The sequence below is a fragment of the Pseudomonas sp. FG13 genome (genome assembly GCF_057809755.1).
In genome coordinates, this window is the sequence record NZ_JBMDKO010000045.1 from 1 (window position 1) to 43,781 (window position 43,781).

The following is a 43,781-nucleotide window of genomic DNA, read 5'->3' on the forward strand; positions in this document are numbered from 1 at the left end:
CATCGCGGGCAAGCCATGCTCCCACAGAGGCCCGCCCATATGGGTTCCTGGGTGTTTGATAAATGTGTTTGATCCGTGCGGTCGTTCTGGGGTTTGATTGAGCCTTTCCCATCGATAAAAAGGATCTTGTCATGAGCTACCGCACACTGGGTCACTCCGGGTTACACGTCTCGACATTGACCCTGGGCACCATGATGTTCGGCGAACAGACCAGCACCGAGGATTCGTTGCGGATCATCGACAAGGCCTGGGACCAGGGCATCAACTTCATCGACACGGCGGACGTCTACACCAACGGACGCTCCGAAGAAATCGTCGGCGAGGCGATTGCCAGTCGCCGCCAGGAATGGGTGCTCGCCACCAAGGTCGGCTTCGGCCCGGCGGACGGCGTGCCCAACCGCAGCGGCCTGAGCCGCAAGCACCTGTTCAATGGCATCGAGGCCAGCCTCACCCGCCTGGGCACCGATTACCTGGACATCTATTACCTGCACCGCGAAGACCACAACACACCGCTGCACGTCACCGTGTCGGCCATCGGCGACTTGATCCGCCAAGGCAAGATCCGCTATTGGGGCCTGTCGAACTACCGTGGCTGGCGCATCGCCGAAGTGATCCGCATCGCCGACAGCCTGGGCATCGACCGGCCGGTGATCAGCCAGCCGCTGTACAACATCGTCAACCGCCAGGCGGAAACCGAGCAAATCACCGCAGCCCAGAACTATGGCCTTGGCGTGGTGCCCTTCAGCCCCCTCGCTCGGGGCGTGCTCAGCGGCAAATATGCGCCGGACGTGGCGCCGGACGCCAACAGCCGCGCCGGCCGCCAGGACAAACGCATCCTCGAAACCGAATGGCGGGTCGAGTCCCTGCGCATTGCCCAGCAGATCCAGCAGTACACCCGGGAACGGGGCGTGGGTATCGTCGAGTTCGCCATCGCCTGGGTGCTGAACAACCGCGCCGTCACCTCGGCCATCGTCGGGCCGCGCACCGAGGAGCAGTGGGATGGCTACACCAAGGCGCAAGCCGTGACCATCACCGCCGAGGACGAAGCCTTCATCGATTCGCTGGTGACGCCGGGGCATGCGTCGACACCGGGGTTCAATGACGTGGGGCATTTCGTGCCGGGGCGTGTGCCGCGGACGTCATAAAACCACTGCGTACAGCGAACCTCATTGTGGTGTGCCGGGCAGTGGGAGCAAGGCTTGCCCGCGACGAAGGCGCCTCGATTCCCAGGTGAATCGCGTTGACTTCATCGCGGGCAAGCCTTGCTCCCACAGTGTTGCGCTCATTGTTCTGGTGCTGTCTCATTTTCCAGAGAGTTATCGTGTCCAAAGGCATCGCCCTATCGGTTTCGGCCTCCACGCTGTTCGCCGTCATGTATTACTACACCTCGCTGCTCTCTCCATTGAGCGGCCTGGAAATCTTTGGCTGGCGCATGTTGCTGACGATGCCCTGCATGACCGTGTTCATGCTGATGGCAAAGGAGTGGACGCGGGTCACTGAACTGGTCCGGCGCCTGATCGCCACGCCGCGCCTGTTGCTCGGGGCGATGGCTTCTTCGGCGTTGATGGGGTTGCAACTGTGGCTGTTCATGTGGGCGCCGCTCAACGGCTACAGCCTGGATGTGTCGCTGGGGTATTTCCTGTTGCCGCTGTCGATGGTCCTGACCGGGCGCATGTTCTTTGGCGAACGCTTGTCCTACTTTCAGAAAATCGCCGTCTTCCTCGCCTCCCTCGGCGTGCTCAACGAGCTGATCCAGGTCGGCGGCTTTTCCTGGGCGACCCTGTTGGTGGTAGTGGGTTATCCGATCTATTTTATCTTGCGCAAACGCCTTAGGACCGACCACCTGGGCGGCCTCTGGCTGGACATGGCCCTGATCGTGCCGGTCGCCCTCTGGTTCGTCCAAAGCGGTGAACAAGGTTTCGCCGTTTTCGATCAACACCCATGGTTATCGCTGCTGATCCCCGTGCTCGGCGTGATCAGCACCTCAGCGCTGGTGACCTACATCGTCGCCAGCCGGTTGTTGCCGTTCAGCCTGTTCGGGTTATTGAGCTACGTCGAACCGGTGTTGCTGCTGGGGGTTGCGCTGCTGTTGGGGGAAAGCATCAAGGCCGCCGAGTGGCTGACCTACATCCCCATCTGGCTGGCGGTGGCGGTGTTGGTGTTTGAAGGCTTCAAGCATCTGACGCGGCAGCGGCGCCGGACTTGACCCATGTGGGAGCGAGCCTGCTCGCGATGACGGCCTGTCAGTCAGTGCATCGGTGACTGACACACCGCCATCGCGAGCAGGCTCGCTCCCACAGGATTCGGGTATTACTCGGTCGTCAACACCCCACGCCGCACCTGGTCACGCTCGATGGACTCGAACAATGCCTTGAAGTTGCCTTCGCCAAACCCATCGTCGCCCTTGCGCTGGATGAATTCGAAGAACACCGGCCCCATCAGGGTTTCCGAGAAAATCTGCAGCAGGAGGCGCTTGTCGTCCGGGTTGGAAGAACCGTCCAGCAGGATGCCCCGCGATTGCAGTTCATCCACCGGCTCGCCATGGTTCGGCAAACGCCCTTCGAGCATCTCGTAGTAGGTGTCCGGCGGCGCGGTCATGAAGCGCATGCCGATCTTCTTCAGCGCATCCCAGGTCTTGACCAGGTCGTCGGTGAGGAACGCCACGTGCTGGATGCCCTCGCCGTTGAACTGCATCAGGAACTCTTCGATCTGCCCTGCGCCTTTGGACGATTCCTCGTTCAACGGAATACGGATCATGCCGTCCGGGGCGGTCATGGCCTTGGACGTCAGACCGGTGTACTCGCCCTTGATGTCGAAGTAACGGATCTCGCGGAAGTTGAACAGTTTCTCGTAGAAGCCCGCCCAGTAGGCCATGCGGCCGCGATACACGTTGTGGGTCAGGTGGTCGATGATCTTCAGGCCCGCGCCCACCGGATGACGGTCGACACCGTCGAGGAACACGAAGTCGATGTCATAGATCGAGCTACCTTCGCCAAAACGGTCGATCAGGTACAGCGGCGCACCACCGATGCCCTTGATCGCCGGCAGGTTCAGTTCCATCGGACCGGTTTCGATATGGATCGGCTGGGCGCCGAGTTCCAGGGCACGCCGGTAGGCCAGCTGTGAGTCCTTGACCCGGAACGCCATGCCGCAGACCGACGGACCATGCTCGGCCGCAAAGTACGACGCCACGCTGTGGGGTTCGTTGTTGAGGATCAGATTGATCGCGCCCTGGCGATACAGGTGCACGTCCTTGGAACGGTGCGTGGCGACTTTGGTGAAGCCCATGATCTCGAAGATCGGCTCCAGGGTATTGGGTGTAGGCGATGCGAATTCGATGAATTCAAAGCCCATCAGGCCCATCGGGTTTTCGTATAGATCTGCCATGTCGGCGCCTCATCATGCTTATCAATTAACGGAACGTTAGTTGCTGGCCATGCTGAGGGTGCAAGGTGGCGCGCAGGAGATACCGCGAACGCTGCGGGCGAGGAAATCGCCATAGATCAGTTGTAACCCAAGTATCTTCATTGTCGACCCAAGGCTTTTGCGGGCGAGGCTTCTGCTGCCAGAAGACGTTATTCTTATATGCGTAAATCGATTCTACACAGCGTAACCGGATTTGTCCGCCTCCTCTATCAAATCGTCTTTTTCGCCGACCGCGCAAGGGGTCTGTTACACAGGAAAATGCCTGTCAGGATCAGCCCGCCGCCCACGCTCATCAAGGCCGTGAGCCGTTCGTCCAATAGCACCGCCCCCAACAGCACCGCCGTCAGTGGGTTGAGGGCAATGAATACACCGGAACGGGTAGCGCCGATCCGGCGAATACCGTCGTACCAGGCGATGTAGGCCAGGGCGGAGCCCAACACCCCCAAGTAAAGCAAGCTCAACCATTGCCTGCCGTCCAACCCGCGCAGGGCTTCGAAGCGAACCTCACCGCCGACCGCACAGGCCAGCCACAGCATCAGCGTGCCCAGCAGAATCGACCAGGTGACGGTCTGCAACGGGCCGAGACTTTCATTCAGGCTGCGCGAAAACAACGAATAGACGCCCCATCCCAGCACGCAGCCGAAAATCAGCAGGTCGCCAATCCAGCCCTGCGCGGACGCCTGCAGCAAGGAAGGATCGCGACTGACAATGACCAGCCCCGCGCCGCCGATGCACAGCGCGATGCCACCGACCTTGGACCGACTCAACCGCTCCTTGAACAACCACCAGGACGCCAGGCCGATCACCGCCGGGTTCAAGGCCACGATCAGCGAGGCCCGCGACGCATTGATGTAGTGCAAGCCATAGAAGAAACACAGGTTGTAGAAAAGGATGCCGAAGAATCCCAGCACCGCCAATTGCAGACCCTGTTTCACCGTCGGCCTGGCCAGCGGGATCCTCGCCAGGCCGAGGAACAGCAGCAGTGCCACACTGGCCAGCAAAAAGCGCAGGCTGGCGGCCAACAGGGGCGCCAGGGCATCGGACAGAATCCTGCCAGCCACGAAGGTGCCGCCCCAGATCATGGTGACCATGGACAGCTTCAGGTAGACCGGCAGGTCCGAGGGGGTCGAAAAGGTGTGTTCGAGGGTTTTCATGTTCACCACAGACAAATAAAACGAGGTACACCACCTTGTGGCGAGGGGATTTATCCCCGCTGGAGCGCGCAGCGGTCCCTTTGAATGACGTGCTGTATTGCAAGAACATGGGGCCGCTACGCTGCCCAGCGGGGATAAATCCCCTCGCCACAAGGTGGTGTCTATCCAGTTCGAATCGGATGCCCCATTATCCAGCTCATATTAAGTCATCGTAAAATGAGCAATTCCTCATGACCCTCACCCAGCTCGAAATCTTCTCCCTGGTGGCCGAACTGCATGGTTTCACCGCTGCGGCGACGCGCTTGGGCATCAGCCAATCAGCGGTGTCCCATGCCATCAAATCGCTGGAACAGGAACTGGGGGTCGAACTGTTCAGGCGGCACCAGTCCTTGGTAGAGCTCAGCGACATCGGCCAGCAATTGCTCCTGCGCGCCCGCGCCATGCTTGGGCTGGCCAACACCCTGCGCCAGGAAGCCGCCGACGCCCGCGGCATGCGCCGTGGCACTTTGCGCATCGGCTCGTTCGGCCCGACCTCATCGATGAAGCTGTTGCCGGCCATCCTGCAGCGCTATCGTGCCTTGCATCCGGGGATAGAGGTGCACATCGACGAAGGGCCGGACCGGCAAGTCATCCAATGGCTGGATGAGCGACGGATCGATGTCGGCTTCGTGGTACTGCCTGAGGACCGTTTCGATACGTTTGCCCTGATGGAGGACCAGATGGTCGCCCTCCTTCCCACCGCCCACCCCCTCGCCGCCCGAACCAGCTTGAGTCTCAGCGATCTGTGCCACGACCCCTTCGTGCTCACCGAGGCCGGATCGGCGGAGCTGGTCACTCGCCTGTTCAGTGCCGCCCGGCTCACCCCGAATGTGCGCTATCGCTGTTCACAGCTGCTCAGCACCTTGAACACCGTCAGCCGGGGCGAGGCCGTGACCGTGATCTCCGAAGGCTCGCTGCCACAGGGGGACCAATCGCACTTCGTCGTACGGCCCTTGTCGCCCCCGGTACCGCGCCAGATCGGCCTGGCGGTGCTGGACAGTCGCCAGGTTTCGCCTGCCACTCGGGCATTTATCGAATTGGCTTTGGCTATTGAATGAAGAAAGCCTGGGTTGTACTGGGCGATATCGTAATGCCATCTATCGACAAGCGAAGCACAACTTCCAATCGGATTACCCATTTGAATCTATACTTTGTACACACACCGACCTGGCGCAGACTGCGATGCAACTTGAGGAAAACGTTTGCTCTTGTTACATGATGAAAAAGATACGATTTACACTGTCCGGTTTAACTACTACAATTTTTCTGCCTGTGCTGGATAGCAGGAGAGTCATTTATCACGAGGCGCTTCAAAGCGCTTGGCTTATAGCTTTGTCTGCGGTTGGTCTCAGCCAAATATTTGATTGGAGTAACGATAATTGTCCAGACTCGTTGAATTTCGTAAAGCCGAAAAGGCCCTTCAGGATCAGCTCAAACAGTTGGAATTGCTGAAGAATGATGCCGGGCTCAAGAAAGAAATCGAATTCGAAGAAAAGCTCCAGGCACTGATGAAGACCTACGACAAGGGTTTGCGCGACATCATCGCAATTCTTGACCCAAACCCGTCAAAAGCGGGGGCTTCATCGGCCAAGGCGCCTAAAACCCGCCGTGCCCGAGTGGTCAAGGTCTATCAGAACCCACACACCGGCGAACTGATCGAAACCAAGGGCGGTAATCACCGCGGCCTGAAAGCCTGGAAAGAACAATACGGCGCAAGCACCGTCGACTCCTGGGTACGTACCTGACATCCAGGATGAATAAAAAAGCCCTGAACATAGCAGGGCTTTTTCATGGACTCACACTTCTGGAGTAAGCCTGGTGCATTAGGTGGATAGCCTTATAGTTTCAGACTATTTCGTACCGCCTGTATTTCATCCTGGCTTTCAACAAACACCTGGGCCTGTCCCGCATAGGACAGTACATAAGCCCGACCTTCATTAAGTGCTGCGACCAGTGTCTGAGACAACACATGTCGGCCGTTCTGCGTGATCGTACAGGTAGTTTCCAGGGCGGTTACGCCGCCCAATAGGGATGCATGAATCTTATTGCATACACTTTGATAACCACCCTGAAAAAAATCCTTCTGGATCGACTTGCGCATTTCCAGAAGCACGCCTTGCAAGTTGACTTGATGACCGGGCTCGGTGGGCGTGGTGGTCAGTTCCATGACCATCACGGCATTGCCTGCCGGGTCATTCTTTGTCGCCCGTTGCCGAGAGGTTCCCGGTGCCACCGGCGCGACAGATGCATCGGCAGGCAGCGGCTCGATGAACCAGCCCTGGGGCCAGGTGACCTGCGGTTCGGCGGCCTGGACGGCGGTATTTGCAGCCATGGCAAAAAACAGGACGAACAACGAAAGGAACGGTCGAATCATTGCGCTGCACTCAAGGACGAATCGCGAAGTCTGAAGCTCACTGCAGCACCAGGCAATAGCCGCACACGGTTTGGCGATGCCGCGCACCCTGCGTATCATGTTTGACGCAAGCCACAGAACCGTCGCGCCAAGCCCTGCGACGTCGTTTGCCCCACTTATTTTCCGGAGGGCCCATGAGCCTGCACGAACTCGACACTTTCCCGGGCGTCACCGCCCAACCCGATGCCGCCACGGCCAACTTCGTCTTCAACCACACCATGCTGCGGGTCAAGGACATAACCAAGTCCCTGGATTTCTACACCCGCGTACTGGGTTTCTCGCTGGTGGAAAAGCGCGACTTCCCTGAAGCCGAGTTCAGCCTGTATTTCCTCGCCCTGGTGGACAAGCGCCAGATCCCGGCGGACGCTGCGGCGCGCACCGAGTGGATGAAATCGATTCCTGGCATCCTGGAACTGACCCACAACCATGGCACCGAAAGCGACCCGGCGTTCGCCTACCACAACGGCAACACCGACCCACGCGGGTTCGGTCACATCTGCATCTCGGTACCGGATGTGGTCGCAGCCTGCGAACGCTTCGAAGCGTTGGGCTGTGACTTCCAGAAGCGCCTGAGCGACGGCCGCATGAAAAGCCTGGCGTTCATCAAGGACCCGGATGGCTACTGGGTCGAGATTATCCAGCCTGCGCCGCTCTAAGACCCACCGAGAAACCTAGCTTTGCTCCCACAGGGCTCGGTGGTGGATATGAAAGCTCAATAAAAAACCCCATGGGCCAGGCCCATGGGGTTTTGTTTTTCCAGTGCCTGGCTGTTTATGCTGGCGCGGAAGTCCGGATCAGATGGTCGAAGGCGCTCAACGAAGCCTTGGCCCCCTCGCCTACGGCGATCACGATCTGCTTGTACGGCACGGTGGTCACATCGCCAGCGGCGAACACACCGGGGATGGAGGTTTCACCCCGGGCGTCGACGATGATCTCGCCACGCGGTGACAGCTCGACAGTACCTTTGAGCCAATCAGTGTTGGGCAACAGGCCGATCTGCACGAATATCCCTTCCAGCGCCACGTCACGCACTTCACCGCTTGGACGGTCCTTGTAGCGCAGGCCGTTGACCTTCTGACCATCGCCCGTCACTTCGGTGGTCTGGGCATTGGTCACCACCGTCACGTTCGGCAAACTGTGCAGTTTGCGCTGCAACACCGCGTCGGCGCGCAATTGCACATCGAACTCCAGCAAAGTCACATGGGCCACGATGCCGGCCAGATCGATGGCCGCTTCGACACCGGAGTTGCCCCCGCCGATCACCGCCACGCGCTTGCCCTTGAACAGCGGACCGTCACAGTGCGGGCAGTACGCCACGCCCTTGTTGCGGTATTGCTGCTCGCCCGGCACGTTCATTTCACGCCAGCGGGCGCCAGTTGCCAGGATCACGGTCTTGGCCTTGAGGCGCGCACCGCTGGCGAACCGGACTTCGTGCAGCGCGCCGTCCGTGCCTGGTATCAGCGCATCGGCACGTTGCAGGTTCATGATGTCCACGTCGTACTGCTTGACGTGCTCTTCCAGGGCGACGGCCAGTTTCGGCCCTTCGGTTTCCTGGACCGAGATGAAGTTCTCGATGGCCATGGTATCGAGCACCTGACCGCCGAAGCGTTCGGCCGCCACACCGGTGCGGATGCCTTTACGGGCCGCATAGATCGCCGCCGACGCACCGGCCGGGCCACCGCCGACCACCAACACATCGAAGGCGTCCTTGGCGCTGATTTTTTCGGCCTGGCGTTCGATGCCGCTGGTGTCGATCTTGGCGAGAATCTCTTCCAGGCCCATGCGGCCCTGACCGAAGTTCTCACCGTTCAGGTAGATGCTCGGCACGGCCATGATCTGACGTTCATCGACCTCGGCCTGGAACAGTGCACCGTCGATGGCGACGTGGCGGATGTTCGGGTTCAGCACCGCCATCAGGTTCAGCGCCTGGACCACGTCCGGGCAGTTCTGGCACGACAGCGAGAAATAGGTCTCGAAGTTGAACTCGCCTTCAAGGGCGCGGATCTGTTCGATGACTTCGACACTGGCCTTCGAAGGGTGGCCGCCGACTTGCAGCAAGGCCAACACCAGCGAAGTGAATTCGTGGCCCATGGGAATACCGGCGAAACGCAGGCTGATATCGGCTCCCGGGCGGTTCAACGAGAACGACGGCTTGCGCGCATCGGTGCCGTTGTCGAGCAAGATGATCTGGGTGGAGAGACTGGCAATGTCTTTGAGCAGCGCCAGCATTTCCTGGGATTTCGCACCGTCGTCGAGGGATGCAACGATCTCGATCGGTTGGGTGACCCGTTCCAGATATGACTTCAACTGAGCTTTAAGATTGGCGTCCAACATACGGGCGATTTCCATTTTTGAATTTCAGAAAAAACAACGCCCGAGCGAATCTCGCCCGGGCGTTTTTGGGGGCGAAGCGGCTTACTTGATCAAGAGCTGATCGCCCTCGGATGACCCATGGGCTTAGATCTTGCCAACCAGGTCCAGGGACGGAGCCAGGGTGGCCTCGCCTTCTTTCCACTTGGCTGGGCAGACTTCGCCAGGGTGAGCAGCGACGTACTGGGCGGCCTTGATCTTGCGCAGCAGCTCGGAAGCGTCACGGCCTACACCGCCGTCGTTGATTTCGACGATCTTGATCTGACCTTCAGGGTTGATCACGAAAGTACCGCGGTCAGCCAGGCCAGCTTCTTCGATCAGCACGTCGAAGTTGCGGGAGATGGTCAGGGTCGGGTCGCCGATCATGGTGTACTGGATCTTGCCGATGGCTGGCGAAGTGTTGTGCCAGGCAGCGTGGGCAAAGTGAGTGTCGGTGGACACGCTGTAGATCTCGACGCCCAGTTTCTGGAATTCGGCGTAGTTGTCGGCCAGGTCTTCCAGTTCGGTTGGGCAAACGAAGGTGAAGTCAGCCGGGTAGAAGAACACGACAGACCACTTGCCTTTCAGGTCGGCGTCCGACACTTCGACGAAAGCGCCGTTTTTGAATGCGGTAGCTTTGAACGGTTTAACTTGGCTGTTGATGATAGGCATCGGTGTTTCTCCATCAGGGTTGAAAAGTTGATGGAGAGAAGCTTACCCACTCATGCCCAACCTGGCTCATTGGCAAAGCTGATGCGAATAATTGGTTTTGGCTATCAGGGAACGGTATAGATAGAAAAAATCTGTAGAAGCTGCCGCAGCCCGGCAGCTTCTACTCCACAGCGTCAGGCCGCAGGGGTGCGCATGGTGACGAACTCTTCGGCGGCAGTCGGATGCACGCCAATGGTTTCGTCAAAATCGCGCTTGCTGGCGCCGGCCTTGAGGGCAATGGCCAGGCCCTGGACGATTTCCCCGGCGTCCGGGCCAACCATATGGCAACCCAGGACCTTGTCGGTCCGGGCATCCACCACCAGTTTCATCAGCGTACGTTCCTGACAGTCGGTCAGGCTCAGCTTCATCGGCCGGAAACGGCTTTCGAAAATCTGCACCTCATGCCCCTCTTCCCGGGCCTGCTCCTCGCTCAGGCCAACCGTACCGATGTTCGGCAGGCTGAATACCGCAGTGGGAATCATCCGGTAGTCCACCAGGCGGTACTGCTCGGGCTTGAACAGGCGCCGCGCCACCGCCATGCCTTCGGCCAGCGCGACGGGTGTCAGCTGTACGCGCCCGATCACGTCGCCAATGGCAAGGATCGACGGCTCGGAGGTCTCGTATTTTTCATTGACCTGGACAAAGCCCTTCTCATCCAGCGTGACAGCGGTGTTCTCCAGGCCGAGGTTATCGAGCATCGGCCGCCGGCCGGTGGCGTAGAACACGCAATCGGTCAACAGCGTGCGGCCGTCCTTGAGCGTCACCTCCAGGCTGCCATCGGCCAGCTTGTCGATGCGCTGGATATCGGCATTGAACTGCAGATCCAGGCCCCGGCGCGTCAGTTCCTCGGCCAGGTGCTTGCGTACCGCGCCGTCAAAGCCGCGCAAGAACAGCTCACCGCGATACAGCAAGGACGTCTGCGCCCCCATGCCGTGGAAAATCCCAGCGAACTCCACCGCAATGTAGCCCCCCCCCACTACCAGCACGCGCTTGGGCAATTCCTTGAGGAAAAAAGCCTCGTTGGAGCTGATGGCATGCTCACGCCCCGGAATCTGCGGGATGACCGGCCAACCGCCGGTGGCAACCAGGATGTGCTCGGCAGTATGGCGCTGGCCATTGATCTCGACCTCATGGGGACCGGTGATCTTCGCATGGCCCTCATGCAACGCCACGCCGCTGTTGACCAGCAGATTGCGATAGATGCCGTTGAGGCGGTTGATCTCCTGGTCCTTGTTGGCAATCAGCGTGGCCCAGTCGAAACTCGCCTCGCCCGCCGACCAGCCGTAGGCCGAAGCCTGCTCGAAATCTTCGGCATAATGCGCGCCGTAGACCAACAGCTTTTTCGGAACGCAACCAACGTTCACACAGGTACCGCCCAGGTAACGGCTTTCCGCCACGGCCACCCTGGCGCCAAAACCGGCGGCAAACCGCGCAGCCCGCACACCACCGGAACCGGCGCCAATCACATACAGGTCAAAATCGTAGGCCATTTACTGTCTCCTTAGGCAGGCCATCAGCATACCCGCTGTTTCCAGACGGGTCAGCGTTGCGTGGGTTATGGGGGCGGAAAATGAAAAAGCCAGGGCGAGCGTCATCAAGCCAAGCGCGGCTCCTGTGGCGAGGGGATTTAGCGAAACGTCGCACCGCCCCGCTGGGCTGTGAAGCGGCCCTAAAACCAGGCGACTTGGTGTGTCAGGCAGATTGAGTTGGTTGGTTTGGGGCTGCTATGCAGCCCAGCGGGGATAAATCCCCTCGCCACAGGGTTCTATGCCAGACACGGCAATACATTGCCCCAAAAAAAACGCCCCGAACCAGTCGGGGCGCTTTTCAGTCCGCGGCGTGGGCTATCAGTAAGCCTTGCCGGTCTTGTAGAAGTTCTCGAAGCAGAAGTTGGTCGCGTCGATGTAGCCTTCGGCACCACCGCAGTCGAAACGCTTGCCCTTGAACTTGTAGGCCATGACGCAGCCGTTCTGGGCTTGCTTCATCAGGGCGTCGGTGATCTGGATCTCACCGCCCTTGCCTGGTTCGGTCTGTTCGATCAGATCGAAAATGTCCGGCGTCAGGATGTAACGGCCGATGATCGCCAGGTTCGACGGAGCGTCTTCAGGCTTTGGCTTTTCAACCATGCTGTGCACACGATAGATGTCGTCGCGGATCATTTCGCCGGCGATCACGCCGTACTTGTTGGTTTCCTGCGGATCGACTTCCTGGATCGCCACGATGGAGCAGCGGAACTGCTTGTACAGCTTGACCATCTGGGTCAGCACGCCGTCGCCTTCCAGGTTGACGCACAGGTCGTCCGCCAGTACCACGGCGAAGGGTTCGTCGCCGATCAGCGGACGGCCGGTCAGGATCGCGTGGCCCAGGCCTTTCATTTCGGTCTGGCGGGTGTAGGAGAACGAACACTCATCCAGCAGCTTGCGGATACCGACCAGGTATTTTTCCTTGTCGGTGCCCTTGATCTGGTTTTCCAGCTCGTAGCTGATGTCGAAATGGTCTTCCAGCGCGCGCTTGCCACGGCCGGTCACGATGGAGATTTCCGTCAGGCCCGCATCAAGGGCTTCTTCGACACCGTACTGGATCAGTGGCTTGTTCACCACCGGCAGCATTTCTTTGGGCATGGCCTTAGTCGCTGGCAGGAAGCGAGTACCGTAACCGGCTGCTGGGAACAAGCATTTCTTGATCATATGAATCCTTTAAAAGGCGGTGTGTACGACGAGTTTCGGCGCAGTCTAATCAGGCCGCAGGCACCTTACAATGCCTGCACTGGCCAACCGATGCCATCATAGAGAAATAAACCGGCGGATAGTTCAATCGCCTTTCGTTTCGGGGGTTCAACGGTCTTGCTGCAAGCCCGCAGGCACCGTTTGCGTGCATTTGGCGTATCATGGCGCCCTTGATCCCGCCAATGAGGCAGCTAGATGTCGGCAACACGAAACGCAAACGGTTATTCGGTCAGTCAGGACAAGGACGGCCAGTGGTGGATTGTCAATTACCATGGCGAGCAGGTTGCCGGTCCCTTGCCCACCAAGACCATGGCGGTGGAAGTGGCCGCGGTGTTCCAGGATGAGCGCCCTGCGCCCGCCGCCAAGGAGCGCGAAAAAGCTCCGGCACGCACCGATCGCCGCAAGAAATAACCGGACGGGCCTGGGTCAATTGCCTTGTGGCGTTGGCGCAGGCCTGTTGTTTATCTGTACCGAAATGACCATTCGCTATAACCTCGCGCTTGTCCCTTCCCTTGCGATGACCACTCCATGAGAACTTTTCTGGCGCTGTTTACGGTCCTGGCCCTGGCGGGTTGTGCCTCGACTGAAAATACCTATCTGGCCAACGGCGAACAGGGCCTGACCATTGACTGTTCAGGCGAAGCCAATTCCTGGGCCGCCTGCTATGAAAAGGCAGATGCCTCCTGCGCCGGCACCGGCTACCGTATCGTCGGCACCGAAGGTACGCCCCAGGCCAATGAAAGCGACAAGACCCTGGGCGTGAATGTCGGCAACTTCACCAGCCGCAGTGTCGTGGTGGTATGCAAGTAAGCTCCAGCCGGAGCTGATACCTTTCTCAACCGGAAATGCAGGCGTTGGCCGCATCCTGCACATCACCCGGGCGCAGCGGTACATTGGACATGCTTTCATGCAGCTTGATGCTGCTGCCGCTGGAGCGTTCGTCAATATCGAACACGGCCGCCGGCAGGCTCGATAGTTTGCCGGGAACGATCAGCCGGACGCCGTTCTTATGGGGTTCCATCTGCAATGCGCCACGGCTGCCGGCCAGCTTGTCGGCGACGCATTTGGCATATTCGTGAGGTTTCTTACCGGAGATAACGCTCATGGTGGGCGGCGTCTGGTTGATGTCCGATACCGATGCACATCCACTTACGGCCACTGCCAACACCCACGCACTACGCTTCATATGATTCCTCCGACAAAGACCCTCCGACAGCGTAGAAGCTGTTTTTCTCCGGTGCCCTGCATTTTTTTATCCGCTACTGCTGCGCTAAATCAGCAAAGCCGGGTCGAGGGCTAATGCCAGTCAGTCAAGCCACAAACCTGTGGGAGCAAAGCTTGCTCGCGATTGCGGTAAGCCAGTCAGCAGCAATGTGGACTGCTCTGTCGCTATCGCGAGCAAGCTTTGCTCCCACAGGTTTTGCGCCGTATTAGGCTTTTCGTACAGAGCCTAGGTCGAGGGCGGCTATTTCACCCTCGGTGCTGATAAACTGCGTCCCATTATTGCAGCCCCCTACCGTGTCGAGCGTGTAGAAAAAGCCCTTCTGGAGGCGCCCATGAAATTCATCCACCAACGCGAGCACCTCAACGAAGACGATATTGTCGTCATCGAATGCTCCCAAACGTGCAACATCCGCTTGATGAACGACGCGAACTTCCGCAGTTTCAAGAATGGCGGACGGCATACTTACCATGGCGGCGCGTTCGATACGTTCCCGGCGCGGATCACCGCACCGAGCACCGGTTTCTGGAACATCACCATCGATACCGTCAGCCGTCGGGCCATCAGCGTCACGCGCAAGCCGACCCTGACCCACAAGATCAAAATCATCCGGCGCTCCAGCTCGAAACTGAGCTGAGCCCCCAGCTCACATAGGCAAAACCGTGGCCCAGACAACCAAATACGTCATCAAGTACAAACTCAACGACGAACGCCGCTTCGAGTTCGCGCAGCTGGAAACCGGCACCAAGGAAGAAGCCCGGGCGGCGCTGGAAGCGATGCATGGAAAGTCCGACGATGTGATCAGCGAGGTCAAGGTCAGCAAGGCGTTGTAAAGCTTTTTGTGGCGAGGGGATTTACCCCCTCGCCACAGGGTGATGCGGCGTGAGAGATGGCCCCCGGTCCAGAATGGAACATTGACCGCAAGCCCCGGAGTGTTGGCCAACAGGACATCCACCAAACTGACCAATCCTCTCCCCCAGGATTGTCACCATGTCTCCTCCGCCCCAGTTCATCAACGCAGTCGACCTTCCAGCCCTGGAACAGAGCCTCGAACAGGATGGCAGCGGCGTGCTTCGCCACCTGTTGTCGGCGACTCAATGCCGACAGCTCAGCAGCCTGTACGCGCAGTCCGGGCTGTTCCGTTCCCGGGTGATCATGGCTCGCCACGGCTTCGGACGCGGCGAATATCAGTATTTCCGCTACCCGCTGCCCGCTATCGTCCAGCAACTGCGAGAAGCGTTGTATCCGCTGTTGGTGCCCCTGGCCAATCGCTGGAACGAACGCATGGACCTTGAGGTGAGATACCCCGACGCGCACAGCGATTTCATCCAGCACTGCCATGACGCCGGGCAACAGCGTCCGACGCCGTTGCTGCTGCAATACGGTCCCCAGGATTACAACTGCCTGCACCAGGATCTGTACGGCGAGCAGGTGTTCCCGCTGCAGGTGGCGATTCTGCTGTCGGAACCGGGCCAGGACTTTACCGGTGGCGAGTTCGTGCTTACCGAACAACGCCCGCGCATGCAGTCACGTCCCCAGGTCATCGGTCTGAAACAAGGCGATGCCGTGGTGTTTGCCGTGCATCAACGACCGGTCAAAGGCGTTCGCGGTTATTATCGGGTGAACATGCGCCATGGCGTCAGCCGCGTGCACAGCGGCCAACGGCACACCCTCGGAATCATTTTTCATGACGCGCAATGACGACACCCCGATCACGCTGGACCTGTTCGCCGACGAGCCGACGACGACAGCCGGGCAGATCGAACAGATTGGCCAGCAGGCGTTCGTGCTGCGCGGCTTCGCCCTGTCTTGGCTGGAACGGTTGCTGCCGGACCTGGAAACGATCCTGGAGGCTGCGCCGTTTCGGCAGATGGTCACGCCCGGCGGCTTTACCATGTCGGTGGCCTTGAGCAATTGCGGCGCGTTGGGCTGGACCACCGACCGCAGCGGCTATCGCTACACCACCTATGACCCACAGAGCGGCCGCCCCTGGCCCGACATGCCGACGCTGTTCCGCGAACTGGCCCGGGCCGCCGCGCGGACAGCACATTTCGAGGACTTCGTGCCCGACGCCTGCCTGATCAACCGCTACGTGCCGGGCGCGCGGATGTCGTTGCACCAGGACAAGGACGAGCACAGCCTCACCGCCCCCATCGTCTCGATCTCCCTGGGTCTGCCGGCGGTGTTCCAGTTCGGCGGATTCGAGCGCAGCGACAAGCCCTTGCGCGTTCCGCTGTTTCACGGCGACATCGTGGTCTGGGGCGGCGTCGACCGGCTGCGTTACCACGGCGTGCTGCCGCTCAAGGACGGCCGGCATTCACGGCTGGGCGCGCAGCGCATCAACATGACATTCCGCACCGCCGGATAACCGTGCAGAATTCAACCGCAAGAGCCGGAGTGTCGCCCTCCCGCAGGCTGGTTACGGTAGCCAAAACGGGCCAATGGACAAAACGACCATGAACACCACTTCGAACACCCTCGCCCCTGAACTGGATCCCCGCTGGGCCGCCGTGCTCGCCCGGGACCCACGCGCTGATGGGCAATTCGTCTACGGCGTGAAAACCACCGGTATCTACTGCCACCCCAGCAGCCTGTCGCGCCTGCCCAATCCGCGGAATGTCGAATTCTTCGACACGCCGGAACAGGCCCAGGCCGCCGGCTATCGTCCCAGCAAACGCGCCGCCAGGGACCAGACCCAGGTGGCCGCCCAACAAGCCGCCCGGGTCGCGGCGGCCTGCCGGCAGATCGAGGCGGCAGAGGAGCTGCCAGGGCTCAATGAACTGGCGCAAAGCGCAGGCCTGAGCCCCTTCCATTTCCATCGGATCTTCAAGACCGTCACTGGCCTGACCCCCAAGGGCTATGCCGCCGCCCACCGCTCGCGCAGGGTGCGCGAACGCCTGGCCGACGCGGGGACCGTCACCGAAGCGTTGTACGACGCCGGCTTCAACTCCAACAGCCGCTTTTACGAAGCGGCCGATAAAGTGCTGGGCATGAAACCCGCCGACTACCGTGCCGCCGGGCAGAACACCGACATCCGCTTCGCCGTCGGGCAATGCTCCCTGGGAGCGATCCTGGTGGCGCAAAGCGAACGAGGCGTGTGTGCCATCCTGCTGGGGGACGACCCGGACGCGCTGGTCCGCGACCTGCAGGATAAATTCCGCCGCGCCAACCTCATCGGCGCCGACCGGGAATTCGAGCAACTGGTCGCCCAGGTGGTCGGCTTCATCGAAGCGCCCGCCCTGGGCCTGAACCTGCCCCTGGATTTACAAGGCACGGCGTTCCAGGAGCGAGTCTGGCAGGCCCTGCGGGAGATTCCGCCCGGCAGCACCGCCAGCTACGCCGAGATCGCCCAGCGCATCGGCCTGCCCAAGGCCGTGCGCGCAGTGGCCCAGGCCTGCGGCGCCAACAGCCTGGCCGTGGCGATCCCCTGTCACCGGGTGGTGCGCAGCGACGGCAACCTCTCGGGCTATCGCTGGGGCGTGGAGCGCAAGCGTCAGTTGCTGGCGTTGGAGCGCTCGTCCGGGGACTGAACGCCAATGTAGATCGCCACCGAATCGGGGCCGCTGTAGACCTCGAAGTCGGTGGCGAAGCGGCGCACCGTCTGTGGGTTGTCGGCGAAATACGCCCAGATCAGACCCCAGGTCTGGATCACGCAGTCGGGCATCGGCCCCTTGGCCGAGAACACCAGGTAATCCCCGCCCTCGATGTCCACGGCGGGGTAGCCTGGACTCGTCGCGTCGACCTCCACGCCGGCCGTCACATCGAAGTGCCCGGTCGCATCGGACTCATAATTGGAATACACCCCATAGACGAACGACTCCGAGCGTCTGGCTGGAATCCGGTCGAACAGGCCCTCGGTGAAGAACTGCTCCCACATCGGGCCGATCCTTGCCGTGTCGGGTTGCTGCTCATCGGTGTTGCGGGTGCGGACCTGCAAACCCGCCACGCTAAAGGGTTCGACTGCCTTGAGTTTTACATCCATGGCTAAGGCTCCTGGGTGAGTGAAGCACGCATGGTAATCCTCTCGCCCGAGGGATCAAGCGCTGCCTTCGATTGAAAAACTCGACTGGCCCTGGCGGGGCCACACCTGCTACAAACGGGGTTTCTTGCCCTGCCGGAGCACCCTGCACATGAGCCAATGGCCAGACACCCGCCTCCTCGACCTGCTCGGTATCGAGCTGCCCATTATCCAGGGGCCGCTGGCCGGGGTGACCGGGCCCGCCATGGTGGTCGCCACCTGCAATGCCGGCGGGCTGGGCTCGATGCCGGCGGCGATGCTGGACGTCGAGCAACTGCGCCAGGCATTGACGACGATCAGCGAGCAGACCGACAAGCCGTTCAACGTGAACTTTTTCTCCCATCAGCCACCGGCCTTCGACGAGCAGCGGGCCGAGGCCTGGAAGCAGCGACTCAAGCCCTACTATGACGAACTGGGCGCCGATTTCGAGGCGCCGACGCCGGTGTCCAACCGCACGCCATTCGACGATGCCGCCTGCCGGGTGCTGGAGGAGATGCGACCGAAAGTGGTCAGCTTCCATTTCGGCTTGCCGGAGCAATCCCTGCTGGATCGGGTAAAGGCCACCGGGGCGAAGATCCTTTCTTCGGCAACCACCGTCGAGGAGGCTATCTGGCTGGAACAGCACGGTTGCGACGCGATCATCGCCATGGGCTACGAAGCCGGCGGCCACCGTGGGATGTTTCTCAGCGACGACCTCAACACCCAGGTAGGTCTGTTCGCCTTGCTGCCCCAAGTGGTGGATGCGGTGAAAGTGCCGGTGATCGCCACCGGCGGCATCGGCGATGCGCGGGGAATCGTTGCGGCGTTTGCCCTCGGCGCATCGGCGGCGCAACTGGGCAGCGCGTACCTGTTCACCCCCGAGGCCAAGATCAGCGCATCCCACCACCGGGCGCTGCGCACCGCCCGGGAAAGCCAGACCGCCGTGACCAACCTGTTCACCGGGCGGCCGGCCCGGGGCATCGTCAACCGGGTGATGCGCGAAGTCGGCCCGATGAGCCCGCTGGCACCGGCATTTCCCCTGGCAGGTGGTGCCTTGATGCCGCTACGGGCCAAGGACGAAGCCGATTTCAGCAACCTCTGGGCGGGCCAGGCGTTTCCCATGGGCCGGGAGTTGCCGACCGGCGAACTGACCCGGCGCCTGGCTGATGAAACACTGGCGCGGCTTGGCAAGTGTTCAAGTGCCTGAGAGCCTCATCGCCGGCCCGGACGCCATCGCGAGCAGGCTCGCTCCCACAGTGTCCGGTACTAGAACAGGATCAAGCACAGATCCCTGTGGGAGCGAGCCTGCTCGCGATGAGGCCGGCACATTCTCACCCCACTGCCAACAGCAACAACACAAAACTCACATTCCGTTTGTCAGGCATTCGCTATATATTTCCGTATATAGCGAAACCACCCCTTACGGAGTCTTCAATGCGCCCCACCCGCTTCGCGTCATTGCTGCTGACCACCTTCCTGGCCGCTGGCGCCGTCGAGGCCGATGAAGTACAGGTGGCCGTGGCCGCCAACTTCACCGCACCGATCCAGGCCATCGCCGCTGACTTCGAAAAAGACACCGGCCACAAACTGGTGGCAGCCTACGGTGCAACGGGGCAGTTCTATACCCAGATCAAGAATGGCGCGCCCTTCGAAGTGTTCCTCGCCGCCGATGACACCACCCCGGCCAAGCTGGAAAACGAAGGTGACACCGTCAAGGGTTCACGCTTCACCTACGCCATCGGCACGCTGGCGCTGTGGTCGGCCAGGGACGGCTATGTCGACGACCAGGGCCAGGTCCTCAAGAACAACGGCTTCCAGCACCTGTCCATCGCCAATCCCAAGGCCGCGCCCTACGGCCTGGCCGCGACCCAGGTGCTGGACAAACTGGGGTTGGCCCCAGAGGTCAAGGGTAAGATCGTCGAAGGCCAGAACATCACCCAGGCCTATCAATTCGTCTCCACCGGCAACGCCGAACTTGGCTTCGTGGCGCTGTCCCAGGTGTACAAGGACGGCAAGCTCACCAGCGGTTCGACATGGATCGTCCCGGCCGAACTGCACGACCCGATCAAACAGGACGCGGTGATCCTCAGTAAAGGCCGCGACAACCCCGCCGCCAAGGCATTGATGGACTACCTCAAGGGCCCGAAAGCCACCGCCATCATCCAAGCCTACGGTTACCAACGCTAAATGCCGCTGACCAGTGCCGATTATTCAGCGATCTGGCTGACCCTCAAACTCGCCTCGCTGACCACAGTGATTCTGCTGCTCATCGGCACGCCCGTCGCCCTGTGGCTGTCGCGCACCCGATCCTGGTTGCGCGGGCCGGTGGGTGCGGTGGTGGCCCTGCCGCTGGTGCTGCCGCCTACGGTGATCGGTTTCTATCTGCTCCTGGCATTGGGGCCCAATGGCTGGATCGGTCAGTTGACCCAGGCCCTCGGGCTGGGCACCCTAACGTTCAGTTTCGCCGGGCTGGTAGTCGGCTCGGTGATCTATTCCATGCCGTTTGTGGTGCAGCCCCTGCAGAACGCGTTCTCGGCCATCGGCAGTCGCCCCCTGGAGGTCGCCGCCACCCTGCGCGCCGGTCCCTGGGACACCTTCTTCAGCGTCATCCTGCCCCTCGCCCGCCCCGGCTTCATCACCGCGGCCATCCTCGGCTTCGCCCACACTGTCGGCGAGTTCGGCGTGGTGCTGATGATCGGCGGCAATATCCCGGACAAGACCCGGGTGGTGTCGGTGCAGATCTACGACCACGTCGAAGCCCTGGAATACGCCCAGGCCCACTGGCTGGCGGCGGCGATGCTGGTATTTTCATTCGTTGTGCTGCTGGCGCTGTATACCCGCCGCAGGACCCGGACAGCCTGGAGCTGATCGATGATTCAGGCGCGTTTGCAGCTCGACCAGGGCGATTTTTCCCTGGACCTGGATGTGCAACTGCCGGGCCGGGGCGTGACGGCGTTGTATGGTCCATCCGGCTCCGGCAAGACCACCTGCCTGCGCTGCATCGCAGGCCTGGAGCGCGCGCCACGAGGCTTCGTGCGGATCAACGGCGAGGTGTGGCAGGACAGCGAGCGCGGTATGTTCGTGCCGCCCCATCAACGGGCAGTGGGATATGTGTTCCAGGAGGCGAGCCTGTTCAGCCATCTGTCGGTGCGGGCCAACCTGGCATTCGGTCTCAAGCGCATCGCCCCGGGGCAACGGCGGGTGGACATGGACCAGGCCACCGAACTGCTGGGCATCGGCCACTTGCTCGACCGCCAGCCCCACAACCTGTCCGGCGGTGAGCGCCAGCGGGTGGGCATCGCCCGCGCCCTGCTGACCAGCCCACGCCTGTTGTTGATGGATGAGCCGCTGGCCGCGCTCGACACCCGGCGCAAGAACGAGATCCTGCCCTACCTGCAACGGCTCCACGATGAGCTGGACATCCCGGTGCTGTACGTCAGTCATTCCCAGGACGAAGTGGCGCGCCTGGCCGATCACATTGTGTTGCTCGACGGTGGCCGCGCGCTGGCCAGCGGGCCGATTGGCGAGACCCTGGCGCGGCTCGACCTGCCGCTGGCCCTGGGGGATGACGCCGGCGTGGTGATCCAGGGCACGGTCAGCGATTACGACCCCGCCTATCAATTGCTCACCCTGACACTGCCCGGTAGGCCGCTGCACGTGCGGGTGGCCCATACGCCGCTGGCCATCGGACAGCCGCTGCGCTTCAAAGTCCAGGCCCGGGACGTCAGCCTCAGCCTGGCGAACGATGCCCAGACCAGTATCCTCAATCGCTTGCCGGTCACGGTGACCAGCGAACTGGCCGCCGACAACGCCGCCCACGTGCTGATCCGCCTGGAAGCCGCCGGCACACCGCTGCTGGCCCGCATCACCCGCTATTCCCGCGATCAGTTGGCGTTGCACCCGGGGCAGGTGCTGTGGGCGCAGATCAAGGCGGTGGCGGTGTTGGCCTGAGCTGTAGACGCGGCCTGACAGCCGACCGGTCTTTTGAAGCGTTCGCTATTCCCTGTGGGAGCGAGCCTGCTCGCGATAGCGGTGGTTCAGTTGCATTGATGCTGAACGTACCGCCGTCATCGCGAGCAGGCTCGCTCCCACAGGGGTTCTGGGTGTTCTCAGAATTTCGGCACGACCGCAACGGGCCGCGGTCAATGAATCCATAGGCCACCGCATAGCTGCCAAGGATTTCTCCATGCCCGACACTCCGCTGCCCGAAGCATTGCCGGCCGATCTGCATTATGTCGACGACACCGGCCCCGGTATCACCCGCAGGAAGTTACGGGGCAAGTTCTGTTATTTCGATCCTCAGGGTCAACGTATCACCGATGCGGCCGAAATCCAGCGCATCAATGCCCTTGCGGTGCCGCCAGCCTATACCGATGTGTGGATCTGCACCGACCCGCGCGGGCATCTCCAGGCCACCGGCCGGGACGCACGCGGGCGCAAGCAATACCGTTACCACGCGCGCTGGCGCGAGGTGCGCGATGCCGACAAGTATTCGCGGATGCTGGAGTTCGGTCGCACCCTGCCCCGCTTGCGCAAACGCCTGGAGGCGATTCTCGCGACACCCGGTTTCAGTCGCGACAAAGTCATGGCCACCGTCATCACCTTGCTGGACGTGACCTTGATCCGCGTCGGCAACAGCCAGTACGCCCGGGAGAATCGCTCTTATGGCCTGACCACCCTGCGCAGCAAACATGTCGAGGTCAACGGCAGCGCCATCGCCTTCCAGTTCCGTGGCAAGAGCGGCGTCGAGCACCAGATCACCGTGAAGGACCGGCGCCTGGCACGGATCATCAAGCGCTGCCAGGAAATACCCGGGCAGAATCTGTTCCAGTACCTGGACGAACACGGTGAGCGCCACGCCATCAGTTCCTCGGACATCAATGCCTACCTCAAGACCCTGACCGGCGCCGAGTTCACCGCCAAGGATTACCGCACCTGGGCCGGCAGTGCGGCGGCCCTGGCAGGCTTGCGGACGTTGGGCTGGGAAACCGAGACAGAAGCGAAAAAACACATCGCCGAGATGGTCAGGCAGGTCGCCCGGCAATTGGGCAATACGCCGTCCGTCTGTCGCAAGTGCTACATTCATCCTGCGGTGCTGGAAGGTTTCCTGCTCGGCACGTTGAAGCAACTGCCCAAGCCCCGGGCCCGTAAAGGTCTCAGCGAAGAAGAAGCCGGGCTGGCGATTTTTTTGCAACGGGTGATGCAAGCCACGCAAGCGTGCGAGTCGGAGTTCGGAAGCTGACACGACCCGAACAATGGTCTCTCCCTCAGGAACATCCAGCCAACGGTGAACTCCCAACTGTACGGTCCCGCAATACCTCACGCGTGAAATCGACAGGAGTCCTCGATGTCTGAACACATTGTCCATTTTCATTGCCAGATCGATCAGGGAACCACCGAACGTTTCCGCGACAACTGCCTGGAGGCGATCGAGAAAGGCGCAGATTCACTGATGCTCAATCTCTCCACGGTCGGCGGCAGCACCAACTTCGGCTTCACCCTCTACACCTTCATCAAGTCCCTCCCCGTGCCGGTGCGTGCGGTAAACGCCGGCAATATCGAATCCATGGGCATCGTCATGTACCTGGCCGCCAGCGACCGCACCACAACCCCTCATTCGCGCTTCCTGATCCATCCCATGAACTGGTATTTCGGCCAGAAATCGGTGGATCACTCGCGTCTGCGCGAATACCTGTCCAGCCTGGACAACGACGTCGCGCGATACGTGGAGATCTACGTCAAGGAAACCGCCGGGGCTGCCACGCAGCTGGATATATTCAAATGCCTGTGCAATGAGGAACGGGTCATTCCGGCGGAAAACTCCCTGGCCTTCGGCATCGCCCACCGGGTCGAACAGGTGGTCTTCCCCACGGACGCCAGGCACTGGAAAGTCAGCGGTGGTGAGGATTGAGGCCCCGGGTGGCGCAACGCCTGTCAGTTAAGCCACCGTTTGTGGGAGCAACGCTCTTTTAATGCGATTAACAAAATGAGGTATTCCTTGCTTCATTATAAAAATATTCAATTCCCTATAACTACGAAGCGAAGCGGCGAGACAACTCTTTTAATTAACATCCAATGACCATTCGTCGCCAGTACAACGCTTTTATTAAACTTCCTTCGCCACTTACCTTTCACATTTAATGCGAGGCACGTTGCTCGCTTAAACCAGTATGAGGATTCTCGAAATGGCTAACAGCGGAAACAAAAACCCAGGCAACTTCGCAAATGATCGTGAAAAAGCATCTGAAGCCGGTAAGAAAGGCGGACAGGCATCGGGCGGCAGCAACACCAACGACCGCCAAAAAGGCTCTGGCGCTGGCAGCAAAGGCAGCGAACGCGGCCAAAGCGGCGCTGGCAGGAAGTCTTAACCCCTGAGACCCGCTGGGGCGCAGCCTTGCTGCGCCCTGGTGCTCGATGAGTCGAGGTGAAGCATGAGCAACCAGGAGCGGTTCATCGTCAGCTTTATCGCCAACGGCCAACCTGATAGCCGCGTGATGGAAGCCGACAGCGAGACATTGAGTGTCAGCGAAGCCGAAGCCCTGTTAAGAGTTTCTTTCAGTGAACTCCAAGACGTTCAATTGAGTGATGTTCAAGTTCAGAAAAGAACACGCCCCATTGAACAGGAACATGGCGTACCCGGACACTTTAAACAGCCATAGCTGATAGTGTTTAAATGTTTATCAGGTTATCCGATAGCCGATCAACGCTGCGCATAAGTCTTCTTCAGCGTATCGATCCACGCCAGGTCCAGGCTCGACTGCTCAGTGTCCAGGCCCATCCCCCGCATCGTCTCCGCATGTCCATCGGCTTCTCGCACCAGCGCCTGCTGATCACTTGAGTTGGCATCCAGGTGATGCATCTGGGCCAGCCCCAGGTGATAGAACCGCAACACCTTCATGGCGACCGGATCCCGGGCCTGTACGCCGTCCGTCACCTGATGCATGACGTTGGTGACGCGCATCAGATTGCGCTTGAGTTGCCAGCCGTACACCGCCGCCGCCATCCAGGGTTGCCTCCAGAGATACAGACGCATTAGCGCGGCCATCACCAGCACTGCCACAATCACCCCGCCGAGGTTGAAGCGAAAATTATCGGCCCCAGGCGTGCCGAACAGCATCACGGCCAGGCTGGACAACAGCATGGCCAGCGCCAGGAACACCACGGCGATGATCAGTGTGCTGCGGCGGGTCTGCTGTCGGTAGAGGTCGGCGTCCCACGGTTTGATCTCGAACATCGCAGTGCAATTTCCTTGTACGGGACAAAAAGAGTCGAGCATTATCGCCTGCCCGGCCGATTTAGCTATGCTGGGGCTCATTTTGTGCGGCAGACGAGCCGAAGGAACCGGATCAAAGTCCATGGCGATACCACAAGGATCGTGCGATCTTTGCGCGGGGACGTTTTTTTCAAGATGCCGTCGTTGTGTGCACGGCATCGTTTTCAAGGAAAGCTGAATGACTCAAAGACATGTAATCAACGCTTCAGTGAGCCCGAAAGGCAGCCTGGAGACCCTGTCCCAGCGCGAAGTCCAGCAACTGAGCGAAGCCGGTTCCGGCAGCATCTATACCTTGTTCCGCCAGTGCGCCCTGGCCATCCTCAATACCGGCGCCCATGTCGACAACGCCAAGACCATCCTGGAGGCCTACAAGGACTTCGAGATCCGCATTCATCAACAGGACCGTGGCGTGCGCCTGGAACTGTTGAACGCGCCGGCCGACGCCTTCGTCGACGGCGAGATGATCGCCAGCACCCGGGAAATGCTGTTCAGCGCCCTGCGCGACATCGTCTACACCGAGAACGAGCTGGACAGCCAGCGCATCGACCTGAGCTCGTCCCAGGGCATCAGCGACTACGTCTTCCACCTGCTGCGCAACGCCCGCACCTTGCGTCCAGGTGTAGAGCCGAAAATCGTCGTGTGCTGGGGTGGTCACTCGATCAACACCGAAGAATACAAGTACACCAAGAAGGTTGGCCACGAACTGGGCCTGCGCAGTCTGGACATCTGCACCGGCTGCGGCCCGGGCGTGATGAAGGGCCCGATGAAAGGCGCGACCATTGCCCATGCCAAGCAACGCATCCATGGCGGCCGCTACCTGGGCCTGACCGAACCGGGCATCATCGCCGCCGAGGCGCCAAATCCGATCGTCAACGAGCTGGTGATCCTGCCGGACATCGAGAAACGCCTGGAAGCCTTCGTGCGTGTCGGCCATGGCATCATCATCTTCCCGGGCGGTGCCGGTACGGCGGAAGAGTTCCTGTACCTGCTGGGCATCCTGATGCACCCGGCCAACCAGGACCTGCCCTTCCCGGTCGTGCTCACGGGGCCGAAAAGCGCCGCGCCGTACTTCGATCAGTTGCATGCCTTTGTCGGTGCGACTCTCGGCGAAGCGGCCCAGAAGCATTACCAGATCATCGTCGACGACCCGGCCGAAGTGGCACGGCAGATGACTCAGGGGCTCAAGGAAGTGAAGCAGTTCCGCCGCGAGCGCAACGACGCCTTTCACTTCAACTGGCTGCTGAAGATCGATGAAGGCTTCCAGCGTCCGTTCGATCCGACCCACGCCAACATGGCCAGCCTGGGCTTGAGCCTCGACCTGCCGTCCCATGAGCTGGCCGCCAACCTGCGCCGTGCGTTCTCCGGGATCGTGGCCGGTAACGTCAAGGACAAGGGGATCCGCCTGATCGAAGAACACGGCCCTTACGAAATCCACGGCGACCCCGCCATCATGGAACCCCTCGACCGCCTGCTCCAGGCCTTCGTCGCCCAGCACCGGATGAAACTGCCGGGCGGCGCGGCCTATGTGCCGTGCTATCGCGTGGTGACCTGACCCTCCGGAACACCCGGCCCCTTGTGGGAGCGAGCCTGCTCGCGATAGCGGTGGTTCAGTTGCATTGATGCTGAATGTACCGCCGTCATCGCGAGCAGGCTCGCTCCCACACAGGGGTCTGCTGCGGCTACAGAATTGTGTTCAGCTGCATCAATCCTGATGCATCCAATCCAACGCCAAGCCCAAGGTAATCCTTGATCGACGGATGGACAGTGTCCACCGGATGCACGTGCGTCGCCGTCACCACCATCACATCCGCTCCCGCCGCCTCGCCGGCCCGGATACCGGCGTCGGCATCCTCAAACACCAGACAATCCTCCGATGCCACTCGCAACCACTCGGCAGCCAATCGATAACAGGCGGGGTTGGGTTTGCCGTCGCTGACATCTTCGGCGGTGACCATCACGGCGGAACGCGGGATGCCGGCGGCCTCCATCCGACGCAAAGCCAGTGCCATAGGGGCCGAGGTGACGATCGCCCAGCGCTCGGGAGGCAGGCCATTCAAGAACGCCACGGCGCCCGGCACGGCCACCACGCCTTCGACGTCTTCGATTTCCTCCCGGGTAATCCGCTCGGCTTCAGCCTGGGCGTCCACGCCCGGCAGATGTTGGCGCGCGATGGTGTCGATGGCCCTCACGCCATGGATGGTGGGCAGGAACGCCGCCACGTCCACGCCGTGGCGCAGCGCCCAGCGGGTCCAGATCCGCTCGGCGGCGGCGATGGAGTTCAGCAGGGTGCCGTCCATGTCGAAGAGAAAAGCGTGGTAGGCCTTGGATGAGTGCTTTACGGACATCGGATTCTCACAGTCAAAACATTGGTCCCCGGTGGGAGCGGGCTTGCTCGCGAATGCGTCGGCACCGTCGATTGGAGGTTGCCTGACACACCGCTATCGCGAGCAGGCTCGCTCCCACAGGGGGGCTATGGTGTCTGGGGTATTTATACCAACCGCTCGATCGACTGATGTTGCCAGACCCGTTTGTAATACAGCACCTGCAGCAACAACATGCTCAGGTACGCCACGGGAAACGCTATCCATACCCCTTCCAGGCCGAAGTGAGCGTCGAGCAGGTAAGCCGCCGGCACCTGCACGCCAATGATGCAGAAAATCGAAATCGCCACCGTCGGCAGCACCGTGCCGCTGGCGCGCATGATGCCGCTGACGATGGCCTGGAAACCGAACACCAGCAAGCTCCAGAGCATGATGTGCAGCAGGTGTTCGGCCTGGACCCGTGCCGCCGGGTCGGTGATGAACAACCCCAGCAGCCAATGGGACAACAGGTACCCCAGCAGCACCAGTCCCCCCGTCAGGTAGACGTTGATCAGCAGCCCCGTGCGCAGGATCGGCCCCAGGCGCTCCAGGCGTCCGGCGCCAATGGCCTGGGCACCGAGGATCGAGGCACTGATGGCAATCGACAACGCCGGGAACTGCACGTAGTTGACGATCTGCGTCACCGCGCCGTAGGCCGCCGTGGCCTGTGAACCGTGGCGATTGACCAGCGCCAGGATCACCAGTTCCGACAGGGAGATCACCACCATCTGCAACCCCGTCGGCAGGCCGATGCGCAGCACCTTGGCGAGGATCTCCCGGTCCAGGCGCATCGCCGCGAACAACGCCCAGTCCGGTGCCAGGGCATGCTCACGACGGTTCAAGCGCCACGCCAGCAACACCATGGCCGACGCCGTGCCCACCAGCCCCGCCAGTGCCGCGCTCTGGATGCCCATCTGCGGCAAGCCCAGCCAGCCACGAATCAGCGCCGGGGTGAGCAGCATCCCGACCCCGGTGGACACCATCAACGCCAGCAACGGCGTCAGCGTATCGCTGACCCCGCGCAACAGCTGGGTGAACAATACGAACACCAGCAATATCGGCAGAATCCACATCATGACCCGGGCATAGGCAACGGCGTCTTCCAGCACATCCGCCGGCGTGCCCAAGCCTTGCAGGGCCTGACGCGTAAAGACGCTGCCGAGCACCGCCGCCACCAGTCCGATGATCGCTCCCAACAACAGCGTCGAGCCGGCAATCGCCTTCACCGTGCCGGTTTCCCGGGCGCCGTAGGCCTGCCCGATCAACACCCCGGCCCCCGCGCCCAGGCCGATCACCAGTGCAATGAAGAAAAACAGGATTGGAAACATCCCCGACACCGCCGCCAGTGCCTGGGTGCCGAGCATCTGACCGATGTAGATGCTGTTGAGCGTGCCGGACATGGACTGCAGGAAATTGGACAGGACCATGGGAATGAGGAACAGGAGGTAGGTTTTCCAGAGCGGCTGGGTCGGCATGGGGGCTCTTGATGGCAGGTTCGACGATTCAGGTGTCGGTAATTTAGCGCAATCCTGAGCAACCTGTGGGAGCAAAGCTTGCCCTAATGCCAGTCAGTCAAGGATCAAACGGCGCAAAAACTGTGGGAGCTAAGCTTGCTCGCGATAGCGGCAGACCAGCCAAAATGGTTGCTGGCAGACTTACGGCAATCGCGAGCAAGCTTTGCTCCCACAGGTTCGTGTATCAGGGCAAGCCTTGCTCCCACAGGTTTCATCCCGTCGGCCCGATTCGACATTTCACAGACTGTAGCTAACCTGAAGTAGCACAGTGCCACGCCCTGAGTAGGCCCTTGCCTACAGATGTCAGAAATCGGACGACTGGTCTTCAAGACAAATCCGAGGTCGCAGATAACCAGTTATTCGCCAATAACCTGTTAGCAACACTGTTCAAGGACCGAACCATGACGTCGTATCCACACGGTCATTCCTTTTCCTCCAACCTACCTCGCCTCCTCTGGAGTCCCGTGCTCGTGGCGGTTGCCGCCACCGCCGGCGTGCTGCTGCTCAACGAAACGAACGCACAAAACATCGGTTTCAGCGCAGCGCTGCTGGTCCTTGGTCTCGGTGTTGGCGTATGGGGCGCGCGCGCGCAGCGCCGGCAATTGGATCACGCGGTCACCGCCGCCACCGCCCGGCATGACCTGCACACCATCGAACACGCCAATCACAAAGCCAGCACGCAACTCAACGAAGTCATCCTCGGGGCCATGCCGATCTGGGCCAAGCAGGTCGAAAGCTCCCGGCAACAGACCGAGGCCGCGATCGTCTCGCTGACCAGCCGCTTCACCGGCATTTCGTCACGCCTGGAAGAAACCGTGCAAGCCTCACAACTGGCCGCCGGTGAGCTGGCCGGGAAAAGCAGTGGCGGCGCCGTGCAGGTGCTGGCCCAGAGCGAGAATGAACTGGTGCGGGTGATCGACTCCCTGAAAGCCACCCAAGCCAGCCGTGACGAAACCCTGGCCCAGGTGCGCAACCTTACCGCCTACACCGGCGAGCTGCGGACCATGGCCGCCGACGTCGCCGCGATTGCCGCGCAAACCAACCTGCTGGCCCTCAACGCCGCCATCGAAGCCGCTCGGGCCGGTGAAGCCGGGCGCGGTTTCGCGGTGGTGGCCGACGCCGTGCGCAGCCTGTCGAGCAAGTCCAGCGAGACCGGTCAGCAGATGTCGGCCAAGGTCGACATCATCAATACCGCCATCACCCAATTGGTCCAGGCCGCCTCCAGTGGCGCCGATCAGGACAGCCAATCGGTCTCTACGTCCGAGGACAGCATCCAGCACGTATTGGAGCGTTTCAAAAACGTAACCGGGCAATTGGCCCAGTCGGCGGACCTGCTGCAGCAGGAAAGCTTCGGCATCCGCGACGAACTCACCGAGGTGCTGGTCAGCCTGCAATTCCAGGATCGGGTCAGCCAGATCCTCAGCCATGTGCGCGACAACATCGAGGACCTGCACGTGCATATGCAGCAGGCCAGCCAGTCGCCCGACCAGGCCGTGTCCATCGATGCCCGCCAATGGCTGGCCCGCATGGAAACCACTTATGCCACCGACGAGCAACGCCGCAACCACCACGGCGACTCGGGCGTGCAACAAGCTTCACAGGAAATAACCTTCTTTTAGGAGAGCCGTTCATGGCTAAAAGTGTATTGGTTGTCGACGACTCCGCGAGCGTTCGGCAGGTCGTCGGCATTGCGTTGAAAAGTGCCGGCTACGACGTGATCGAAGCCAGCGATGGCAAGGATGCGCTGGGCAAGCTCAACGGGCAGAAAGTGCACCTGATCATCAGTGACGTGAACATGCCGAACATGGACGGCATCACCTTCGTCAAGGAGGTCAAGAAGCTGGCCAGCTACAAGTTCACGCCGATCATCATGCTCACCACCGAGTCCCAGGAATCGAAGAAACAGGAAGGCCAGGCGGCAGGCGCCAAGGCCTGGGTGGTCAAGCCGTTTCAACCCGCGCAAATGCTGGCGGCGGTTTCCAAACTGATCCTTCCTTGATGGCCGGAGGCTGTGATGCCGCTGCTGTACGAAACACAGGGTGACACCGCACAGGTGCAGATCGACGGCGAGCTGACGATCTACACCGCCGCCGACCTGGCCGCGCAATTGCTGCCATGCCTGGGCAATGCGCCGGCCATGGAGCTGGACCTGTCACAGGTGACCGAAATGGACGGCGCCGGCCTGCAACTGCTGCTGATAGCCCTGCGCGAGGCGCCGAAGGCCGGCACCCAGTTGACCCTGACCGCTCGCAGCAAAGCTGTCAGCGAAACGCTCGAGCTGTGCAACCTGCTGGCCTAGCCCTGCATCACCGCCCGACACGACAAAGGATATGAGCGTGAGCATCAATCTCGACCAGGCACAACAAACGTTCATCATCGAGGCACGGGAGCAGTTGCAGGCAATGGAAGAATCCCTGCTGCAACTGGAAAACGACCCGGCCGACGATGACGCCATCGGTGCGATCTTCCGTGCGGCCCACACCATCAAGGGCTCGGCCGGACTGTTCGGCCTGGAACCGATCGTCAGCTTCACCCACATCGTCGAAGATGTGCTCGATCGCCTGCGCAACGGCAGCGTCGAGGTAGACACCGGCCTGATCGCCGTGCTGCTCAAATCCAGCGACCACATGCTGGAACTGATCAACGTGGTGGCCAACCAGGGCGGGACGTTGACCCCGCCGGCCCTGAAACGGGAGATGGAGCTGTGCCAAGTCCTGCAGGAGTACCAGGCGCCCCCGCCTGACGACGCGCCGGCACCGGCGGCTGAAACCACAACGCAGGAGCCGTCCGAAACGCGCCTCTGGCACATTTCCCTGCGCTTCGGCCAGGACGTGTTCCGCAACGGCATGGACCCACTGTCGTTCCTGCGCTATTTGCAGACCCTCGGTGAAATCGTCCACCTCGACACACAGACAGAGACGTTGCCCAGCGTCGAAGCCTTTGATGCCGAATCCTGCTACCTGGGGTTCGACATCGACTTCCGTTCGGCCGCCAGCCACAGCGCAATCAATGAAGTCTTCGATTTCGTCCGGGAAGATTGCCTGATCGAGATCGTGGCCGTCGACGAGCGTGCAAACACCGGACTGGTCGCCACCGCCCAGGAATCGAACGACGAGAGCACGGCGCTGGTCGCCACCGGCGAACTGCTGCCGGACCAGCGCAAGACGCCGCGAACGGCGGCCCAACTTCCTGCCGAAAGGCCACCGGCCAGCAGTGAAAACAAAGCCAAGGATGGCGCCTATGTGCGGGTCAATGCCGACAAGCTCGACGAACTGATCAACCTGGTGGGTGAACTGGTCATCGCCAGTGCCGGCACCAGCCTGCTGGCCCGCAACTGCCACGACGACTCGTTGCAGGAAGCCACCTCGACGGTGTCCGGGTTGGTGGAAGAAATCCTCGACGGTGCGTTGCGCCTGCGCATGATCCCCATCGGTGAAACCTTCAACCGGTTCCGCCGGGTGGTGCGTGATGTCAGCCAGGAACTGGGCAAGGACATCGACCTGATCATCAGCGGCGCGGAAACCGAACTGGACAAGACCGTGGTGGAAAAAATCGGCGACCCGCTCATGCACCTGCTGCGCAACGCCATGGACCACGGCATCGAGACCGCCGAAGCGCGGCTGGCCGCCGGCAAGCCAGCCAAGGGGCATCTGCACCTCAACGCCTACCACGACTCGGGCAGCATCGTGCTGGAGATCGCCGACGACGGCGCCGGCCTGGACCGCGACCGGATCCTGGAAAAGGCCCAGGAGCGTGGCCTGGTCGCCCCAGGCGCCAGCCCGACCGACCAGGAGATCTACAACCTGATTTTCGAACCCGGCTTCTCCACCGCCCAGTCCGTCACCAACCTGTCGGGGCGGGGCGTGGGCATGGACGTGGTCAAGCGCAACATCACCCTGCTGCGCGGCACCGTGGACCTGGACAGCCAGCCGGGCCGGGGCACCGTGGTGCGCATCCGGCTGCCGCTGACCCTGGCGATCATCAATGGCTTCCTGGTGGGCATCGATCAGTCCACCTATGTCATTCCACTGGACATGGTCCAGGAGTGCATCGAGCTGAGCGAAGACGACGGCACCGCCAGTCGCGAACAGGGCTACCTGGATCTGCGCGGCGAGGTGCTGCCCCTGGTGTACCTGCGCGACCACTTCAATCACGAAGGCCGGGCTTCGCGCCGGCAGAACGTGGTGGTGGTGCGTTATGCCGAACTCAAGGCCGGCCTGGTGGTGGATGACCTGCTCGGCGAATTCCAGACTGTCATCAAGCCCTTGGGCAAGTTGTTCGGCGCACTGCGCGGCATCAGTGGCTCGACCATCCTGGGCAGCGGTGCCGTGGCCCTGATTCTCGACGTGCCGGCGCTGCTCACCCAGATCGCCCAGATAGAAAACCGCTACACCCCTACCCAATTCTCACAAGCCAACGCTCGCTGACGCTTTAGCAACTCCATGGAGAGGTATTTCCCAATGAAATGGTTCTACGATCTTAGAATCGCCACCAAACTGATCACCTCATTTCTTGTGGTGCTGGCCCTGACCGCCGTCATGGGGGTGTTCTCGATCATCCAACTGGGCGAAGTGAACGGCACCACCACCGAAATCCGTGAAAACTGGATGCCGTCCATGCGCGCGGCATCCGGCATGCGTTTCTACGCTGCGAACTATCGCCTCAAGGAAAACCGTCACATCACCGCTGATTCCGAGCAGGAACGCACCACAGTCGAACAGGAAGCGGAAGAAGCCAGGAAAGGTTTCGAGACCCGTATGGCGACCTACGAAAAACTGCTTTCCAACGCCGAAGACCGTCAGCTGTTCGAGACAACCCGCAATGACTGGGTCGCCTATCTGGCGATCAGCAAAGACCTGATGGCACTGTCCCGGCAAAACCTCACCGAGCAAGCCCATGCGCTGCTCAAGGGCGAGTCCCGGCGTCGTTTCGAGCTGGTGACCAGTGACCTGCAGAAACTGGTGGAACTCAATGACGTCGGTGCTGGCGCGGCCAGCGAACGCGGCACGGCACTGTTTGAAAAATCACGTCTGTCGATCATCGCCGTGCTGGCTGCGGCCCTGCTGATCGGCCTGGGCCTGGCGCTGTTCATCTCCCGGATCATTTCCCGTCCCTTGAAGCAAGCCGCATTGGTGGCCGAACAGCTGGCCGAAGGCAACCTGAACGCGAAAATCGAGGCCGGCTCCAAGGACGAAACCGGCATGGTGCTCAACGCCATGCAGAACATGGTGGGCAAGCTGTCCCACATCATCGGTGAAGTGCGCAACGCCGCGGACAACCTGGCCAGCGCCTCCGAAGAGGTCAGCGCCACCGCGCAGTCCATGAGCCAGGCCACCAGCGAACAGGCGGCCAGCGTCGAGGAAACCAGCGCCTCCATCGAGCAGATGAGCGCCAGCATCAACCAGAACACCGAGAACGCCAAGGTCACCGACGGCATGGCCAGCAAGGCCGCCAAGGAAGCCACCGACGGTGGCGAATCAGTGCAGCAGACCGTGGTGGCGATGAAGAAAATCGCCCAGCGCATCAGCATCATCGACGACATCGCCTACCAGACCAACCTGCTGGCGCTCAATGCCGCCATCGAAGCCGCCCGTGCCGGCGAGCATGGCAAAGGCTTCGCCGTCGTCGCCGCCGAGGTACGCAAACTGGCCGAGCGCAGCCAGGTCGCCGCCCAGGAAATCGGCGAACTGTCCTCCAGCAGCGTCGACATGGCCGAGAAGGCCGGCAATCTGCTCGATGAGATGGTGCCCTCGATCAACAAGACCTCGGACCTGGTGCAGGAAATCAGCGCCGCCTCCGAAGAACAGGCCGCCGGCGTGGCGCAGATCAACACCGCCATGACCCAGCTCAACCAGGTGACCCAGCAGAACGCCTCCAGCAGCGAAGAACTGGCCGCCACCGCCGAGGAAATGAGCAGCCAGGCCGAACAACTGCAACAGGCCATGAGTTTCTTCACCCTGGACACGCCGCCCAAGTCGGCCAGCCTGCCAGTGAAGGTCGACCACACACCCGGACCGACCAGCCGCAAGCCGGCCCGGGCCTCGGTGACCACTCTGCCCAAGGCGTTCGCCTACAACATGGCCGGCGCACCGGACGAATCCGAATTCACCCGGTTCTGACGGTCCGCTTGCACAGGCTCGCTTAAAGGAGAAAAGCCATGGGCGCCATCGCTACTACCCGTCAGACCGCCATCGCGGTCGAGGAAGAAGCGCAATACCTGACATTCATGCTCGGCACAGAGATGTTTGCCATCGGCATCCTCTGCATCAAGGAGATCATCGAGTACGGCAACCTGACCGTGGTGCCGATGATGCCGGCGTTCGTCCGCGGGGTGATCAACCTGCGCGGCGCGGTCGTGCCGGTGGTGGACCTGTCGGCCCGTTTCGGTAGGCAGAACTCGTCGATCACCCGGCGTTCGTGCGTAGTGATCATCGAGGCCAACACCGAAGACGGCCACGCCCAGGACATCGGCCTGCTAGTGGACACAGTGTCGGCGGTGCTGGAAATCCCGGCCTCGCAGATCGAACCGCCACCGAGTTTCGGGGCGAAGATCCGTGCTGACTTCATCAGCGGCATGGCCAAGGTCGACGGCAAGTTCGTGATCGTGCTGGAGGTGGGGCGTGTGCTGTCCATCGACGAAATGTCCCAACTGGCCGAAGCCAGCCCCACCGCGCTGGAGTTTGAAAGCCAGTGAACGCCGACACCTGCAAGGAACGCACCGTGACCTCACTGGCCCTCAGTGATCGAGAGTTCAGCCAGTTTCAATCCTGGCTGTACAAGGCTGCCGGCATCAACCTGTCCGACGCCAAGAAAGCCCTGGTGGCCGGACGTCTGTTCAAGCGCCTCAAGCACTATGAACTGGGCAGCTACGGCGAGTATTTCAAACTGATCATGAACGGCCAGCGCAGCGATGAATTGCAGGTGGCGCTGGATTTGCTCACCACCAACGAAACCTACTTTTTTCGCGAACCCAAGCACTTCGATTTCCTGCGCCAGCATGTACTGCCCAAGGCGACACCGGGCAAGACCTTTCGCCTCTGGAGCGCGGCCAGTTCGTCGGGAGAAGAACCCTACAGCCTGGCGATGACCCTGGCCGAAGGGCTGGGCACCACACCTTGGGAAGTGATCGGTTCGGACATCAGCACCCAGGTGCTGGCCAAGGCGCGCTCCGGGCACTATCCGATGGAGCGCGCCCGCACCCTGCCCCAGCCGCTGCTGAAGAAATACTGTCTCAAGGGCACCGGCAGCCAGCAAGGCACGTTCCTGATCGACCGGGCGTTGCGCAACCGCGTCAACTTCGTCCAGGTCAACCTCAACGACACCCTGCCGGAGCTGGGGGAGTTCGATGTGATTTTCCTGCGCAACGTCATGATCTATTTCGACCAACCCACCAAAAGCAAAGTGGTTGCCCGACTGATCCCCCGACTCAAGTCCGGGGGGTATTTCATCGTGAGCCATTCGGAAAGCCTCAACGGGGTTTCCGATGCCTTGAAGATGGTGATGCCATCGATTTATCGCAAACCATGAGCGCCGCCATGCAACCCGCGACAAGGGACGTTGCCGAAGTCTACCTGGCACCGGGCGAATTCCGCTTCGCCACGTGCCCGACCCGGCTGCGTACGATCCTCGGTTCCTGCGTGGCGATCACCTTGTGGCATCCCGAACACCGGATCGGCGGCATGTGCCATTTCATGCTGCCCAGCCGCATACGCTGCTCCACGGCCCTCAACGGCATGTACGCCGACGAAGCCATCGAACTGTTCATCCGTGAGGCGCGGGTCCATCATACCGAACCCGAGGAGTACCAGCTCAAGCTGTTCGGCGGCGGCGAGATGTTCCCCGAGCTGCAACGGCATGTCCCCTTTGGTGATGTCGCGCGGCTGAACGTCAATGCGGCGTTGGAAATGGCCGCCCTCTACCGCCTGGACCTGATTGCCCAGGACATGGGCAGCACCGGCTACCGCAACATCATCTTCGACCTGTGCAGCGGCGATGTGTGGGTCAGGCACCAACCGATAAGGACCCGGCATTAACCATGTCAAAAAAGATCAATGTATTGCTGGTGGATGACTCTGCCGTGGTTCGCCAGGTATTGCTGGCGATTCTCAGTGACACCCCGGATATCCACGTCATGGGCGCGGCCTCCGACCCGATTTTCGCCATGGAAAAACTGGCCCGGGAGTGGCCCGACGTGATCGTGCTGGATGTGGAAATGCCACGCATGGACGGCATCACCTTCCTCAAGAAAATCATGAGCGAGCGCCCGACTCCGGTGGTGATCTGCTCGTCCCTGACCCCCAAGGGCGCGGAAACCACCTTGCAGGCGATGGCCGCCGGCGCGGTGGAAATCATCACCAAGCCCACCAGCGGCTTGAAGAGTTTTCTGTTGGAGTCAGCGGCGGAACTGGTGGCGGCAATCAGGGGGGCCGCCCAGGTCAACGTCCGCAATCTGGGCAAGCGTCCCGCGCCACTGGTACCGGCCGTCAAGCTCAACGCCGATGCCATGCTGCCCGCCGCGAACGGCCACGCCATGGCGCAGACCACTGAACGCATCGTCGCCCTCGGTACCTCCACCGGCGGCACGCAAGCCCTGGAGGCGGTGTTGACTGCCCTGCCGCGGGTGTGTCCGGGGATCGTCATCGTCCAGCATATGCCGGAAAAATTCACCGCCTCGTTCGCCGCCCGGCTCAACAGCCTGTGCCAGATCGAAGTCCGCGAAGCCCGCAACAACGACCGCATCCACCCGGGCCTGGCACTCATCGCCCCCGGCGGCAAACACATGATGGTGACCCGCAGCGGCGCGTTCTATCACGTGCAGGTGGTGGACGGGCCGCTGGTCAATCGCCATCGCCCGTCGGTGGACGTGCTGTTCCGCTCAGTGGCCAAATTCGCCGGCCGCAACGCCACCGGCGTCATCATGACCGGCATGGGCGACGACGGCGCCCGCGGCCTGAAGGAAATGCTCGACGCCGGCAGCGCCACCGTGGCCCAGGACGAAGCCAGCTGCGTGGTCTTCGGCATGCCCAAGGAGGCCATCAAACTCAACGCCGCACAACGGGTGATGGGGTTGCAGGAGATTGCGCAGGTGATTTTGCATCGGTAGCCATCGGGGGCTTTGTGGCGAGGGGATTTATCCCCTCGCCACAGGCATCTACACCGGCGGAATCGTCGCAAGCACGCCAATCAGCAAGGTCAACGCCAGGAAACCACCCAGAAAAATTGCCATCTTCGTCATAAGCACTCCAGAAAGAAACACACAGCAAGCAGCCACTTCATAACCCCTGTGGGAGCGAGCCTGCTCGCGATGACGTCGGCACAGTCAACTTCCTTGCCGACTGACAGAGCGCCATCGCGAGCAGGCTCGCTCCCACAGGACTCTGAGGTGAACTCGGTTTCCGATGAATACCTCGCAATATTCTGGCTTGAAACTCAGGTTGCATTACAGCCGCACCTGTCAGCAAAAAAACCGGATCAGATCCCCTTGCCACGCCCCTCGATATACCAACGTATATTTTCCCGCCCTTAATCTCAGTGGTCATCGCCAGAGGCTGGACTTAATCTCGCCGCACTCAAACACCGACGATACAGAAGAGGTGCACGATGCGCTCTCCACTCGCCGCCTCAGCATTGACCCCTTTCAAATACAACGAGCCAGGTGCCTGGTGGGCTGATGTCACGCTGGTTGGCCTCATCGTGGTGCTGGTCGTATTCATTACCTACGGCGTCGAGCAAATGAACCAGCCGCTCGGTGTGCTGGATGCCTCGCCGCTGTCACTCGATCTGGCCCACTTGCCGGGATACACCCTGCGTACCACCTTGCGCATGTTCATCGCGCTGTTTGCGTCCTTTGTGTTTTCCCTGCTCATCGCCACGTTGGCGGCGAAAAGTCGCAAGGCCGCCCTGGTCATCCTGCCGGCACTGGATGTTCTTCAATCCGTGCCGGTCCTGGGGTTCCTGACCTTCACCGTGGTGTTCTTCATGGGGCTCTTCCCAGGCAAGGAGTCCGGGGTGGAGTGCGCAGCGATCTTCGCCATTTTCACCAGCCAGGTCTGGAACATGACCTTCAGCGTCTATCAATCACTGAGGACCGTACCCAACGATCTCTACGAAGTCAGCCGGCAGTTTGCGTTTTCGCCCTGGCAGCGGTTCATCAGGCTGGAGTTGCCCTTCGCCACGCCAGGGCTGGTGTGGAACATGATGATGTCCATGTCCGGTGGCTGGTTTTTCGTGGTGGCGTGCGAGGCCATTACTGTGGGCAACACCACCGTGAATTTGCCGGGGATCGGTTCCTGGCTGGCGCTGGCGATCGAACGCAAAGACATCGTCGCGACCGCCTGGGCCGTGCTGGCCATGGCCGTGGTGATCATGCTCTACGACCTGTTGTTCTTCCGGCCGATCGTGGCCTGGGCGGACCGGTTTCGCTTCGAGCAGACCGCCTCCCAGAAGCGCCCTCGCTCCAGGGTCTACGACCTGCTGCGCTCGACTCGCCTGGTGCCCTTGGCGCTGCTGGCACTGGGCAGTCTCAGGAGTTCCTTATTCCTGGACAAACTCCCCACGCTGCCCCGCCTGCGCTTCAAGGCCAGTGCCCGTTTCAGCCGCACGACCGACCTACTCTGGATTGCCTTGATCGTCCTGGCCTGCATGGCCGGAATCTTTCAGTTGTCAGCCTTCATTAGCAGTACCTTGGGCCTGGAGGACGTCATCAGCGCCGTCAGCCTGGGGCTTGCCACCCTGCTGCGCGTCGTCGTGCTCATCGCGCTCGCCAGTCTGGTCTGGGTACCCGTCGGCGTGTGGATCGGCCTGAACCCGCGCTGGGCCGAACGCCTGCAGCCCATCGCACAACTGTTGGCGGCCTTTCCCGCCAACGTGCTGTTCCCGTTTGCGGTGGTCGCCATCGTTGCCTTGAAACTGAACCCCGATGTCTGGCTGTCGCCGCTGATGGTGCTGGGCACCCAGTGGTACATCCTGTTCAACGTGATCGCCGGGGCCAGTGCGCTCCCAACCGACCTGCGAGAAGCCACCCGCAGCTTCCACCTGCGCGGTTGGCAATGGTGGCGACAGTTCGCCCTGCCCGGCGTCTTTCCCTACTACGTCACCGGCGCCCTGACGGCGGCGGGCGGATCGTGGAACGCCAGCATCGTCGCCGAGGCCGTGTCCTGGGGTAACGAGCATCTGTACGCGTCGGGGCTCGGCGCCTTCATTGCCCAGGCCACCGAGGCGGGAGACATGCAACGGGTGGCGCTGGGGGTTTCGGTCATGGCGATCTTTGTCGTGGGTTTCAATCAACTGCTGTGGCGTCCCTTGTATGGTTTCGCCGAGCGCCGACTGCGAATCGATTGAGGATGAACCAATGCAAGTGATGGAGAAGCGCTGCCTGGTCGACGTGCAGCAAGTGGGTCATGTCTATGGCACGGCCGGCGGCGCCGAGCGGCGGGTCCTGGACGATGTCTGCATGCGCCTGAACGAGGGCGAAATCGTCGGTCTGCTGGGACGCTCGGGGTCTGGAAAGTCGACCTTGCTGCGCTCCATCGCAGGCCTGATTTCGCCGACCGCGGGCGTGGTTGAATTCCCCGTCGATGCCCAGGGATCAGCGAGTTCGGTACGCATGGTGTTCCAGAGCTTCGCCCTGTTTCCCTGGCTGACGGTATTGCAGAACGTCGAGGTCGGCCTCGAAGCCTTGAACGTGCCGGTGCCCGAGCGCCGCCGACGGGCCCTGGCCGCCATCGACATGATCGGTCTCGACGGCTTTGAAAGCGCCTTCCCGAAGGAGTTGTCCGGCGGCATGCGCCAGCGTGTCGGCCTGGCGCGGGCGCTGGTGGTCGCCCCGGATGTGCTGTTGATGGACGAGCCGTTCTCCGCATTGGACGTGCTCACCGCCGAAACCCTGCGCACCGACTTGCTGGACCTGTGGCGCGAAGGGAGGATGCCGCTCAAGTCGATCATGATGGTCACCCATAACATCGAAGAAGCCGTGCTGATGTGCGACCGGATACTGATCTTTTCCTCCAATCCGGGGCGCATCATGAAGGAAATCAGCGTCGACCTACCCCAGCCGCGCAATCGCTCCGACCTGGCGTTCCAGGCCTTGGTGGAACACATCTACGTGCAGATGGCCGGTGGTGGACGTGCGGATTCTCCACGCCAGGGTGTGTTTGCAGGTACGGGCGTGGGCATGGTCTTGCCGTCGATCTCCACCAACGCACTGGCCGGATTGATCGAAGCGGTCCAGGATCACCCCTTTGACGGCCAGGCCGATCTGCGGGAGCTTGCGGGGGCGCTGCGCTACAGCGACAGTGATCTTTTTCCGGTCGCTGAGGTGCTGCAGCTGATGCGTTTCGCCGACCTGCATGATGGGACCCTCACCCTGCTACCCGCCGGGCATCGCTACGGGGAGTCGGATGTCGATGAGCGCAAGCAATTGTTCGCCCGGCACCTGCTCCGGTATGTCCCGCTGGTGGGGCATGTGCGAAGAGTACTGGACGACCGCCCTACCCGCACGGCGCCCGCCCGACGTTTCCGGGACCAACTGGAGGACTTCATGTCCGAGCACGACGCCGCCCACACCCTGGACTGCGTCACGCAGTGGGGACGCTATGCGGAACTGTTCGCCTACGATGAAGTGGCCGATCAGTTCAGCCTGGACAATCCGTCCTGAGGTGATTCAAATGACAAGGTCGAAGCCCGGCCGGATCGAGCGATACGAGATGAATATTCAATGAGAAAAACTCAATGGGCGCTGCGTCTGCTGCTTCTGCTGGGGCTGGCGCTCGGCATCGCGGCGATAGACACCATCACCGATCTCGAGATCGCCGTGGGAGTCTTCCAGATAGTCGTGGTGCTGATTGCCGTGAGGATCCTGCCAGCGCGTGCGGTCGCGGGCGTATCGTTCATTTGCATGGTGCTGACGATCTTCAGCTATCGGCTGACACGCTTCGGTGATTCGGAGGCCGGCCAGATCAACGTGCTGATCAGCCTCGCCGCCATCGCCGGCACGACCTACCTGGCCCTGCGCCTGTCGGCCGCCATCGAAACCGTGCATCGAACCCGCGCACACCTGGCACACATCGCTCGGGTCAACATGCTGGGCGAACTGGCCGCCTCCATCGCCCACGAAGTGAACCAGCCCTTGGCCGCCGTCGCCAACAGCAGCGGCGCCTGCCTGCGCTGGATGGCAACGGAGCCACCCAATTTGCCCAAGGCCCGCCTGGCGGTGGAACGCATCATCGCCGATACCCATAGGGCCAGTGAAATCATCACCCGCCTGCGCGGCATGGCCCGGCACCAGGCCCCCACCAAGCAATGGTTGAACGTCGCCGACACGGTCAATACCGCCCTGCGACTGTTGGCCGGAGAACTGAACGAGCAAGGCATCACCCTGCGCGTGCATATCCAGGAAGGCCTGCCGCCGATGCTGGCGGATGAAGTGCAGATCCAACAGGTGATATTGAACCTGGCGATGAATGGGATCGACGCGATGCGCCAGGTCGACGCCGACCAGCGGTTCCTGGAGTTTCATGCCGTGCTGGAGTCCGGTCAGCAACTGTTGTTTTCCGTGTCCGACCAGGGCAAGGGCCTGTCTGGAAACGACCACGAGCGGGCGTTCGACGCGTTCTACAGCACCAAGCCAGACGGCATGGGCATGGGCCTGGCCATCAGTCGCTCGATCATCGAGGCCCATGATGGGCGTATCTGGGTATCCAGCAACCCGCAATCCGGCGCAACCTTCCACTTCACCCTGCCGGCGGTGACAAGAGAATCCGATGACTGAGCCCCAACTTGCCGAAGCGATGGTGTACATCGTTGACGACGACAGCTCCGTACGCGTCTCACTGCAAGACCTGCTGGCCTCCGTGGGCCTGCCGAGCATGGCTTTCGCCTCGGCGCGCGAATTCATGGACGCCACGCTGCCAGACATCCCCGCCTGCCTGATCCTCGACGTGCGCATGCCGGGGATGAGCGGGCTGGACTTCCAGCAGGAAATGGCCCGCTTGAACCTCCAGCTCCCCGTGATCTTCATCACCGCCCACGGCGACATCCCCATGTCGGTAAAAGCCATGAAGGCCGGGGCGCTGGAGTTCTTGACCAAGCCCTTCCGTGAGCAAGACCTGCTCGACGCCATCAGCCAGGGCCTGAACCGCGACAGGGAACGGCGCAAGGCCGCCTCGGTGATGGATGACTTGAAACGGCGCTATGACAGCCTGACTGACGGCGAACGGGACGTGATGGAGTGGGTGGTGTCAGGCTTGCTGAACAAACAAGTGGCCGGACGCTTGGGGTTGAGCGAAGTGACCGTGAAGGTCCGGCGCGGCGCGTTGATGCGCAAGATGGATGCGGACTCGTTGGCGGCGTTGGTCAAGATGTCGGAGCGGCTCAAGGGTATGAGTCACTAAGGAATCCCGAGGATCTGCTTTTGTGGGAGCTAGCCTGCTCGCGAAGACGGCAGCACATTCAACACCGATGCCAACAGACCCACCGCTATCGCGAGCAGGCTCGCTCCCACAGGGGATCTGGGGCGAACTCAGGTCATGTAGCCAGGCCACAATCCAATGTGGGAGCAACTGTCTTACCTTGCCGCCCATCACCGCCATTCAGTGCCG

46 protein-coding genes are annotated in these 43,781 nt (G+C 61.3%); 34 read left to right on the plus strand and 12 right to left on the minus strand.

Annotated elements, in window-relative coordinates:
* Positions 1-131: 131 nt before the first annotated feature.
* Together ACODTO_RS24380 and rarD are read left to right on the plus strand one after the other, a co-directional pair.
* Positions 132-1,145, plus strand: a complete 1,014-nt coding sequence (locus ACODTO_RS24380) for an aldo/keto reductase (protein ID WP_175386756.1) — start codon at positions 132-134, stop codon at positions 1,143-1,145.
* Between the two features lie 176 nt (positions 1,146-1,321).
* Positions 1,322-2,206, plus strand: coding sequence for an EamA family transporter RarD (gene rarD / locus ACODTO_RS24385; protein WP_139648661.1), 885 nt, complete (start codon positions 1,322-1,324; stop codon positions 2,204-2,206).
* Between the two features lie 104 nt (positions 2,207-2,310).
* On the opposite strand, the gene hppD is transcribed toward rarD, so the two are convergent.
* Together hppD and ACODTO_RS24395 are read right to left on the minus strand one after the other, a co-directional pair.
* The gene (gene hppD, locus ACODTO_RS24390) at positions 2,311-3,387 is read right to left on the minus strand and encodes a 4-hydroxyphenylpyruvate dioxygenase (protein ID WP_139648659.1); all 1,077 of its coding nucleotides are present in this window, start codon (positions 3,385-3,387) and stop codon (positions 2,311-2,313) included.
* A gap of 248 nt (positions 3,388-3,635) precedes the next feature.
* Positions 3,636-4,580: a DMT family transporter gene (locus ACODTO_RS24395; RefSeq protein WP_489107185.1), complete on the minus strand. Its 945-nt coding sequence runs from the start codon at positions 4,578-4,580 to the stop codon at positions 3,636-3,638.
* Positions 4,581-4,810: 230 nt separating this feature from the next.
* On the opposite strand from ACODTO_RS24395, the gene ACODTO_RS24400 reads away from it, so the two are divergent.
* Entirely contained in the window at positions 4,811-5,677 is an 867-nt protein-coding gene (locus tag ACODTO_RS24400; RefSeq protein WP_489107186.1) for a LysR family transcriptional regulator, read from the plus strand.
* Positions 5,678-5,998: 321 nt separating this feature from the next.
* Positions 5,999-6,364: a histone-like nucleoid-structuring protein, MvaT/MvaU family gene (locus tag ACODTO_RS24405; protein ID WP_139648653.1), complete on the plus strand. Its 366-nt coding sequence runs from the start codon at positions 5,999-6,001 to the stop codon at positions 6,362-6,364.
* A 92-nt stretch (positions 6,365-6,456) separates the two neighbouring features.
* On the opposite strand, the gene ACODTO_RS24410 is transcribed toward ACODTO_RS24405, so the two are convergent.
* On the minus strand, positions 6,457-6,993 hold the full coding sequence (locus tag ACODTO_RS24410) for a DUF4946 domain-containing protein (RefSeq protein ID WP_139648651.1): 537 nt from the start codon (positions 6,991-6,993) through the stop codon (positions 6,457-6,459).
* A 173-nt stretch (positions 6,994-7,166) separates the two neighbouring features.
* Between ACODTO_RS24410 and gloA the strand changes: the two genes are divergently transcribed.
* A complete protein-coding gene (gene gloA, locus ACODTO_RS24415; protein WP_139648649.1) occupies positions 7,167-7,688 on the plus strand; it encodes a lactoylglutathione lyase in 522 nt (173 codons plus the stop codon).
* A 115-nt stretch (positions 7,689-7,803) separates the two neighbouring features.
* Here the strand turns inward: gloA and ahpF are convergent, their stop codons facing one another.
* The 4 genes from ahpF to galU all read right to left on the minus strand — a co-directional run bounded on the left by ahpF (position 7,804) and on the right by galU (position 12,779).
* Positions 7,804-9,366, minus strand: a complete 1,563-nt coding sequence (gene ahpF, locus ACODTO_RS24420) for an alkyl hydroperoxide reductase subunit F (RefSeq protein ID WP_139648647.1) — start codon at positions 9,364-9,366, stop codon at positions 7,804-7,806.
* A 123-nt stretch (positions 9,367-9,489) separates the two neighbouring features.
* Positions 9,490-10,053 (minus strand): alkyl hydroperoxide reductase subunit C, encoded by a 564-nt coding sequence (ahpC, locus tag ACODTO_RS24425; RefSeq protein WP_020294651.1) that lies wholly within the window; start codon positions 10,051-10,053, stop codon positions 9,490-9,492.
* Between the two features lie 173 nt (positions 10,054-10,226).
* Complete coding sequence (gorA, locus tag ACODTO_RS24430; protein ID WP_139648645.1) at positions 10,227-11,582, minus strand: glutathione-disulfide reductase; 1,356 nt, start codon at positions 11,580-11,582, stop codon at positions 10,227-10,229.
* 357 nt (positions 11,583-11,939) lie between these two features.
* A complete protein-coding gene (gene galU, locus ACODTO_RS24435; protein WP_003182953.1) occupies positions 11,940-12,779 on the minus strand; it encodes a UTP--glucose-1-phosphate uridylyltransferase GalU in 840 nt (279 codons plus the stop codon).
* A 234-nt stretch (positions 12,780-13,013) separates the two neighbouring features.
* On the opposite strand from galU, the gene ACODTO_RS24440 reads away from it, so the two are divergent.
* Together ACODTO_RS24440 and ACODTO_RS24445 are read left to right on the plus strand one after the other, a co-directional pair.
* A complete protein-coding gene (locus ACODTO_RS24440) occupies positions 13,014-13,229 on the plus strand; it encodes a hypothetical protein (protein WP_041022205.1) in 216 nt (71 codons plus the stop codon).
* Between the two features lie 117 nt (positions 13,230-13,346).
* Positions 13,347-13,628, plus strand: a complete 282-nt coding sequence (locus tag ACODTO_RS24445) for a hypothetical protein (protein ID WP_139648644.1) — start codon at positions 13,347-13,349, stop codon at positions 13,626-13,628.
* Between the two features lie 25 nt (positions 13,629-13,653).
* Here the strand turns inward: ACODTO_RS24445 and ACODTO_RS24450 are convergent, their stop codons facing one another.
* Positions 13,654-14,004: a hypothetical protein gene (locus ACODTO_RS24450; RefSeq protein ID WP_139648642.1), complete on the minus strand. Its 351-nt coding sequence runs from the start codon at positions 14,002-14,004 to the stop codon at positions 13,654-13,656.
* A gap of 370 nt (positions 14,005-14,374) precedes the next feature.
* On the opposite strand from ACODTO_RS24450, the gene ACODTO_RS24455 reads away from it, so the two are divergent.
* From ACODTO_RS24455 to ada, 5 genes are all read left to right on the plus strand, one after another.
* Positions 14,375-14,677 carry a DUF1883 domain-containing protein gene (locus ACODTO_RS24455; protein WP_041022208.1) on the plus strand — a complete coding sequence of 101 codons (303 nt, stop codon included), beginning with the start codon at positions 14,375-14,377 and terminating at the stop codon, positions 14,675-14,677.
* A 25-nt stretch (positions 14,678-14,702) separates the two neighbouring features.
* On the plus strand, positions 14,703-14,873 hold the full coding sequence (locus ACODTO_RS24460; RefSeq protein ID WP_464709225.1) for a hypothetical protein: 171 nt from the start codon (positions 14,703-14,705) through the stop codon (positions 14,871-14,873).
* A gap of 157 nt (positions 14,874-15,030) precedes the next feature.
* Positions 15,031-15,741 carry a 2OG-Fe(II) oxygenase gene (locus ACODTO_RS24465; RefSeq protein ID WP_175362177.1) on the plus strand — a complete coding sequence of 237 codons (711 nt, stop codon included), beginning with the start codon at positions 15,031-15,033 and terminating at the stop codon, positions 15,739-15,741.
* Positions 15,728-16,408 (plus strand): DNA oxidative demethylase AlkB, encoded by a 681-nt coding sequence (alkB, locus tag ACODTO_RS24470; protein ID WP_489107187.1) that lies wholly within the window; start codon positions 15,728-15,730, stop codon positions 16,406-16,408. Before ACODTO_RS24465 ends, alkB begins: the two co-directional genes overlap by 14 nt.
* An 88-nt stretch (positions 16,409-16,496) precedes the next feature.
* Entirely contained in the window at positions 16,497-17,570 is a 1,074-nt protein-coding gene (gene ada / locus ACODTO_RS24475; protein ID WP_139648636.1) for a bifunctional DNA-binding transcriptional regulator/O6-methylguanine-DNA methyltransferase Ada, read from the plus strand.
* Here the strand turns inward: ada and ACODTO_RS24480 are convergent.
* Positions 17,534-18,022: a GyrI-like domain-containing protein gene (locus ACODTO_RS24480; protein WP_139648634.1), complete on the minus strand. Its 489-nt coding sequence runs from the start codon at positions 18,020-18,022 to the stop codon at positions 17,534-17,536. The genes ada and ACODTO_RS24480 overlap by 37 nt on opposite strands.
* Before the next feature lie 148 nt (positions 18,023-18,170).
* Between ACODTO_RS24480 and ACODTO_RS24485 the strand changes: the two genes are divergently transcribed.
* The 8 genes from ACODTO_RS24485 (at position 18,171) to ACODTO_RS24520 (ending at position 24,696) form a co-directional block, all read left to right on the plus strand.
* Positions 18,171-19,244: an NAD(P)H-dependent flavin oxidoreductase gene (locus ACODTO_RS24485; RefSeq protein ID WP_139648632.1), complete on the plus strand. Its 1,074-nt coding sequence runs from the start codon at positions 18,171-18,173 to the stop codon at positions 19,242-19,244.
* Between the two features lie 227 nt (positions 19,245-19,471).
* On the plus strand, positions 19,472-20,224 hold the full coding sequence (modA, locus tag ACODTO_RS24490) for a molybdate ABC transporter substrate-binding protein (RefSeq protein WP_489107188.1): 753 nt from the start codon (positions 19,472-19,474) through the stop codon (positions 20,222-20,224).
* A complete protein-coding gene (modB, locus tag ACODTO_RS24495) occupies positions 20,225-20,905 on the plus strand; it encodes a molybdate ABC transporter permease subunit (protein ID WP_139648629.1) in 681 nt (226 codons plus the stop codon).
* A gap of 3 nt (positions 20,906-20,908) precedes the next feature.
* Positions 20,909-21,988: a molybdenum ABC transporter ATP-binding protein gene (gene modC, locus ACODTO_RS24500; RefSeq protein ID WP_489107189.1), complete on the plus strand. Its 1,080-nt coding sequence runs from the start codon at positions 20,909-20,911 to the stop codon at positions 21,986-21,988.
* Between the two features lie 235 nt (positions 21,989-22,223).
* Positions 22,224-23,279: a DNA topoisomerase IB gene (locus ACODTO_RS24505; RefSeq protein ID WP_489107190.1), complete on the plus strand. Its 1,056-nt coding sequence runs from the start codon at positions 22,224-22,226 to the stop codon at positions 23,277-23,279.
* Positions 23,280-23,384: 105 nt separating this feature from the next.
* Positions 23,385-23,948, plus strand: a complete 564-nt coding sequence (locus ACODTO_RS24510; protein ID WP_139648624.1) for an ATP-dependent Clp protease proteolytic subunit — start codon at positions 23,385-23,387, stop codon at positions 23,946-23,948.
* Between the two features lie 274 nt (positions 23,949-24,222).
* Positions 24,223-24,405, plus strand: coding sequence for a con-10 family general stress protein (locus ACODTO_RS24515; RefSeq protein ID WP_139648623.1), 183 nt, complete (start codon positions 24,223-24,225; stop codon positions 24,403-24,405).
* Between the two features lie 63 nt (positions 24,406-24,468).
* On the plus strand, positions 24,469-24,696 hold the full coding sequence (locus tag ACODTO_RS24520) for a hypothetical protein (RefSeq protein ID WP_139648622.1): 228 nt from the start codon (positions 24,469-24,471) through the stop codon (positions 24,694-24,696).
* 41 nt (positions 24,697-24,737) lie between these two features.
* On the opposite strand, the gene ACODTO_RS24525 is transcribed toward ACODTO_RS24520, so the two are convergent.
* On the minus strand, positions 24,738-25,271 hold the full coding sequence (locus ACODTO_RS24525; protein ID WP_489107191.1) for a DUF3087 family protein: 534 nt from the start codon (positions 25,269-25,271) through the stop codon (positions 24,738-24,740).
* Positions 25,272-25,488: 217 nt separating this feature from the next.
* On the opposite strand from ACODTO_RS24525, the gene ppnN reads away from it, so the two are divergent.
* Positions 25,489-26,862: a nucleotide 5'-monophosphate nucleosidase PpnN gene (gene ppnN / locus ACODTO_RS24530; RefSeq protein ID WP_139648620.1), complete on the plus strand. Its 1,374-nt coding sequence runs from the start codon at positions 25,489-25,491 to the stop codon at positions 26,860-26,862.
* 127 nt (positions 26,863-26,989) lie between these two features.
* Here ppnN and ACODTO_RS24535 read toward each other — a convergent pair whose 3' ends face one another.
* Together ACODTO_RS24535 and ACODTO_RS24540 are read right to left on the minus strand one after the other, a co-directional pair.
* A complete protein-coding gene (locus tag ACODTO_RS24535; RefSeq protein ID WP_489107192.1) occupies positions 26,990-27,655 on the minus strand; it encodes an HAD-IA family hydrolase in 666 nt (221 codons plus the stop codon).
* A gap of 143 nt (positions 27,656-27,798) precedes the next feature.
* Positions 27,799-29,145, minus strand: a complete 1,347-nt coding sequence (locus tag ACODTO_RS24540; RefSeq protein ID WP_489107193.1) for an MATE family efflux transporter — start codon at positions 29,143-29,145, stop codon at positions 27,799-27,801.
* Positions 29,146-29,891: 746 nt separating this feature from the next.
* Here ACODTO_RS24540 and ACODTO_RS24545 point away from each other — a divergent pair.
* From ACODTO_RS24545 to ACODTO_RS24605, 13 genes are all read left to right on the plus strand, one after another.
* Positions 29,892-30,803 (plus strand): methyl-accepting chemotaxis protein, encoded by a 912-nt coding sequence (locus ACODTO_RS24545; protein WP_434007073.1) that lies wholly within the window; start codon positions 29,892-29,894, stop codon positions 30,801-30,803.
* An 11-nt stretch (positions 30,804-30,814) separates the two neighbouring features.
* Complete coding sequence (locus ACODTO_RS24550) at positions 30,815-31,183, plus strand: response regulator (RefSeq protein WP_003203044.1); 369 nt, start codon at positions 30,815-30,817, stop codon at positions 31,181-31,183.
* A gap of 15 nt (positions 31,184-31,198) precedes the next feature.
* Positions 31,199-31,483, plus strand: coding sequence for an STAS domain-containing protein (locus tag ACODTO_RS24555; RefSeq protein ID WP_175362164.1), 285 nt, complete (start codon positions 31,199-31,201; stop codon positions 31,481-31,483).
* A 37-nt stretch (positions 31,484-31,520) separates the two neighbouring features.
* Positions 31,521-33,611 (plus strand): chemotaxis protein CheA, encoded by a 2,091-nt coding sequence (locus tag ACODTO_RS24560; protein WP_489107194.1) that lies wholly within the window; start codon positions 31,521-31,523, stop codon positions 33,609-33,611.
* A 33-nt stretch (positions 33,612-33,644) separates the two neighbouring features.
* Positions 33,645-35,303 (plus strand): methyl-accepting chemotaxis protein, encoded by a 1,659-nt coding sequence (locus ACODTO_RS24565; RefSeq protein WP_175362162.1) that lies wholly within the window; start codon positions 33,645-33,647, stop codon positions 35,301-35,303.
* Positions 35,304-35,341: 38 nt separating this feature from the next.
* The gene (locus tag ACODTO_RS24570) at positions 35,342-35,878 is read left to right on the plus strand and encodes a chemotaxis protein CheW (RefSeq protein ID WP_024778565.1); all 537 of its coding nucleotides are present in this window, start codon (positions 35,342-35,344) and stop codon (positions 35,876-35,878) included.
* On the plus strand, positions 35,875-36,711 hold the full coding sequence (locus tag ACODTO_RS24575; RefSeq protein ID WP_489107195.1) for a CheR family methyltransferase: 837 nt from the start codon (positions 35,875-35,877) through the stop codon (positions 36,709-36,711). The genes ACODTO_RS24570 and ACODTO_RS24575 overlap by 4 nt, the downstream gene beginning before the upstream one ends.
* 8 nt (positions 36,712-36,719) lie before the next feature.
* Complete coding sequence (gene cheD, locus ACODTO_RS24580) at positions 36,720-37,217, plus strand: chemoreceptor glutamine deamidase CheD (RefSeq protein WP_139648612.1); 498 nt, start codon at positions 36,720-36,722, stop codon at positions 37,215-37,217.
* A 2-nt stretch (positions 37,218-37,219) separates the two neighbouring features.
* Complete coding sequence (locus ACODTO_RS24585) at positions 37,220-38,287, plus strand: protein-glutamate methylesterase/protein-glutamine glutaminase (RefSeq protein WP_175362160.1); 1,068 nt, start codon at positions 37,220-37,222, stop codon at positions 38,285-38,287.
* Between the two features lie 629 nt (positions 38,288-38,916).
* Complete coding sequence (locus ACODTO_RS24590) at positions 38,917-40,524, plus strand: ABC transporter permease (RefSeq protein ID WP_373682518.1); 1,608 nt, start codon at positions 38,917-38,919, stop codon at positions 40,522-40,524.
* Between the two features lie 10 nt (positions 40,525-40,534).
* Positions 40,535-41,839, plus strand: coding sequence for an ABC transporter ATP-binding protein (locus ACODTO_RS24595; RefSeq protein WP_139648608.1), 1,305 nt, complete (start codon positions 40,535-40,537; stop codon positions 41,837-41,839).
* Positions 41,840-41,899: 60 nt separating this feature from the next.
* Entirely contained in the window at positions 41,900-42,952 is a 1,053-nt protein-coding gene (locus ACODTO_RS24600) for a sensor histidine kinase (RefSeq protein ID WP_139648607.1), read from the plus strand.
* Entirely contained in the window at positions 42,945-43,574 is a 630-nt protein-coding gene (locus ACODTO_RS24605) for a response regulator transcription factor (protein WP_464709237.1), read from the plus strand. The genes ACODTO_RS24600 and ACODTO_RS24605 overlap by 8 nt, the downstream gene beginning before the upstream one ends.
* Positions 43,575-43,781: the final 207 nt, after the last annotated feature.

What these genes read in the sequence shown, in the direction of transcription:
- ACODTO_RS24380 (WP_175386756.1), top strand. Translation starts at nt 132, where the DNA reads ATGAGCTACCGCACACTGGGTCACTCCGGGTTACACGTCTCGACATTG.
- hppD (WP_139648659.1), bottom strand. Translation starts at nt 3,387, where the DNA reads ATGGCAGATCTATACGAAAACCCGATGGGCCTGATGGGCTTTGAATTC.
- ACODTO_RS24395 (WP_489107185.1), bottom strand. Translation starts at nt 4,580, where the DNA reads ATGAAAACCCTCGAACACACCTTTTCGACCCCCTCGGACCTGCCGGTC.
- ACODTO_RS24400 (WP_489107186.1), top strand. Translation starts at nt 4,811, where the DNA reads ATGACCCTCACCCAGCTCGAAATCTTCTCCCTGGTGGCCGAACTGCAT.
- ACODTO_RS24410 (WP_139648651.1), bottom strand. Translation starts at nt 6,993, where the DNA reads ATGATTCGACCGTTCCTTTCGTTGTTCGTCCTGTTTTTTGCCATGGCT.
- gloA (WP_139648649.1), top strand. Translation starts at nt 7,167, where the DNA reads ATGAGCCTGCACGAACTCGACACTTTCCCGGGCGTCACCGCCCAACCC.
- ahpF (WP_139648647.1), bottom strand. Translation starts at nt 9,366, where the DNA reads ATGTTGGACGCCAATCTTAAAGCTCAGTTGAAGTCATATCTGGAACGG.
- ahpC (WP_020294651.1), bottom strand. Translation starts at nt 10,053, where the DNA reads ATGCCTATCATCAACAGCCAAGTTAAACCGTTCAAAGCTACCGCATTC.
- gorA (WP_139648645.1), bottom strand. Translation starts at nt 11,582, where the DNA reads ATGGCCTACGATTTTGACCTGTATGTGATTGGCGCCGGTTCCGGTGGT.
- galU (WP_003182953.1), bottom strand. Translation starts at nt 12,779, where the DNA reads ATGATCAAGAAATGCTTGTTCCCAGCAGCCGGTTACGGTACTCGCTTC.
- ACODTO_RS24440 (WP_041022205.1), top strand. Translation starts at nt 13,014, where the DNA reads ATGTCGGCAACACGAAACGCAAACGGTTATTCGGTCAGTCAGGACAAG.
- ACODTO_RS24445 (WP_139648644.1), top strand. Translation starts at nt 13,347, where the DNA reads ATGAGAACTTTTCTGGCGCTGTTTACGGTCCTGGCCCTGGCGGGTTGT.
- ACODTO_RS24450 (WP_139648642.1), bottom strand. Translation starts at nt 14,004, where the DNA reads ATGAAGCGTAGTGCGTGGGTGTTGGCAGTGGCCGTAAGTGGATGTGCA.
- ACODTO_RS24455 (WP_041022208.1), top strand. Translation starts at nt 14,375, where the DNA reads ATGAAATTCATCCACCAACGCGAGCACCTCAACGAAGACGATATTGTC.
- ACODTO_RS24465 (WP_175362177.1), top strand. Translation starts at nt 15,031, where the DNA reads ATGTCTCCTCCGCCCCAGTTCATCAACGCAGTCGACCTTCCAGCCCTG.
- alkB (WP_489107187.1), top strand. Translation starts at nt 15,728, where the DNA reads ATGACGCGCAATGACGACACCCCGATCACGCTGGACCTGTTCGCCGAC.
- ada (WP_139648636.1), top strand. Translation starts at nt 16,497, where the DNA reads ATGAACACCACTTCGAACACCCTCGCCCCTGAACTGGATCCCCGCTGG.
- ACODTO_RS24480 (WP_139648634.1), bottom strand. Translation starts at nt 18,022, where the DNA reads ATGGATGTAAAACTCAAGGCAGTCGAACCCTTTAGCGTGGCGGGTTTG.
- ACODTO_RS24485 (WP_139648632.1), top strand. Translation starts at nt 18,171, where the DNA reads ATGAGCCAATGGCCAGACACCCGCCTCCTCGACCTGCTCGGTATCGAG.
- modA (WP_489107188.1), top strand. Translation starts at nt 19,472, where the DNA reads ATGCGCCCCACCCGCTTCGCGTCATTGCTGCTGACCACCTTCCTGGCC.
- modB (WP_139648629.1), top strand. Translation starts at nt 20,225, where the DNA reads ATGCCGCTGACCAGTGCCGATTATTCAGCGATCTGGCTGACCCTCAAA.
- modC (WP_489107189.1), top strand. Translation starts at nt 20,909, where the DNA reads ATGATTCAGGCGCGTTTGCAGCTCGACCAGGGCGATTTTTCCCTGGAC.
- ACODTO_RS24505 (WP_489107190.1), top strand. Translation starts at nt 22,224, where the DNA reads ATGCCCGACACTCCGCTGCCCGAAGCATTGCCGGCCGATCTGCATTAT.
- ACODTO_RS24510 (WP_139648624.1), top strand. Translation starts at nt 23,385, where the DNA reads ATGTCTGAACACATTGTCCATTTTCATTGCCAGATCGATCAGGGAACC.
- ACODTO_RS24515 (WP_139648623.1), top strand. Translation starts at nt 24,223, where the DNA reads ATGGCTAACAGCGGAAACAAAAACCCAGGCAACTTCGCAAATGATCGT.
- ACODTO_RS24520 (WP_139648622.1), top strand. Translation starts at nt 24,469, where the DNA reads ATGAGCAACCAGGAGCGGTTCATCGTCAGCTTTATCGCCAACGGCCAA.
- ACODTO_RS24525 (WP_489107191.1), bottom strand. Translation starts at nt 25,271, where the DNA reads ATGTTCGAGATCAAACCGTGGGACGCCGACCTCTACCGACAGCAGACC.
- ppnN (WP_139648620.1), top strand. Translation starts at nt 25,489, where the DNA reads ATGACTCAAAGACATGTAATCAACGCTTCAGTGAGCCCGAAAGGCAGC.
- ACODTO_RS24535 (WP_489107192.1), bottom strand. Translation starts at nt 27,655, where the DNA reads ATGTCCGTAAAGCACTCATCCAAGGCCTACCACGCTTTTCTCTTCGAC.
- ACODTO_RS24540 (WP_489107193.1), bottom strand. Translation starts at nt 29,145, where the DNA reads ATGCCGACCCAGCCGCTCTGGAAAACCTACCTCCTGTTCCTCATTCCC.
- ACODTO_RS24545 (WP_434007073.1), top strand. Translation starts at nt 29,892, where the DNA reads ATGCCGATCTGGGCCAAGCAGGTCGAAAGCTCCCGGCAACAGACCGAG.
- ACODTO_RS24550 (WP_003203044.1), top strand. Translation starts at nt 30,815, where the DNA reads ATGGCTAAAAGTGTATTGGTTGTCGACGACTCCGCGAGCGTTCGGCAG.
- ACODTO_RS24555 (WP_175362164.1), top strand. Translation starts at nt 31,199, where the DNA reads ATGCCGCTGCTGTACGAAACACAGGGTGACACCGCACAGGTGCAGATC.
- ACODTO_RS24565 (WP_175362162.1), top strand. Translation starts at nt 33,645, where the DNA reads ATGAAATGGTTCTACGATCTTAGAATCGCCACCAAACTGATCACCTCA.
- ACODTO_RS24570 (WP_024778565.1), top strand. Translation starts at nt 35,342, where the DNA reads ATGGGCGCCATCGCTACTACCCGTCAGACCGCCATCGCGGTCGAGGAA.
- cheD (WP_139648612.1), top strand. Translation starts at nt 36,720, where the DNA reads ATGCAACCCGCGACAAGGGACGTTGCCGAAGTCTACCTGGCACCGGGC.
- ACODTO_RS24585 (WP_175362160.1), top strand. Translation starts at nt 37,220, where the DNA reads ATGTCAAAAAAGATCAATGTATTGCTGGTGGATGACTCTGCCGTGGTT.
- ACODTO_RS24590 (WP_373682518.1), top strand. Translation starts at nt 38,917, where the DNA reads ATGAACCAGCCGCTCGGTGTGCTGGATGCCTCGCCGCTGTCACTCGAT.
- ACODTO_RS24595 (WP_139648608.1), top strand. Translation starts at nt 40,535, where the DNA reads ATGCAAGTGATGGAGAAGCGCTGCCTGGTCGACGTGCAGCAAGTGGGT.
- ACODTO_RS24600 (WP_139648607.1), top strand. Translation starts at nt 41,900, where the DNA reads ATGAGAAAAACTCAATGGGCGCTGCGTCTGCTGCTTCTGCTGGGGCTG.
- ACODTO_RS24605 (WP_464709237.1), top strand. Translation starts at nt 42,945, where the DNA reads ATGACTGAGCCCCAACTTGCCGAAGCGATGGTGTACATCGTTGACGAC.